The organism is Candidatus Tisiphia endosymbiont of Parasteatoda lunata, from assembly GCF_964030955.1.
GTDB lineage: Bacteria > Pseudomonadota > Alphaproteobacteria > Rickettsiales > Rickettsiaceae > Tisiphia.
Genome location: NZ_OZ035003.1, coordinates 574,910 through 632,580 on the forward strand (window position 1 = coordinate 574,910; position 57,671 = coordinate 632,580).

The 57,671-nt window shown below is 32.6% G+C and carries 62 protein-coding genes, 2 tRNA genes and 2 pseudogenes (2 of these 66 running past the window's edge); 37 read left to right on the plus strand and 29 right to left on the minus strand.

Annotated features, from left to right (window positions below; all coding sequences use genetic code 11):
- On the minus strand, positions 1 to 1,119 hold the 5' portion of the coding sequence (locus AAHN00_RS03500) for an IS5 family transposase (protein ID WP_342271031.1). 204 nt of this gene lie to the left of the window's left edge; only the first 1,119 of its 1,323 coding nucleotides appear in the window; its start codon is at positions 1,117 to 1,119; the stop codon falls past the left edge of the window.
- Positions 1,064 to 1,216 (minus strand): hypothetical protein, encoded by a 153-nt coding sequence (locus tag AAHN00_RS03505; RefSeq protein WP_342272141.1) that lies wholly within the window; start codon positions 1,214 to 1,216, stop codon positions 1,064 to 1,066. The genes AAHN00_RS03500 and AAHN00_RS03505 overlap by 56 nt, the downstream gene beginning before the upstream one ends.
- Positions 1,217 to 1,628: 412 nt before the next feature.
- Between AAHN00_RS03505 and AAHN00_RS03510 the strand changes: the two genes are divergently transcribed.
- From AAHN00_RS03510 to AAHN00_RS03525, 4 genes are read left to right on the plus strand one after another with little or no spacing between them, the layout of a single operon-like run.
- On the plus strand, positions 1,629 to 2,417 hold the full coding sequence (locus AAHN00_RS03510) for an IS982 family transposase (RefSeq protein ID WP_342272142.1): 789 nt from the start codon (positions 1,629 to 1,631) through the stop codon (positions 2,415 to 2,417).
- 30 nt (positions 2,418 to 2,447) lie between these two features.
- Positions 2,448 to 3,662, plus strand: coding sequence for an IS256 family transposase (locus AAHN00_RS03515; RefSeq protein ID WP_342271993.1), 1,215 nt, complete (start codon positions 2,448 to 2,450; stop codon positions 3,660 to 3,662).
- Between the two features lie 42 nt (positions 3,663 to 3,704).
- A complete protein-coding gene (locus tag AAHN00_RS03520; protein ID WP_250310986.1) occupies positions 3,705 to 3,854 on the plus strand; it encodes a hypothetical protein in 150 nt (49 codons plus the stop codon).
- A 6-nt stretch (positions 3,855 to 3,860) separates the two neighbouring features.
- Entirely contained in the window at positions 3,861 to 4,742 is an 882-nt protein-coding gene (locus AAHN00_RS03525) for a glycine--tRNA ligase subunit alpha (RefSeq protein WP_342272143.1), read from the plus strand.
- Positions 4,743 to 4,972: 230 nt separating this feature from the next.
- On the opposite strand, the gene AAHN00_RS03530 is transcribed toward AAHN00_RS03525, so the two are convergent.
- Positions 4,973 to 5,161 (minus strand): hypothetical protein, encoded by a 189-nt coding sequence (locus tag AAHN00_RS03530; protein ID WP_342272144.1) that lies wholly within the window; start codon positions 5,159 to 5,161, stop codon positions 4,973 to 4,975.
- A gap of 99 nt (positions 5,162 to 5,260) precedes the next feature.
- On the opposite strand from AAHN00_RS03530, the gene AAHN00_RS03535 reads away from it, so the two are divergent.
- The 7 genes from AAHN00_RS03535 to AAHN00_RS03565 all read left to right on the plus strand — a co-directional run bounded on the left by AAHN00_RS03535 (position 5,261) and on the right by AAHN00_RS03565 (position 12,922).
- Positions 5,261 to 5,563, plus strand: coding sequence for a transposase (locus tag AAHN00_RS03535; protein WP_342272145.1), 303 nt, complete (start codon positions 5,261 to 5,263; stop codon positions 5,561 to 5,563).
- Positions 5,564 to 5,899: 336 nt separating this feature from the next.
- The gene (locus tag AAHN00_RS03540; protein ID WP_410521427.1) at positions 5,900 to 6,454 is read left to right on the plus strand and encodes an IS982 family transposase; all 555 of its coding nucleotides are present in this window, start codon (positions 5,900 to 5,902) and stop codon (positions 6,452 to 6,454) included.
- A gap of 166 nt (positions 6,455 to 6,620) precedes the next feature.
- Entirely contained in the window at positions 6,621 to 8,660 is a 2,040-nt protein-coding gene (gene glyS, locus AAHN00_RS03545; RefSeq protein WP_342272146.1) for a glycine--tRNA ligase subunit beta, read from the plus strand.
- Entirely contained in the window at positions 8,657 to 9,607 is a 951-nt protein-coding gene (locus tag AAHN00_RS03550; protein WP_342272147.1) for an L-threonylcarbamoyladenylate synthase, read from the plus strand. The genes glyS and AAHN00_RS03550 overlap by 4 nt, the downstream gene beginning before the upstream one ends.
- A complete protein-coding gene (gene ftsY / locus AAHN00_RS03555) occupies positions 9,604 to 10,515 on the plus strand; it encodes a signal recognition particle-docking protein FtsY (RefSeq protein WP_342272148.1) in 912 nt (303 codons plus the stop codon). Before AAHN00_RS03550 ends, ftsY begins: the two co-directional genes overlap by 4 nt.
- A gap of 64 nt (positions 10,516 to 10,579) precedes the next feature.
- Positions 10,580 to 11,566, plus strand: coding sequence for a Fic family protein (locus AAHN00_RS03560; RefSeq protein WP_342272149.1), 987 nt, complete (start codon positions 10,580 to 10,582; stop codon positions 11,564 to 11,566).
- 156 nt (positions 11,567 to 11,722) lie between these two features.
- Positions 11,723 to 12,922 (plus strand): CCA tRNA nucleotidyltransferase, encoded by a 1,200-nt coding sequence (locus AAHN00_RS03565; protein ID WP_342272150.1) that lies wholly within the window; start codon positions 11,723 to 11,725, stop codon positions 12,920 to 12,922.
- A gap of 42 nt (positions 12,923 to 12,964) precedes the next feature.
- Here AAHN00_RS03565 and AAHN00_RS03570 read toward each other — a convergent pair whose 3' ends face one another.
- Positions 12,965 to 13,672, minus strand: coding sequence for an IS6 family transposase (locus AAHN00_RS03570; RefSeq protein WP_342270905.1), 708 nt, complete (start codon positions 13,670 to 13,672; stop codon positions 12,965 to 12,967).
- A gap of 72 nt (positions 13,673 to 13,744) precedes the next feature.
- On the opposite strand from AAHN00_RS03570, the pseudogene AAHN00_RS03575 reads away from it, so the two are divergent.
- A pseudogene (locus AAHN00_RS03575) lies at positions 13,745 to 14,149 on the plus strand (transposase); the annotation flags it as partial.
- 518 nt (positions 14,150 to 14,667) lie between these two features.
- Here the strand turns inward: AAHN00_RS03575 and AAHN00_RS03580 are convergent.
- Positions 14,668 to 15,195 carry a cytochrome c family protein gene (locus tag AAHN00_RS03580; RefSeq protein WP_342272151.1) on the minus strand — a complete coding sequence of 176 codons (528 nt, stop codon included), beginning with the start codon at positions 15,193 to 15,195 and terminating at the stop codon, positions 14,668 to 14,670.
- Between the two features lie 54 nt (positions 15,196 to 15,249).
- Positions 15,250 to 15,324: transfer RNA gene (locus AAHN00_RS03585), tRNA-Gly, on the minus strand.
- Positions 15,325 to 15,571: 247 nt separating this feature from the next.
- Between AAHN00_RS03585 and AAHN00_RS03590 the strand changes: the two genes are divergently transcribed.
- The 11 genes and pseudogenes from AAHN00_RS03590 to AAHN00_RS03640 all read left to right on the plus strand — a co-directional run bounded on the left by AAHN00_RS03590 (position 15,572) and on the right by AAHN00_RS03640 (position 24,916).
- Positions 15,572 to 15,835: a hypothetical protein gene (locus AAHN00_RS03590; protein ID WP_410521387.1), complete on the plus strand. Its 264-nt coding sequence runs from the start codon at positions 15,572 to 15,574 to the stop codon at positions 15,833 to 15,835.
- A gap of 36 nt (positions 15,836 to 15,871) precedes the next feature.
- On the plus strand, positions 15,872 to 16,042 hold the full coding sequence (locus tag AAHN00_RS03595; protein ID WP_342272152.1) for a hypothetical protein: 171 nt from the start codon (positions 15,872 to 15,874) through the stop codon (positions 16,040 to 16,042).
- Positions 16,035 to 16,196 (plus strand): annotated as a pseudogene (locus AAHN00_RS03600) (IS110 family transposase); the annotation flags it as partial. The gene AAHN00_RS03595 and the pseudogene AAHN00_RS03600, both read left to right, overlap by 8 nt.
- Before the next feature lie 279 nt (positions 16,197 to 16,475).
- Positions 16,476 to 17,144 carry an IS110 family transposase gene (locus tag AAHN00_RS03605; protein ID WP_410521410.1) on the plus strand — a complete coding sequence of 223 codons (669 nt, stop codon included), beginning with the start codon at positions 16,476 to 16,478 and terminating at the stop codon, positions 17,142 to 17,144.
- Between the two features lie 359 nt (positions 17,145 to 17,503).
- The gene (locus AAHN00_RS03610) at positions 17,504 to 19,168 is read left to right on the plus strand and encodes a class I SAM-dependent methyltransferase (protein WP_342272153.1); all 1,665 of its coding nucleotides are present in this window, start codon (positions 17,504 to 17,506) and stop codon (positions 19,166 to 19,168) included.
- 223 nt (positions 19,169 to 19,391) lie between these two features.
- Positions 19,392 to 19,931, plus strand: a complete 540-nt coding sequence (gene ppa / locus AAHN00_RS03615; protein ID WP_341748398.1) for an inorganic diphosphatase — start codon at positions 19,392 to 19,394, stop codon at positions 19,929 to 19,931.
- 70 nt (positions 19,932 to 20,001) lie between these two features.
- Positions 20,002 to 21,525, plus strand: coding sequence for a murein biosynthesis integral membrane protein MurJ (murJ, locus tag AAHN00_RS03620; protein WP_342272154.1), 1,524 nt, complete (start codon positions 20,002 to 20,004; stop codon positions 21,523 to 21,525).
- 149 nt (positions 21,526 to 21,674) lie between these two features.
- Positions 21,675 to 22,373 carry a TraX family protein gene (locus AAHN00_RS03625; RefSeq protein WP_342272155.1) on the plus strand — a complete coding sequence of 233 codons (699 nt, stop codon included), beginning with the start codon at positions 21,675 to 21,677 and terminating at the stop codon, positions 22,371 to 22,373.
- Positions 22,374 to 22,498: 125 nt separating this feature from the next.
- Positions 22,499 to 22,693, plus strand: coding sequence for a hypothetical protein (locus AAHN00_RS03630; protein WP_342272156.1), 195 nt, complete (start codon positions 22,499 to 22,501; stop codon positions 22,691 to 22,693).
- 187 nt (positions 22,694 to 22,880) lie between these two features.
- Positions 22,881 to 23,090 (plus strand): cold-shock protein, encoded by a 210-nt coding sequence (locus AAHN00_RS03635; RefSeq protein ID WP_342272157.1) that lies wholly within the window; start codon positions 22,881 to 22,883, stop codon positions 23,088 to 23,090.
- A gap of 611 nt (positions 23,091 to 23,701) precedes the next feature.
- Positions 23,702 to 24,916, plus strand: a complete 1,215-nt coding sequence (locus AAHN00_RS03640) for a DEAD/DEAH box helicase (RefSeq protein ID WP_341747205.1) — start codon at positions 23,702 to 23,704, stop codon at positions 24,914 to 24,916.
- Between the two features lie 79 nt (positions 24,917 to 24,995).
- Here AAHN00_RS03640 and AAHN00_RS03645 read toward each other — a convergent pair whose 3' ends face one another.
- The 4 genes from AAHN00_RS03645 to AAHN00_RS03665 all read right to left on the minus strand — a co-directional run bounded on the left by AAHN00_RS03645 (position 24,996) and on the right by AAHN00_RS03665 (position 28,141).
- Positions 24,996 to 26,180: an IS3 family transposase gene (locus AAHN00_RS03645; protein ID WP_342270888.1), complete on the minus strand. Its 1,185-nt coding sequence runs from the start codon at positions 26,178 to 26,180 to the stop codon at positions 24,996 to 24,998.
- Between the two features lie 34 nt (positions 26,181 to 26,214).
- Positions 26,215 to 26,391 carry a hypothetical protein gene (locus tag AAHN00_RS03650; protein ID WP_342272158.1) on the minus strand — a complete coding sequence of 59 codons (177 nt, stop codon included), beginning with the start codon at positions 26,389 to 26,391 and terminating at the stop codon, positions 26,215 to 26,217.
- Between the two features lie 516 nt (positions 26,392 to 26,907).
- Positions 26,908 to 27,399: a transposase gene (locus tag AAHN00_RS03660; protein ID WP_342272160.1), complete on the minus strand. Its 492-nt coding sequence runs from the start codon at positions 27,397 to 27,399 to the stop codon at positions 26,908 to 26,910.
- Positions 27,400 to 27,751: 352 nt separating this feature from the next.
- Positions 27,752 to 28,141, minus strand: a complete 390-nt coding sequence (locus AAHN00_RS03665; RefSeq protein ID WP_342272161.1) for a hypothetical protein — start codon at positions 28,139 to 28,141, stop codon at positions 27,752 to 27,754.
- Positions 28,142 to 28,334: 193 nt separating this feature from the next.
- Between AAHN00_RS03665 and AAHN00_RS03670 the strand changes: the two genes are divergently transcribed.
- Entirely contained in the window at positions 28,335 to 28,514 is a 180-nt protein-coding gene (locus AAHN00_RS03670) for a hypothetical protein (RefSeq protein WP_342271592.1), read from the plus strand.
- Here the strand turns inward: AAHN00_RS03670 and AAHN00_RS03675 are convergent.
- From AAHN00_RS03675 to AAHN00_RS03715, 9 genes are all read right to left on the minus strand, one after another.
- Entirely contained in the window at positions 28,435 to 28,887 is a 453-nt protein-coding gene (locus tag AAHN00_RS03675) for a transposase (protein WP_342272162.1), read from the minus strand. The genes AAHN00_RS03670 and AAHN00_RS03675 overlap by 80 nt on opposite strands.
- 36 nt (positions 28,888 to 28,923) lie before the next feature.
- Entirely contained in the window at positions 28,924 to 29,103 is a 180-nt protein-coding gene (locus AAHN00_RS03680; RefSeq protein ID WP_342270896.1) for a hypothetical protein, read from the minus strand.
- A gap of 185 nt (positions 29,104 to 29,288) precedes the next feature.
- Positions 29,289 to 29,687, minus strand: coding sequence for a DUF2660 domain-containing protein (locus AAHN00_RS03685; protein WP_341747206.1), 399 nt, complete (start codon positions 29,685 to 29,687; stop codon positions 29,289 to 29,291).
- A gap of 46 nt (positions 29,688 to 29,733) precedes the next feature.
- Entirely contained in the window at positions 29,734 to 31,065 is a 1,332-nt protein-coding gene (tig, locus tag AAHN00_RS03690) for a trigger factor (protein WP_342272163.1), read from the minus strand.
- A gap of 93 nt (positions 31,066 to 31,158) precedes the next feature.
- Positions 31,159 to 31,243, minus strand: a tRNA-Leu gene (locus AAHN00_RS03695).
- A 46-nt stretch (positions 31,244 to 31,289) separates the two neighbouring features.
- A complete protein-coding gene (dapE, locus tag AAHN00_RS03700) occupies positions 31,290 to 32,444 on the minus strand; it encodes a succinyl-diaminopimelate desuccinylase (protein ID WP_342272559.1) in 1,155 nt (384 codons plus the stop codon).
- A gap of 65 nt (positions 32,445 to 32,509) precedes the next feature.
- The gene (locus AAHN00_RS03705) at positions 32,510 to 32,938 is read right to left on the minus strand and encodes a universal stress protein (RefSeq protein ID WP_342272164.1); all 429 of its coding nucleotides are present in this window, start codon (positions 32,936 to 32,938) and stop codon (positions 32,510 to 32,512) included.
- Between the two features lie 30 nt (positions 32,939 to 32,968).
- On the minus strand, positions 32,969 to 33,904 hold the full coding sequence (locus AAHN00_RS03710; protein WP_342272165.1) for a TAXI family TRAP transporter solute-binding subunit: 936 nt from the start codon (positions 33,902 to 33,904) through the stop codon (positions 32,969 to 32,971).
- Between the two features lie 140 nt (positions 33,905 to 34,044).
- Positions 34,045 to 34,680, minus strand: coding sequence for an epoxyqueuosine reductase QueH (locus AAHN00_RS03715; protein WP_342272166.1), 636 nt, complete (start codon positions 34,678 to 34,680; stop codon positions 34,045 to 34,047).
- A 364-nt stretch (positions 34,681 to 35,044) separates the two neighbouring features.
- On the opposite strand from AAHN00_RS03715, the gene AAHN00_RS03720 reads away from it, so the two are divergent.
- The 7 genes from AAHN00_RS03720 (at position 35,045) to AAHN00_RS03755 (ending at position 38,781) form a co-directional block, all read left to right on the plus strand.
- Entirely contained in the window at positions 35,045 to 35,743 is a 699-nt protein-coding gene (locus AAHN00_RS03720) for a M15 family metallopeptidase (protein ID WP_342272167.1), read from the plus strand.
- A gap of 207 nt (positions 35,744 to 35,950) precedes the next feature.
- Positions 35,951 to 36,241, plus strand: a complete 291-nt coding sequence (locus AAHN00_RS03730) for a hypothetical protein (RefSeq protein ID WP_342272168.1) — start codon at positions 35,951 to 35,953, stop codon at positions 36,239 to 36,241.
- A 103-nt stretch (positions 36,242 to 36,344) separates the two neighbouring features.
- Positions 36,345 to 36,566, plus strand: coding sequence for a hypothetical protein (locus AAHN00_RS03735; protein WP_342272169.1), 222 nt, complete (start codon positions 36,345 to 36,347; stop codon positions 36,564 to 36,566).
- The gene (locus AAHN00_RS03740; RefSeq protein ID WP_342272170.1) at positions 36,527 to 36,829 is read left to right on the plus strand and encodes a hypothetical protein; all 303 of its coding nucleotides are present in this window, start codon (positions 36,527 to 36,529) and stop codon (positions 36,827 to 36,829) included. The genes AAHN00_RS03735 and AAHN00_RS03740 overlap by 40 nt, the downstream gene beginning before the upstream one ends.
- 153 nt (positions 36,830 to 36,982) lie before the next feature.
- A complete protein-coding gene (locus AAHN00_RS03745; protein WP_342272171.1) occupies positions 36,983 to 37,207 on the plus strand; it encodes a hypothetical protein in 225 nt (74 codons plus the stop codon).
- Positions 37,198 to 37,758, plus strand: a complete 561-nt coding sequence (locus AAHN00_RS03750; protein WP_342272172.1) for a transposase — start codon at positions 37,198 to 37,200, stop codon at positions 37,756 to 37,758. Before AAHN00_RS03745 ends, AAHN00_RS03750 begins: the two co-directional genes overlap by 10 nt.
- 192 nt (positions 37,759 to 37,950) lie before the next feature.
- The gene (locus AAHN00_RS03755; RefSeq protein ID WP_342272173.1) at positions 37,951 to 38,781 is read left to right on the plus strand and encodes a transposase; all 831 of its coding nucleotides are present in this window, start codon (positions 37,951 to 37,953) and stop codon (positions 38,779 to 38,781) included.
- A 908-nt stretch (positions 38,782 to 39,689) separates the two neighbouring features.
- Here the strand turns inward: AAHN00_RS03755 and AAHN00_RS03760 are convergent.
- Entirely contained in the window at positions 39,690 to 40,691 is a 1,002-nt protein-coding gene (locus AAHN00_RS03760) for a serine/threonine dehydratase (protein ID WP_342272560.1), read from the minus strand.
- Between the two features lie 89 nt (positions 40,692 to 40,780).
- Here AAHN00_RS03760 and lon point away from each other — a divergent pair, with 89 nt between their 5' ends.
- The 4 genes from lon to AAHN00_RS03780 all read left to right on the plus strand — a co-directional run bounded on the left by lon (position 40,781) and on the right by AAHN00_RS03780 (position 45,546).
- Positions 40,781 to 43,120: an endopeptidase La gene (gene lon, locus AAHN00_RS03765; protein WP_342272174.1), complete on the plus strand. Its 2,340-nt coding sequence runs from the start codon at positions 40,781 to 40,783 to the stop codon at positions 43,118 to 43,120.
- A 69-nt stretch (positions 43,121 to 43,189) separates the two neighbouring features.
- The gene (locus AAHN00_RS03770) at positions 43,190 to 43,741 is read left to right on the plus strand and encodes a cytochrome b (protein WP_342272175.1); all 552 of its coding nucleotides are present in this window, start codon (positions 43,190 to 43,192) and stop codon (positions 43,739 to 43,741) included.
- A gap of 356 nt (positions 43,742 to 44,097) precedes the next feature.
- The gene (locus AAHN00_RS03775) at positions 44,098 to 45,066 is read left to right on the plus strand and encodes an LD-carboxypeptidase (protein ID WP_410521428.1); all 969 of its coding nucleotides are present in this window, start codon (positions 44,098 to 44,100) and stop codon (positions 45,064 to 45,066) included.
- Positions 45,067 to 45,366: 300 nt separating this feature from the next.
- Entirely contained in the window at positions 45,367 to 45,546 is a 180-nt protein-coding gene (locus AAHN00_RS03780) for a hypothetical protein (protein WP_342271466.1), read from the plus strand.
- Between the two features lie 128 nt (positions 45,547 to 45,674).
- Here AAHN00_RS03780 and AAHN00_RS03785 read toward each other — a convergent pair whose 3' ends face one another.
- From AAHN00_RS03785 to secA, 5 genes are all read right to left on the minus strand, one after another.
- Positions 45,675 to 46,130, minus strand: coding sequence for a transposase (locus tag AAHN00_RS03785; RefSeq protein WP_342272177.1), 456 nt, complete (start codon positions 46,128 to 46,130; stop codon positions 45,675 to 45,677).
- 8 nt (positions 46,131 to 46,138) lie between these two features.
- Positions 46,139 to 46,327, minus strand: coding sequence for a hypothetical protein (locus AAHN00_RS03790; protein WP_342272178.1), 189 nt, complete (start codon positions 46,325 to 46,327; stop codon positions 46,139 to 46,141).
- A gap of 179 nt (positions 46,328 to 46,506) precedes the next feature.
- On the minus strand, positions 46,507 to 47,421 hold the full coding sequence (gene hemC / locus AAHN00_RS03795) for a hydroxymethylbilane synthase (RefSeq protein ID WP_342272179.1): 915 nt from the start codon (positions 47,419 to 47,421) through the stop codon (positions 46,507 to 46,509).
- Positions 47,422 to 47,620: 199 nt separating this feature from the next.
- Positions 47,621 to 48,496 (minus strand): aminoglycoside phosphotransferase family protein, encoded by an 876-nt coding sequence (locus AAHN00_RS03800; protein WP_342272180.1) that lies wholly within the window; start codon positions 48,494 to 48,496, stop codon positions 47,621 to 47,623.
- 13 nt (positions 48,497 to 48,509) lie between these two features.
- Positions 48,510 to 51,242 (minus strand): preprotein translocase subunit SecA, encoded by a 2,733-nt coding sequence (gene secA, locus AAHN00_RS03805; RefSeq protein ID WP_342272181.1) that lies wholly within the window; start codon positions 51,240 to 51,242, stop codon positions 48,510 to 48,512.
- A 395-nt stretch (positions 51,243 to 51,637) separates the two neighbouring features.
- Here secA and AAHN00_RS03810 point away from each other — a divergent pair, with 395 nt between their 5' ends.
- Positions 51,638 to 52,483 carry a peptidylprolyl isomerase gene (locus AAHN00_RS03810; protein WP_342272182.1) on the plus strand — a complete coding sequence of 282 codons (846 nt, stop codon included), beginning with the start codon at positions 51,638 to 51,640 and terminating at the stop codon, positions 52,481 to 52,483.
- A gap of 269 nt (positions 52,484 to 52,752) precedes the next feature.
- Here AAHN00_RS03810 and AAHN00_RS03815 read toward each other — a convergent pair whose 3' ends face one another.
- From AAHN00_RS03815 to AAHN00_RS03830, 4 genes are all read right to left on the minus strand, one after another.
- The gene (locus AAHN00_RS03815; protein ID WP_342272183.1) at positions 52,753 to 52,941 is read right to left on the minus strand and encodes a hypothetical protein; all 189 of its coding nucleotides are present in this window, start codon (positions 52,939 to 52,941) and stop codon (positions 52,753 to 52,755) included.
- 265 nt (positions 52,942 to 53,206) lie between these two features.
- Positions 53,207 to 53,695, minus strand: coding sequence for a transposase (locus tag AAHN00_RS03820; RefSeq protein ID WP_342272561.1), 489 nt, complete (start codon positions 53,693 to 53,695; stop codon positions 53,207 to 53,209).
- Between the two features lie 486 nt (positions 53,696 to 54,181).
- Positions 54,182 to 54,649: a hypothetical protein gene (locus tag AAHN00_RS03825; protein WP_342272184.1), complete on the minus strand. Its 468-nt coding sequence runs from the start codon at positions 54,647 to 54,649 to the stop codon at positions 54,182 to 54,184.
- A 118-nt stretch (positions 54,650 to 54,767) separates the two neighbouring features.
- On the minus strand, positions 54,768 to 55,346 hold the full coding sequence (locus tag AAHN00_RS03830) for a disulfide bond formation protein B (protein WP_342272185.1): 579 nt from the start codon (positions 55,344 to 55,346) through the stop codon (positions 54,768 to 54,770).
- A 397-nt stretch (positions 55,347 to 55,743) separates the two neighbouring features.
- On the opposite strand from AAHN00_RS03830, the gene AAHN00_RS03835 reads away from it, so the two are divergent.
- Positions 55,744 to 57,671 carry the 5' portion of a Sca4 family protein gene (locus AAHN00_RS03835; RefSeq protein WP_342272186.1) on the plus strand. It continues 223 nt past the right edge of the window, so 1,928 of the gene's 2,151 nt are visible here — the first part of the coding sequence; the start codon lies at positions 55,744 to 55,746; the stop codon falls past the right edge of the window.

Consider the following 57,671-nt stretch of genomic DNA (forward strand, 5'->3'; position numbering starts at 1 on the left):
TTTCCGAGTTTTTGGGGTATATACCTTACTCTTCTCTTTAACATTGCTGCCAGTATAACCAAGATCAACAAACGATTTTTTTATCTTTATTCCAGTTACATTTTCTACCGCTTCAAAACTCTGCTGCAATGTATGACCATCATAAGGATTATTATGAAACGATTTTGCTGACAGTACAAAATTTCTACGACCACTGACTACTACCGCAACTTTATTGCCAAACTCATATGGCTTGTTTCGTTTTCCCTTCCCTATACACTCTACCTCAGGGGCATGAAAACTATACAATATTTTATTCTGTTCTTTGTATTGCTTTTTCTCTTCTCTTTTTAAAACAGATTGGCTATGTATTTGTTTTACTTTTTTCAATACTTCTTGATCTCTGATAGATAAGTTTAATTTCTGATTTTTTATCTCACGCTCACATATTCTAACCAAACGACCAAGTAACGTTTTTAAATGCTTCATTATTTTCCAACGCTTCTTGGCTTTGCTATGCTCTTTATACTTCCAGAGCTTTATTATATCTCGCTTATAGGTTCTAGCGTAGGTTTCGTTTAAACTTATACCCAAACTTTGGCAAAGCTTCACAATACTAAGCCTAGCTTTATCCATTAAATAAACATCATGTGGGTGCTTGATATTCTTAATTTGTACCGTTGTATCAGCAATTATCAATTCCAAATCTTTTTTTTTAATTGTGTTAGTTCTTATTCCAACTCTTATCAACTCTGCTAATATCTCGTTATATCCAGATTCACCTAATAAATTACGAAATCTTCTTATGCTAGTTTCCGACATCGCTATATCTGTTTCTATATATTCCCACCCACAGAAATATTGCCAATACATGTTTTCTTTTAGTTCTTCCTCTGCTAATGAATCTGAAAAATTATACATTGCTTGTAGCATCGTTACACCAAGCATCACTCTATGACATTTTCTATTTCTACCAAATCTCTTAATAGAAACATTTTTTGATAACCATTCTTCTAGACCAGACCAATTTATTAATTCTCTTAATTTATATAGCTTATTATTTGAGTTTAATTCTTCTTTTAATTTATAACCAAAAAGTTTTCCTTGTTTTTGTGATTTGATAATATTTTCTATTGGCATATTGACTGAAATCCATAAGGTTTATTGTCCCACTTTGGGAGAAAAACCCCGCACTTGCAGTGCGTCGTTTCAACATAAATTTTAAATATCTTATCAAGAAAAGATAAGATAAGATAAGATATTTTTTAACAAAATCTTACACTTCACAGATATATTCTTTTTGTGTTGTGACACTTTCTAAATGAGCCATACACAAATAGTTTCTAACTTTTAAGTTAGTACATACATGAGGCATTCATGCCGTAATATTAAGCTCTGCACTTGCAGTGCAGAGTGGTTAACTAGCATATTTTAACATTTTCTTATGGATTTCTTTATTATTTTCTGCCATTAAACCCTATTATCTATAAGACTTATAGAGTTTTGCCGGACAGACTAAAAAATAAACAAATTTATCAATATACGTCAGTTCAGGATAAGATATAGATGAAATAGTAATAGATAAAAGGATTGTCAAAAAGGAGTGCCTGCAGTATTTATATTTTTAAACAAAAAAACAAACTACAGGCATGAGAAAAGATATCACAGAATTATATAGTTTTATAGATGATTTTTGTAAAATTTATTTGGAGTATGAACAGAGAAAGTTATTACCATCAAATAAGCAAAGAAATCGCTGTTGTAGCATGAGTCTAAGTGAAATGTTAACAATAATAATTATGTTTCATACATCCTATGCTAAGAATTTTAAATTTTTCTATAAAAGTTATATAGAGTGCATGCATAAGGATGATTTTCCCAAAGCCTTGAGTTATAATAGATTTGTTGAATTAATGGCACGATTATTCATACCGCTAAATATGTTGATTCATTTGTTGTTTGGTGAGGAAACAGGTATTTATTTTATTGACTCTACAACGATTAAAGCTTGTCACAATAAAAGGCGTTATAGCAATAAAGTTTTTAAAGGATTAGCCAAACATAGTAAATCCTCTATGGGGTATTTTTATGGTTTTAAATTACATGTAATAATCAATAATAAAGGGGAGTTTATGGCATTAAAAGTGACCAAAGGCAATGTAGATGATAGGGTTCCAGTACCGGAGTTAACAAAAAGATTAACTGGAATTATAGCAGCTGATAAAGGTTATATTAAGCAAAATTTGTTCTTAAATTTATATGAAAGAGGCTTAAAAATGATTCATGGAATTAAGAAGAATATGGAAAATAAATTAATGGATTTGAAAGAAAAAATCTTACTTCGAAAGCGTAACTTAATTGAAACAGTTTTTGATTATCTAAAAAATAAAATGAGGCTCTGTACAAATAAGTGTGTAAATTTTTCAAAGGTTATATAAAAATATAATATAACAAAAGGAGAAATTATAATGCACCAAAAACAAAATGAAGCAATGAATCAAGCGATAGATTTATTAATAAATAATGATACAGATATATCAACATTACTTAAAGAGGATGGTTTATTAAAACAATTAACCAAACGGCTTGTAGAGAAGGCATTGCAGTCAGAGATGAATAATCATTTAGGATATGATAAATATTGTCATACTGATAGTGATAATGTTCGTAATGGTAGGAATGTAAAGAATCTAGTAACAAATAATGGAGTTGTAGAGATTGAGGTTCCAAGGGATAGAAGTAGTACATTTGAACCTGCATTAATTCCGAAGCGTCAAAGACGTATTGAAGGATTTGATGATAAAATAATATCATTATACGCTAAAGGAATGAGCTTATCTGATATTAAGATTCAAATGCAAGAATTGTATGGAGCTGACGTTAGCGAAAGTTTGTTAAGTCAAATTACTGATGATGTAATTGAGGATGTCAAGATATGGCAAAGCCGACCATTGGATCGAGTATATGCTATAGTATTTTTTGACTGTTTAGTAGTAAAAGTACGTCAAGATAAACGAATTATCAATAAGTCTGTATATGTAGCATTAGGTATTGATTTATCTGGAAGGAAGGATATTTTAGGATTGTGGATCAGTGAAAATGAAGGAGCGAAATTTTGGCTTAGTAATTTTACTGAGATGAAGAACAGAGGTATGCAAGACATGCTTATTGCTTGCAGTGATAATTTAACCGGTATGTCTGAGGCAATAGAAGCAGTTTTTCCGAAAACCGAACATCAATTATGTATTGTACATCAGATTAGAAATAGTTTAAAATATGTATCATATAAAGACCGAAAAGAATTAGCGGCTGATTTAAAGCCTATATATACTGCTAGCACAGAGGAAGAAGCACATCTTGCTTTAGAATCTTTTGAAGCTAAATGGAGTAAACAGTATCCACAAATTGCTAAATCTTGGTATGTTCATTGGGAAAATTTAATGGTTTTTCTAGGATACCCTGAGGCGATAAGGAAAGTAATATACACAACTAATAGTGTAGAATCTGTCAATAGCCAATTACGTAAGGTTACTAAGAATAAACGGGTTTTTCCAAATGATAATGCCGTTTTTAAGACCTTGTATTTGGCAATTGATTATATGACCAAGAAATGGGTTATGCCGATTCCAAACTGGAACGCAGCTATGGCTCACTTTTTGATAAAATTTGAAGGTAGAATTTAAGCCCTATGAAAAATTTACACACTTAATTAGAAAGGCTCTAAAATGAACCTTGAACATACTAGACATAGATCACCAATAAATGCCTTTGTCCATATATTATCTACTCTTGTTGCTTACTCATTAAAGAAAAATAAACCTTCAACAAAATTTGATTTTAATCTACATGTTCACAATATCCTTATCCCGAATTGACGTAATATGCAAAAATTATCATTTCAACAAATTATTTTGACCTTGCAAAATTACTGGCAAGATTATGGCTGTGCAATTTTGCAGCCATATGACGCTCATGTTGGAGCTGGTACTTTTCACCCTGCTACTGTACTAAGAACTCTTGGTAAGAAACCTTGGTTTGTAGCTTACGTTCAACCTTCTCGGCGTCCTCATGATAGTAGATACGCTTTGCATCCTAATAGAATGCAGCATTATTATCAATTTCAGGTTATACTAAAACCCTCTCCTGATGATATACAAGAGCTATATTTAAAGAGTCTTGAATGTCTTGGTATAGATTTGCAAAAACATGATATTAGGTTTGTTAAAGATGATTGGGAGTCTCCTAGTCTCGGTGCTACTGGGCTTGGTTGGGAAATATGGTGTAACGGTATGGAAGTATCACAATTTACTTATATGCAACAAATAGGTGGTATTGATTGTCGTCCAGTGGCTGGTGAGATTACCTATGGTTTAGAACGTCTGGCACTTTATATACAAGGAATCAATGAGGTAAGAAATCTTGATTGGAATGGTCAAGTTGGAGAAAAGGCTTTAACCTATGGTGAAGTAGATTTTGCCGCTGAAAAACAATTTTCGAAATTTAATTTAGAATTAGCTGACATAGCCATATTATCTCAGTATTTTATTGATAGTGAGAAACAATGTAATGAATTAATCGCTGCAGATTTACCGTTGCCAGCTTATGATTATTGTATTCAAGCTAGCCATCTTTTTAATCTGTTAAATGCCCGGGGGGTAATTAGTGTAACAGAGAGAGCATCTTACATACTCAGGATACGTAATTTGGCAAAAATGTGCTGTAATAAATGGTTAGAATTAACCTCAATTCGGGATAAGAATTAGTTAATTCTTATCCCGAATTGGCTTTAATATAAGGAAAAATGCATTCTTAAAGCGGTTTTGCGAATGCATTTTAAACCTTTCTAAAGCTAAAAACATGATTTTACGTCAGTTCGGGATAAGATATAGATGAAATAGTAATAGATAAAAGGATTGTCAAAAAGGAGTGCCTGCAGTATTTATATTTTTAAACAAAAAAACAAACTACAGGCATGAAAAAAGATATCACAGAATTATATAGTTTTATAGATGATTTTTGTAAAATTTATTGTCCCACTTTGGGAGAAAAACCCCGCACTTGCAGTGCGTCGTTTCAACATAAATTTTAAATATCTTATCAAGAAAAGATAAGAATGAATCATACAGATATTTTTTAACAAAATCTTACACTTCACAGATATATTCTTTTTGTGTTGTGACACTTTCTAAATGAGCCATATACAAATAGTTTCTAACTTTTAAGTTAGTACATACATTAGGCATTCATGCCGTAATATTAAGCTCTGCACTTGCAGTGCAGAGTGGTTAACTTGGAGTATGAACAGAGAAAGTTATTACCATCAAATAAGCAAAGAAATCGCTGTTGTAGCATGAGTCTAAGTGAAATGTTAACAATAATAATTATGTTTCATACATCCTATGCTAAGAATTTTAAATTTTTCTATAAAAGTTATATAGAGTGCATGCATAAGGATGATTTTCCCAAAGCCTTGAGTTATAATAGATTTGTTGAATTAATGGCACGATTATTCATACCGCTAAATATGTTGATTCATTTGTTGTTTGATGAGGAAACAGGTATTTATAGTCACCTTTTTGGTTAAAACCCCCAGCTTCAGCTGGGAAAGACTTCAGTCCTTGTTCTAATATTTCAATTCACTATAACTTGAATATATGATATTTTAATATACATAAGAGCAAGCTCTTCATGTATATTAAAATATCATATATGACAGATTATAACAAGACTAGCCACACTGTATTTTACCATCGCTTTCATGTTGTTTGGATCACTAAATATCGCTACAAAGTATTGCAGGGTAACTTATAAGAATTAGGATCAGAGAGATAGCACAGGCATTAGTAATATCTCTTTAGAGTAATAGCGACTTCCAGTCTAGATATCAACCCACCAGCTTCAGCTGGTTGTTATTGAGTTTATTGACTCTACAACGATTAAAGCTTGTCACAATAAAAGGCGTTATAGCAATAAAGTTTTTAAAGGATTAGCCAAACATAGTAAATCCTCTATGGGGTATTTTTATGGTTTTAAATTACATGTAATAATCAATAATAAAGGGGAGTTTATGGCATTAAAAGTGACCAAAGGCAATGTAGATGATAGGGTTCCAGTACCGGAGTTAACAAAAAGATTAACTGGAATTATAGCAGCTGATAAAGGTTATATTAAGCAAAATTTGTTCTTAAATTTATATGAAAGAGGCTTAAAAATGATTCATGGAATTAAGAAGAATATGGAAAATAAATTAATGGATTTGAAAGAAAAAATCTTACTTCGAAAGCGTAACTTAATTGAAACAGTTTTTGATTATCTAAAAAATAAAATGAACCTTGAACATACTAGACATAGATCACCAATAAATGCCTTTGTCCATATATTATCTACTCTTGTTGCTTACTCATTAAAGAAAAATAAACCTTCAACAAAATTTGATTTTAATCTACATGTTCACAATATCCTTATCCCAAATTGACGTATTTTAATTTTTTAAAATCATGTTTTTAGCAAAATATTAATTTAACAATCAGATGCAGAGCCGTCTCAAATCTAATTGTTTCGATAATTTTACCGAATTTGGGATGAGAATTGACAAATTCTTATCCCAAATTCGTGTAACTAGAAGATAAAGAAGAGTTAATATGAGAGAGTTATTATTAGAACTTTTTAGCGAAGAGATACCGGCTTTGATGCAGAAAAATGCAGCGGAAAGCTATAAAGCCATATTTACGACAATCTTGCAGGAAAGCGAGCTAGTTGCTGATGTTCAGCTATATGTTGGATCTAGGAGAATTGCTGTACATATTACAAATTTACCAAAATCTATACCGCCAAAAGAAATTACCATAAGAGGACCGAAAGTTTCGGCAATGCAGCAGGCTGTAGAAGGGTTTTGTCGATCAAATAATATTGAGCAAAATAAATTATCTACGCTATTAGTGCAAGGGCAATTATATTATATAATAGTAAAAAATACTAAAGAAACCGATATACGAGTGCTATTGGAAGATATGATTCCTAAAGCAATTAGTAAGTATATTTGGTCAAAATCTATGTATTGGGGGAATTATGATATAAGTTGGATTAGACCGCTTAGGAATATTTTATGTATATTTGATGGAGAAATACTAGCCATTAAATATGGACATTTGGCGGCAAATAATATTACTTTTGGGCACAGATTTCTTAGTCCTGAACCGATTACTATAGACAGTTTTTCTCAATACCAGAATAAGCTGCGGGAGAGTAATGTCATTATTGACCAAGCAGAACGTAAGGAGATAATAAAAAGTCAGCTATCAAAAATAGCCAATTCACTTAACCTAGTTATCAAAGATGATGAGAAATTATTAGAAGAAGTAACAGGACTAGTAGAGTTGCCAGTTGTTATGGCGGGTAAAATACCTGAGATATTTTTGCAGTTACCTAGTGAAGTACTAGTTAGCTCAATGCGTAGCCACCAGAAGTATTTTAGTACTTTTGACCAAGCTGGTAATTTTGCCCCTTATTTTCTCTTTGTTAGTAATATGCGACATGATCAAAATGTTATAATAAGTGGTAACGAAAAAGTACTAGCTGCTAGACTCTCTGATGCGTTATATTTTTATCAGCAGGATTTATCTAATAGTTTAGAATCAAAGTTGCCAAAGCTTGAGCAGATAACTTTCCATGCAAAGCTTGGCAGTATCAAACAAAAAACAGAGAGAATTGATGATATTTGTAATTATCTAATGCCAGGAAATCAGGATTTGCAAGTAGCAGCTAAACTTTGTAAAAGTGACCTAACAACTGAAATGGTGGGAGAATTCCCTGAACTGCAAGGTATTATGGGATATTATTACGCCAAAGCCGAAGGGTTAAATGATCAGATTGCCTTGGCAATAAGAGATCATTATAAACCACAAGGACCATCAGATAATTTGCCAATGGGAAATAGTGCAATATTGGCGATTGCTGATAAACTGGATAGTTTAGTAGGTTTGATATTAATAGGAGAAGAACCAAATGGTTCAAGAGACCCTTACTCACTCAGACGGCAAGCATTAGGTATTATTAGGATAATTTTAGCTAATAAATTAAATATTGATATTAAGGAATTAGTTGCGTATGTAGTTCACTTATATCAAACTATGTTTGAAGACGTAAAGGGAGGAGGGGATGATAGTGGGCTAAATAAAACTAGTCAGATAATTCTAGAGTTCTTAGAAGAACGAGCCAAATATTATTTTAAAAATCACTATGACATATCGTTAATTAATGCGGTGCTTGATTTTGATATTGAAAGAGATTTAGTGATTAGTGAAATAAAGCTCGGTGCTTTACAAAAGTTTCTTGCTGGAGTGGATGGTAAAAATTTATTAACTATTTACAAAAGAGCAAATAATATACTAGAAGGTAGTAATATAGAAGGAGAAGTTGATCAAAAGGCTTTTATTTCACAATATGAGCAACAATTATTTTTATCATTAGAAAACGTTTCTAAACAAATAGATCACTATATTGTAGAAAAAGATTTTACTAAAACTCTTAGCCTGTTACTAGAAATATTAAAACCTGTCAATGAGTTTTTTGATAATGTCATGGTCAAAGATCAAGATCGTAACATTGCCAATAATCGTTTATTGTTGCTCAGAATGGTTACCCAATTATTTGATAAATTAGCAAAATTTAGTGCTTTATGACTGATACATTAAAGCAGGCTGCCAAATTTATAAAATCTGGCAATGTAGTAGCATTCCCCACAGAAACAGTATATGGGCTTGGGGCAGATGCTAGTAATGAGCAAGCTTGTCAGAAGATTTTTAAGATAAAAAAGCGTCCAAGCATAAATCCTCTAATTGTTCATGTGGCAACCATGAGCCAAGCTAAAACTATCGGAGAATTTAATGCAGATGCCATTAAGTTAAGTGAGGTGTTTTGGCCAGGACCTTTATCGATTGTTGTACCATTAAAAAGTGGGGCAAATATAGCGGAATCAGTATTATCTGGACTGACAACGGTTGCCCTTCGTATACCGTCACATAATATTGCTTTGGAGCTAATAAGAAAGTCAGCTACTCCGATAGCAGCCCCTAGTGCTAACCCATCAGGTTATATTAGTAGCACGACTTTACAGCATGTACAGGAACATTTTGCAAATGACAAAGATATTTTTATTTTAGAGGATAATTTAAATGATTGTAAGTGTCAATATGGTATAGAATCAACCATAGTAGATAGTACTACTAATAACTTAACTATTTTGCGAGATGGTTTTATTACGCTGGAAGCGTTAGAGAAGGTAATTGGTAAGAAACTAGATAAAACATCCAGCTTGATGCAAATTAAAGCTCCGGGGATGATGAATAAACATTACTCGCCAAGAGTTAAAGTAAGATTGAATGCAGAGAGTTTAGAAGCTAATGAGGTAGGGCTTAATTTTGCCGATAGTAAGCTAGAGGGTAATTTTTCGCTTAATTTAAGTTTAACTGGTGATTTAATTGAAACAGCTAGCAACTTATTTGCCAGTCTTAGAATATTGGATAATTATGCAGAATTAAATGGATTAGCAATTGCCGTTGCCTCTATCCCAGAGGTTGGTATTGGCGTTGCAATCAATGATCGACTTAAAAGAGCGGCGGTAAAATGACATCTATATTTACTAAATTAAAGCAGGTATTAGTTAATAGTTCAAATAAAATATCTTCGGGCATTGACCAGATATTTTATAAAAAAAAACTAGATGAGCAAACTTTAAATGAATTAGAGGAGTTGTTAATATCTGCAGATATCACAGCCTCTGTGGCAATAGAGCTGGTTGATAAACTAAGAGCTATCAAATTTGATAAAGAAGTAAGTGGTTTGGTAATCAAAGAACAGCTAGCTGACATTATCGGGCAATTATTGGTAAAAACTAGCAAGCCTTTTGAATTGTATGATCAAAAGCTTAATGTTATCCTAGTTTGCGGTGTTAATGGTGCAGGAAAAACTACGACAATAGGCAAGCTATCCAGCATTTATCGTAGACAGGGGAAAAAAGTAGCAATTGCTGCTTGTGATACATTTAGGGCTGCTGCTGTTAGTCAATTATCTAGTTGGGCTGATAAAAGTGGTTCAATGTTTATTACTGGTGAAGAATCAGCTGAGCCTGCTAGTGTTGCTTATCTTGCTATGCAGTCTTCAATAAAAAATGATGTTGATGTATTATTTATTGATACAGCTGGAAGGTTGCATAACAAGAAGAATTTAATGGAAGAACTTGCCAAAATTGTTAGGGTTATTAAGAAGATTGATGATACAGCTCCTCACCATAGTATATTAGTAATTGATGCGACCACTGGACAGAATGTATATAACCAAGTTGAACAATTTGCCGCTATTGCTAACATAACAAGTCTGATAGTCACTAAATTAGACGGTACGGCAAAAGCTGGTGTAGTGGTAGGAGTCGTACAAAAATTCGCCTTACCAGTATGTTTTTTAGGGGTAGGGGAGAAGGTAGACGATCTAAAACCGTTTGATCCGGCTGCATTTGCTAATAGTTTAGTACGGAATTAATTATTAAATATAGATAATAAAATAATTGTTGAAAAGCATTAAGTGATACTTTATATTTTACTATATGAAATATGACCTACTAGACAACAAAAAAAAGCAACTGGATAGAATCAGACCATTAACTCCAAAGTTGGTTAGAAACTTAGAGCAGTGGTTTAAGGTAGAGTTGACTTATACCAGTAATGCTATTGAGGGTAATACTCTCTCGCGTTTGGAAACTGCTGTGGTAATTGAAAAAGGCTTAACAGTTGGTGGAAAATCGTTAGTAGAACATCTTGAGGCAAAAAATCATGCACAAGCTTTGGACTTAATCCATGAAATACAGCAAAAGAAAATTTGTGAAATTACTGAGAACGATATTTTATCAATTCATGCTCTCATCCTAAAGGGTATCGATGATCATAATGCTGGATATTATAGGCAAGTAGCAGTACGTATTTCAGGTTCAAGGGTAATAATGCCAAATCCAGTAAAAGTACCAAACTTGATGGCAGATTTCATTGTATGGCTAAACTCATCTAAAGATATGCATCTTGCAGGAGAAGCACATTATCGACTAATAACTATCCATCCTTTCTCAGACGGGAATGATCGAACTGCACGATTATTGATGAATTTAATTCTAATAATGGCAGGCTATCCACCGGCTATTATTAGACTACAAGAGAGGTTACCTTATGTAACATCTCTAGAAACTGCACAACTTGGTGGTTCAAAAGAAGCCTATGAAAAGATTATATTTAATGCAGTCAATCGTTCTCTTGATATTTATCTTAAAGCAGCAAACTCTGTAAACTCTTCAGATGTAGTATTATCAGAGAAATTATTAAGAATTGGTAAGCTTGCAAAAGCTGTCAGTGAAACTGTGTCAACAATTCGTTTTTGGACTAGGGAAGGCTTGCTTGAAATTGCCGATGTTACTAAATCACGCTATCAGCTTTACTCATCTGAAATGATTGAACAATGTATAGAAATTCAACGATTAAAGAAACAAAAGCTAACACTGAATGAAATCAAGAATATACTTGTAAATAATAGACTTACTGCATAAGTCAATCTAGTTGGTGATTTTGTCGTCGAAACTCGCCTCCGCTCCTCACGTACGTCTGTGTACGCGAAGGTAGCCGGCTTCGTTTCTCCTAAAAATCCCTCAACTATCTTTGATTTATGCAGCAAGTCTAATGACATAAAATAAGGTGTTTTTATAATGTACATTGTAAAAAAAGAATTATCTATCCAATCACGCTATTACAAAGAAATTTTGTCAATAATTAAATTAGGTGGCGGAGTAGCAAGGATTGTCGGCGGAGCTGTTCGGGATGCTATTCTTGGTGTTGTTAACTACGACATTGATATAGCAACCAATTTATTACCAGAGCAAGTAACAGATATTTTATCAACAGCCAATATTAATGTTATCCCAACTGGTATAAAATATGGCACAGTTACGGCTTTATTAAATAATGAGAAATTTGAGATTACTACACTTAGAAAAGATATAAAATGTGATGGTCGGCACACAGAAGTTATTTTTACTGATGATTTTATGGAGGATGCTACTAGAAGAGATTTTACTATTAATGCACTAAGCTATTGTCCATTTGAGCATAAAATTTATGATTATTTTGGTGGAATAGATGATTTACGAGAATCTAAGGTAATATTTATCGGACAGCCATTTGAACGAATTGAAGAAGATTTTTTACGTATTTTACGATTCTTCCGTTTTTCCTGTTATTATGCAAGACAGTTAGATCGTAATGGGCTAGATGCCTGTATTAAATTGCGAGAAAATCTTAAATTATTATCAAAAGAACGGATAAAATGGGAGATGGACAAGTTGATTATCTCAGATAATAGTCCTAATATTTTGCAGCAAATGTTTGATAATGGCATATTGCAAATAATATTACCAGTTAGTAAATTTGATAAAAAATCTTTGATGGAAGCAATTAATTTCGGTTCTTTAGAGCCTTACACTAGGTATTCACTTTTATTTTACCACATAAAGAACTTACCACTAAGTGATTTATTAAATTTAAAATTTTCTCGGCACATCGCCCTCAAAATCATTACTATACTTAGATTTGTTAATAAAGAAATCAACGAATTTACATTACGAGAAATTTGGTGGGAAACGGCTAATTATCCTGATGATTATCTGCAATATATCATTACTCTAGTATCATTAGGTAAATTAAATAGAGATATAGCAAATAAATTTCTAGATGCATACCAATCTAAACCCCGACCAATATTTCCAATAAATGGGCATGACTTACAGAAAATAAATATTCATGGTAAAGCTATTGGCACAGTGATAGATAAATTAAAGAAATCTTGGATTGCCAGTGATTTTACACTTAATAAACATCAATTACTTGAATTGGTTTTGTCGCATCTATAAATCATACTACATCAAGATTGTTAAAATCTAAGGTTTTGGACATTATGATGCCATTAACATAGCAAAATTCTCAAAAGTAGAAAGATTATCATTAGCTCCAATTATTTGTCTTTTTTGCATCATACGAATATTTTCTATACCGGTAATAGTCATTTCTGCAGAATGAAAACTCTTAAAACCAAGCATTGGCTTTGTACGTTTTTTGATAAACCTATGATCTTGTTCTACAAGATTATTCAGGTATTTGGTCTGAATAACCTTAATTTTATAATCTTTAGGAACTTCTGTATTCAAATCATTAAGAGCAGCCGTATTACTACCGCTTTTATCAATTACTACTTTCTCAGGAAAATTATTCTCTCTAAAGGCTTTACGAAAAAATGCAAGTGCTGCAGGCTTGTCTCTATGCTTACGTAGCAGAAAGTCTACAGTATTACCAAGACTATCTAGTGCTCTATATAAATAAACCCATTTACCGTTTAATTTAATATAAGTCTCATCCATTCTCCAACTACTACCAACTGGCTTCTTTCTTTTTCTAACCACCTGATCTATCAATGGTACAAATTTTATAACCCATCTTTGTAATGTAGAGTGATCAATTTTTGCTCCCCTTATACTCATCATTTCTTCCAAATCTCGATAACTTAAAGAAAATCGGCATTTCATATAGACAAATAACATTATTATTTCTGGTGAAGAACAAAATCCTTTGAAATATGATAATAATCTTGCAGTAATACGAAACATCTTAACATCTTTTTTAGATCATTATATCAATCTTTTTTCTATTGTCCAACATATGCGACAGAACCGTTTATGGCATTAAAAGTGACCAAAGGCAATGTAGATGATAGGGTTCCAGTACCGGAGTTAACAAAAAGATTAACTGGAATTATAGCAGCTGATAAAGGTTATATTAAGCAAAATTTGTTCTTAAATTTATATGAAAGAGGCTTAAAAATGATTCATGGAATTAAGAAGAATATGGAAAATAAATTAATGGATTTGAAAGAAAAAATCTTACTTCGAAAACGTAACTTAATTGAAACAGTTTTTGATTATCTAAAAAATAAAATGAACCTTGAACATACTAGACATAGATCACCAATAAATGCCTTTGTCCATATATTATCTACTCTTGTTGCTTACTCATTAAAGAAAAATAAACCTTCAACAAAATTTGATTTTAATCTACATGTTCACAATATCCTTATCCCGAATTGACGTATACTGGTATTTTAAAAGACCCGGGTAATTGTTTAATATTATTGCAGTAGATACTCCACCTAGACCCAAAAATAAAAAACCAACATTTGGAATGTTAGCAAATTCTATAATTATACAAATAACGCCAGCGATCAGCCACCATTCTACTATTGAAATTTCAGATAGGATCATAGGATACCTTCTATAGATAAATGATTTCACCGAATTTGGGATAAGAATTGACAAATTCTTATCTCGAATTCGCGTACATCAAACCTCAATTTTGGATTAAAATTTTTAATTTTAATCCAAAACTGGCTATAATATCAGAAAAATACATTCTTGAAGCACTTCTACGAATGCATTTTAATCTATTATCGCTAATAATCTTATTTTTATTGGTATAAAAATAAGATTATTAGCAAATGAAATATTTAACAATCAGGCGTCAAACCGCTTTAAGCCTGATTGTTTACATTCTCATTCCAATTTCGGATTAATGAAATTAATCCGAAATTGAGGTATCAAGGGAGAATTTAGTCATGAACAAATGTCTTTAAAAACATTATAACATTAGCTATATCTTGAGGTTTATTTAAACCAGCAAAAGTCATCTTTGTACCAGGTATATATTGACTAGGTTTATGCAAAAAATGGAATAAACTTTCTTCATCCCAAATTCCCCCTTTGCTGGATAAAGCACTTGAATATTTATAATTCTCTGCTTTAGCTTTTTCTGCCCCAACAATATTCCATAGATGTGGTCCAACCTTATTAGCTTTATTCTTATCAAGAGAATGGCACATTAGGCATTTTTTTGCTATCTCCCTTCCTGCTTCAGCATTAGCAGTTTTCATCAATTCTTCTATATTCACTGGTGTTTCTACAGTAGCTTTAGAGTCAAGGTTACTATGAGAATCTTCTGTTACTTCTACACTATAACCTCGAGATTCAGGATGTAAAACAGGCTTATACAAAATATTTGTTATAAACCCTACCATCATTGCAATTAAACTGGCTAACAAAATAGAAGCGGCAATTTTATTTAACTCTATTCCAGACATATTTAGGTCGTCTCCGTAGAGAGAATATGTATTATCTTAGAACCATTTTTATATTGGAGCGGGTGAAGGGATTCGAACCCTCGACTTCGACCTTGGCAAGGTAGCGCTCTACCCCTGAGCTACACCCGCTTTTAAAAGGCTCACTTATATAAAAACAACTCATGAATATAAGGAAATACTGTAAAAAGATCAAGAAGAAATAACATCAAAAGAAATTTAATTTTAATCGTAGATACTTTTAATTAGGTATCCTATAGAAATGTAGAAAATCCTTGCTTAAAATAATGGTATGGACCTACCCTATATACAGAATGAGAAGCGTATGCTAATCTTCTAGGATAGGAAATGAATCCTAAACAACAATAAGGAGGTCCATATGGAAGTTACCACAATTGGTATAGATATTGCAAAAAGAATTTTTCAAATTCACGGTGTAGATAAAAATGGCAAGACAATATTAAAGAAGAAATTAATGAGAGAACAGGTTTTAACTTTTATGGCTAACGTACCAAAATGTCTAGTAGGCATGGAAGCTTGCGGTGGAGCTAGCTATTGGGCAAGAGAATTAGTTAACCACTCTGCACTGCAAGTGCAGAGCTTAATATTACGGCATGAATGCCTAATGTATGTACTAACTTAAAAGTTAGAAACTATTTGTGTATGGCTCATTTAGAAAGTGTCACAACACAAAAAGAATATATCTGTGAAGTGTAAGATTTTGTTAAAAAAATATCTGTATGATTCATTCTTATCTTTTCTTGATAAGATATTTAAAATTTATGTTGAAACGACGCACTGCAAGTGCGGGGTTTTTCTCCCAAAGTGGGACAATAAAATTAGGTCATAATGTAAAACTAATGGCACCACAGTTTGTTAAGCCTTATGTCAAAACCAATAAAAATGATCAAGCTGATGCAGAAGGAATATGTGAGGCAGTAGCAAGACCTAGTATGAGGTTTGTACCCATTAAAACTATAGAGCAACAAGATATTTTATTTATTGTCCCACTTTGGGAGAAAAACCCCGCACTTGCAGTGCGTCGTTTCAACATAAATTTTAAATATCTTATCAAGAAAAGATAAGAATGAATCATACAGATATTTTTTAACAAAATCTTACACTTCACAGATATATTCTTTTTGTGTTGTGACACTTTCTAAATGAGCCATATACAAATAGTTTCTAACTTTTAAGTTAGTACATACATTAGGCATTCATGCCGTAATATTAAGCTCTGCACTTGCAGTGCAGAGTGGTTAACTCATAGGGTAAGACAGAGATTGGTAAAAAATCGTACTGCACTTGCTAATGAGATTAGAGGGCTATTATATGAATTTGGTTTTACTATTCCGCAAGGAATCAATAAGATTATAACAAAATTAACTGAGATTTTAGACGAAGGCGATTTAAGTCAGCTAAGCTACCAAACATTTAGTGAGTTAAAAGAAGAATTTGTAGAAAATGATAAAAAAATAAAAGAGCTAGAACAACGATTAAAAATCATAGCTAGCCAGTATAGTAATCACCAACAACTAATGATGATACCAGGTATAGGTTTAATAACTGCCACAGCCTTAATAGCCTCAATAGGTAATGCTAGTTGTTTTGAAAATGGTAGGCAATTATCAGCATGGCTGGGATTAGTGCCAAGGCAACACTCTAGTGGTGGCAAAAATAAGTTGCTTGGTATTAGTAAAAGAGGTGATATCTATTTACGTACTTTGTTAATTCAAGGGGCAAGATCCATTCTGAATAGCAAGATAAGATTTACCACGGAAGAACAAAAATCTAAAAAAGATTATAGCAAGTTTACTGAGTGGATGTTTAATTTATCTGAGAGAAACGGTCATAATAAAACAGTTGTCGCGGTAGCTAATAAGCTAGCAAGGGTGGTATTTGCATTACTTAGTTCAGGTGATGATTATACCGAGAGTAAAGTTTGTAGTTAAAAAACTACTCCAAATAATTGATGAAATGACATTATAGGTAATAGAAGTTTAACAAATTCCAATCCGGAATATGCGAAGAATGATAATATTGATGGTAAATAAGACGAACCTTAGCTTACAAAAAAACTGATTTAGCTAAGGGCTATTTATAAGTCGATAAAATAATAAGTATAAGTTTGTAAGCCAGCGAATTCCATCAGGGCTATAGGATAAATTGCTTGATTTATTGTCTATAAGCCGGATACATGACTGCATTCGATTTTTTTGCTGTTATATATTATTTTTTTCTTGCATTGTTGGGTAGGTTCATACATAACTAAATCCACTAGTAATTATTACTTTTATCATGGAGCAAATATATGGGGCAAAAAAATAATCCTAATAACACTTTACTAGAAAAGCAAATAAATAATATTAATTATGATGATTTCCCTTATGAAAGTTTTCCTTTTATTTATACAAGACCGGAACATTTAAGAACTATTGGCCTATTATTTAACATGAAACCTCCTGCTATAGATACTGCTAGGATATTTGATATTGGTTGTGCTGAAGGTGGCAATATGATTGATTTTGCTGAAAGTTACCCAAAATCTTATTCTTTAGGAATTGATTTGTCAAAGGTCCAAATTGTTAATGGCATGGAAACAATTAAGAGTTTAGGTCTTAAAAATATTGAACTAAAACACTTATCTATACTAAATCTTGATGAGTCAGTTGGTAAGTTTGATTATATAATTTGCCATGGAGTAATCTCGTGGGTGTCTACTATAGTTAAGGACAAGATTTTTGAAATTTGCAATAAATTATTAAACCCTAACGGTATTGTCTTTATTAGTTATAATACTCTACCAGGCTGGAATATGCAAAAAACTATCAGAGATATGATGATGTTTCACAGTAGAACCTTTACTGACAACCATAGTAAAATACAACAAGCTAAATTATTATTAGATTTTGTTACTGATTCTTTAGAAGGTTCAGATAATTCTTATTCTAAATTCTTACAACACGAAACTAAACTTCTTAAAACTACAAATGATTCATATTTACTACATGAATATCTTGGAGAAGAAAATACAGCTTTTTATTTCAATGAATTTATAAGTACAGCTAGAAAACATAATTTAAATTACCTTGGGGATTCTACACTCTCTGCGATGTTTGTCGGTAATTTACCTGCCAAGGCTGCAGAGCAATTACAAGCGATAAATGATATTGTTAGAACCGAACAATATATGGATTTTATCACTAATCGTAAATTTAGGACTACTTTATTATGCCACAATAATGTCACTATAAATAGGACAATTGAACCAAGTAAGTTAAGTGATTTTTATACTACTTTTAATATTATACCAGTCATGTCTGAAAACGAAGTGGATATGAATAATACAGTAGAAAGTTTGGGATTTCATTATAATAATTCAGAATCCCCTAATATTTCGACGTCCTCTCCTATAATAAAGGCAGTTTTCTATGTTTATGCTGATAATATTGGTAATCCTTTGACTTTGGATCAAATTTGTAAATTAGCTATGAAAAAATTAGAAAAATTACAGCTTAAAGATATTAGAGAAGAATTAGATTCTGTAATTATAAAACTGGTGTTACAAGGGTACGTACAAATATTTGCAACAAGACCTCAATCAATATATGAAATCTCGTCCAAACCAAAAGTAAGCGATTTAGCAAGATACCAAGCCCAAAAATTAGACTCAACTAATTTGTTTGTGACAAATCGAGTTAATGCTGTTGTTCCATTGCAATTACATGAAAAACATATTATTGAACTATTAGATGGACACAACTCTATACAACAGATTGAAGAAAAAATATTTGAAAAATTTGCTGCTGGAGTATTAGTGGCATCTAATGAAAATGGTAAGATAAGCGATGAAAACCTTTTAAAGCCATTGATTAGTCACTATGTAGATATTTGCTTGCAAAAATGCAAAATGAATTATTTATTGTCCCACTTTGGGAGAAAAACCCCGCACTTGCAGTGCGTCGTTTCAACATAAATTTTAAATATCTTATCAAGAAAAGATAAGAATGAATCATACAGATATTTTTTAACAAAATCTTACACTTCACAGATATATTCTTTTTGTGTTGTGACACTTTCTAAATGAGCCATACACAAATAGTTTCTAACTTTTAAGTTAGTACATACATGAGGCATTCATGCCGTAATATTAAGCTCTGCACTTGCAGTGCAGAGTGGTTAACTAATTGGGTAAAGTGATGTTAGTTGAAAAAATTAAGACCAAAGTTGGTCATGAAGAGATAAATGTGATTATCGAGATTCCAATGCAAGATAGTCCTATAAAATATGAGATGGATAAGGAATCAGGAGCAATATTTGTTGATAGGTTTATGCAAACCGCTATGTTTTACCCATGTAATTATGGGTTTATTCCGCACACCTTATCAGAGGATGGAGACCCGGTAGATGTATTGGTTGTATCACATTATCCTGTCATACCTAGCTCTGTGATTAGGTCACGCCCTATTGGTGTTTTAATGATGGAAGATGAATCTGGATTGGATGAAAAAATTATCGCTGTACCTAGCTCTAAGCTAGATATTACTTTTGATTCAATAAAAGATTTAGATGATCTTTGTCCGATGTTGAAACAACGTATAGTACATTTTTTTGAACATTATAAAAATCTAGAGAAAGGTAAGTGGGTGAAGGTAACTGGCTGGGAAAATGCTCAAAAAGCTAAGGAGTTGATTAATGAAGGTATATTAAGGGTATCTACTAAGATAGAAAATCAATAATTGGCATTTGCTTTATGACCGAAAACGATAAGGTGAAGAACAGTGCTTACATGATATCGAGGCGACTTAAATGAAAGACAAAGGATATACATTATTTCGTTCTGGAATTATAGTAGCTGTCTTTACTTTAATCTCCCGTATATTTGGTTTGGCTCGCGAATTATTCATTGCTTCATTATTTGGTGCTGGTAATATTGCTGATAGTGTTAATGTTGCTTTTAAATTACCCAACCTATTTAGGCGTATTTTTGGGGAAGGGGCGCTTTCAGTCGTTTTTGTACCTATTTTTAATACAAAACTCATAGAATCTCGAGAAGCAGCACGCCATTTCACTGGAATTATCTTTACTATTTTACTTATTACTTTAGTAAGTGTAGTAGTGTTAATGCAGGTTTTCATGCCATCATTAATGTTCATCATTGCTCCTGGTTTTCATGAAGATATAGACAAGTTTAATTTGACAGTTATTTTGTGTCGCATTACCATGCCATATTTAATTTTTATCTCGGTAAGTGCTTTACTAGGGGGAATTTTAAATTCAGTAAAAAGATTTGCAGCTTTTGCTTTTTCTCCGATCATTTTAAGTATTACTGTTATAATTACAACAGTAATATTACAAGAACATATATCTACTCCTATATCGATTAGTTTATCTTTGTTGATTGCTGGGTTATTACAAATTATCTTTATGTTTTTTTGTGTAATTAGGGTTGGTTTATCATTCCCACTAGTTTTTGACCCATGTAATAAAGATGTAAAAAAGTTTTTGTTTGGTATGGGTCCAGCGACTATTAGCTCTGGGTTTCAGCAACTTAACTTATTTATCTCGCAATCAATAGCTAGCTTCATCGAAGGGACAATTTCAATATTATCCTATGCAGATAGAATATACCAATTTCCTTTATCTATAATAGGGGTAACTTTTGGTACGATATTATTACCAGAATTATCAAAAACATACCAAATGAATGATTTAGAAAAAGCGGCAAGGATTCAAAATAATGCTATTAAAGTTGGATTTTTATTATCTTTGCCAGCTGCGTTCGGTATTATCGCTTTATCAGAATCAATCATTCATGTAATATATGAGCGTGGAGCTTTTACTTATGCTGATACAATTAAAACTGCTGAAGCTATTTCCGGTTTTGCCCTTGGTTTACCAGCTTTTATACTTGCCAAAATTTTGATGCCTATATTTTATGCTAATAGTGATACGAAAACTCCTTTAAAAATAATATTATATTCTCTTACTGTGAATACTATATTAAATATCGTTCTGATGAAACCATTTGGTCATCTTGGTATCGCTCTTGGCTGCTCTATTACCGCTTGGTATAATGTTTGGTTGTTATATATATATACAAAGAAATATGGTCATTCTTTCATTGATTCAAAATTATACTCTTTTTGTGGCAAGATTTTATTTAGCTGCGTAATAATGGTACTAGTAATTTGGGTGATTAAGCACTATTGTTCTGAATATTATTATTCCGAATTATTATTAGTAAAAACTTTTATGCTTGCAGCCACAATTTTAGCTGGAGCAATGACGTTTTTTCTAATGGTTTATTATTTTAAACTTTATCCAAAATAATTTAACCTTAGTTTTATGTAAGACATAGGTTAAATCGCTTCGGTGTCATTCCTACGAAAGCGGGGGGGGCTTTGCAAACGTGGATAACTATACAAGAATTATGCTCAATCTACTAACTCGTTATATCGATATTTGAGGTTAATTTATTAATGATGAAAACTGAATCTAATTATCAAGATTTTTTGAAAACTATAGCCATAATAACCATGGTGATAGATCATTTAGGGTTATACTTTTTCCCTGAATATGAAATAATGCGGGTTATCGGTCGTATTAGTATGCCGATTTTCTGCTTTTTTGTTGGCTATAATTTTCATAAAAAACCAAAAATTAAAATCCTTGTAGTCGGGGTTCTACTACATATTTTTACTACCATATTATTTAAGCAGTTCACCACAACTAACATACTTATTACTATTTTTCTAGGTCAATGCTATCTTTATTGTTTTCAAAATAGCCTAAATAATTTTTTCTATAAGGGTTATTGTCACGTTGTCTTCCTTGGGGCTCTTTGGTTCTGCACTTGGTTTTTGGTTGATTATGGTACCATAGGTTTAGCTATCATGTTACTTGGCTATATAGCTAAACATGATCTAGGTAATCTTAGGCTTGCCCTTGCAATATCTATGATTTTGACTGTACTGCATACCATTGCTGTTTTTCCCTTGTCGTATATCTATGTACTTATAGTAGTTATATTTGGAGTTTTGCAATATATATTTATGGTTGCAAGAAATTTTGAGCAAAAAATTACTATAAATTTACGGATTATAAGCCATAATGCTTTATATATCTATGCTATACATCTAGCAATTTTACAATTTTTATTTTTCAAATTCTACTTATAGAATTGATAAATCAGTGAGTTAACCACTCTGCACTGCAAGTGCAGAGCTTAATATTACGGCATGAATGCCTCATGTATGTACTAACTTAAAAGTTAGAAACTATTTGTGTATGGCTCATTTAGAAAGTGTCACAACACAAAAAGAATATATCTGTGAAGTGTAAGATTTTGTTAAAAAATATCTGTATGATTCATTCTTATCTTTTCTTGATAAGATATTTAAAATTTATGTTGAAACGACGCACTGCAAGTGCGGGGTTTTTCTCCCAAAGTGGGACAATAAATTGTGCTAAAATATCTATGTTTCAAAGAAAAATATAGAATCTACACATAATTGTCTTATCCCTTGTTGACAATTATTAAGAAAAAGAGTAACATGCTTGCTTGAGTTTAATAATTAACTCTTTAATAGCATGAAAACCTTGTATCTGTCAATTTATTTGGTTTAATTTCTACGGAAGAGTTGTGAATTAAGTTCAAATAAGTAACTCTATACTAAAAGGTTTTTATGGCTACTAAAGTAGGTAAGGTTAAATGGTTTAATACAACCAAAGGTTTCGGTTTCATCCAGCTAGACGATGGGGGGAGTGACGTTTTTGTTCACATCTCGGCTGTAGAGCGTGCCGGTATCCGTAATCTTAATGAAGGTCAAAGTGTTGGCTTTGATCTAGAAGATAATAAGGGGAAAATTTCTGCTGTTAATCTACAAATAAAATAATATTTATTTAAAACTACAAGCAACTACTCAAAATTTATGAGTGGTTATTAAACTAGTGAATTTTGGGTAGTATCATCTTTTTATACACTTCATGGATTATTTTTTGTAATTCAGTGTTTCACTGTAAGTTAAAGTTATAATTTTGTTGGGTCATGTGACTGTATTTTGTTACATCGTAATATAATAGTTTTTTACTACACAATTAATTGACAACTCACATTATAACGTAAGAACTTAATCATACACTTATTCTTTTAAAGTATAGAATATATGTTTACTCAAATGCTTTGACTAACCTGAATTCGATGTAAGACATTGGTTTAATAGCCTAGGGTGTCTCAATTTTGGATAAGAATTAACTAATTCTTATTAAAAAATCGTCTATTAGCGAAGTGCCGTTAGGCACTGTGGCAATCTTCATAAAGTATAAGGTCTCCTTCACAAGATTGCCACATCGCACCCCAATTTGGGATAAGAATTTGTCAATTCTTATCCCGAATTTGCGTGTCGCTGCTTGCAGCGGTTTCTTGCTAATAGACCGTTAAAATCCCGAATTGGGGTAAAGCATTTGAGCATTTTTAATTTAAGATAAATAATATTGGACTTATATAATGAAAAGTTTTAATTTACCAAATGAAGTGATTATATCACTTGAACGCATGAACATAACCTCTCCAACGGAAATTCAAAGAAAGGCCATACCGGTTGCTATGCAAGGTAATGATGTTCTAGCTTCTAGTCAAACTGGTTCGGGTAAGACCCTTGCCTATTTGCTACCAATAATCAATTCTTTTATACAGACTAAATCAATGTCTTTGGTACTTGTTCCAACTCGGGAATTAGCTACTCAAGTGCGTGATACTTTAACTAAGGTAACTACTCAAATAAAACTTCCTAGTGCGGTTTTGATAGGCGGTGAACCAATGCATAAACAATTTACACAACTAAAAGTAAATCCTAAAGTTATAATTGGCACACCAGGTCGTATCATAGATCATTTACTTCGTGGTACTTTAAAATTAAATACTATCCAACTGGTAGTACTTGATGAAATGGACAGAATGCTTGATATGGGTATGAAAGAACAATTAGAAGAGATAAATAAATATATACCTGCAAAACGCCAGGTTTTAATGTTTTCAGCTACTATGCCAAAACATATTATTGCATTATCGCAAAAATACGTGGTTAATCCTCATCGTATTACTGTTGGATCAACTACTAAGGCTGCATCTCAAATAAAACAAGAAACTTTGCGTGTTTCTGATAAAGAGAAATTTCCTGAGCTTATAAAGCAATTAAATGAACGTGATGGTTCTATAATTATTTTTGTAAAAACTAAGCGTGGTGCTGATCAGCTTGCAAAAATGTTGAAATTTGAAGATCACAAAGCTGAAGCTATACATGGTGATTTAACACAAGGTAGACGTGATCGTGTAATTTCATCATTTCGCTCTTCTCGTCATAGGATCATGGTGGCAACAGATGTTGCAGCTCGTGGCTTAGATATACCTCATACACAGCATGTTATCAATTATGACTTACCAATGGCTCCTGAAGATTATTTGCATAGAATAGGTAGAACTGGTAGAGCTGGTCTCTCAGGTTGTGCATTATCATTCATTTCGCCAGAAGATAATATCAGATGGAAAGCTATTGACCGCCTAATAAATCAAGGTGAAACTACTTCAAGAGCAGATATGAGGGAAAGTAAGAATCGCAGGAAACCATTTAATGGTCATAATGGCAAAAAAAGTTATTTTCCTCGTAATAATAATGATAGGAAACCTTATGCTGGTCCTGCTAGAAATAATAAAGCATTCTAATATACTCAGGTAGAACGAAACTGGACTGATTTTTCAAGACAAATTTTTCACTAATTTTGTTTCCCATTTTACATAATTTTTAAGCTGCATTTTGTAAGTAATCAAGATACACGTTCATCGGTTTTTTATAACCAATACTTGAATGGAATCTTTGATTGTTATATTTATCCATGTATTTATCAATACCATCTTTAAGTTCTGCGATATTTTTAAAATCATTTATAAATATACAATTATATTTTAAAGTTCTAAAAAATCTTTCAATCACAATATTATCAATGCTTCTACCCTTACCGTTCATTGAGATTTGTATATTATTCTCTTTTAGAATTCCCGTATGCTCATGTCCAGTATATTGACTACCCTGATCACTATTGAATATTTGTGGTGCAGGGTATTTATTCAGTGCATCTTTTAATACATCGGTTACAAGTGATGCATCCATAGAATTAGATACTTTATAACTTAGTATTGCCTTACTATGCCAATCTATAATCGCCACAAGATACATAAATCCTCCGTTAGTTCTAATATAAGTAATGTCACCACTCCACACTTGATTAACATAAGGTACATGAATAGTTCTATTCGTTCCTGATTTGTGCCAGTACGGCTCAAGCAAATAGCTATAAATTTTATGTTGACCATCCTTCACAAAAGTAGATTGCTTTTTATGAGGATGAATAGCTTCTATACCCATTATTCCCATATATTTAAGCACCCTATCTCTGCCCACATTAAAGCCGTCTTCCAATAATTGTTTGTATATATAACGATAACCATACTCAGGGTTATCCGTATATATTTCATCTATTCTATTTAAAATATCAAGATTATATAAGCTCATTACTTTAGCTTTATAATATACTCCAGATCTGCTTATCTTTAATAGTTCACATTGCCTTGTCTTTGCTAACGTACTCAGCTTGGGGTCGACAAGACTTTTCTTATTTGATAAGTCCAAGCTGTTTAGCTTTCCCACCGCCCAGTCCCTCTCGACTGTAGCCTTACCTAATGCTTTTGCAAGTTCATCGTTTTGATTCTTAAGTTCACTAATCTGCCCTTTGTACTCACTAACAGCTTTTGCTGGCTCAAATGCCAATGACGCATTATCTAAAAATTGTCGTTTCCAGTTTTGCATAGTTTTAGCCGTTACTTCATATTTGACCGATAACTGACCTATTGTTGATTCTTCTTTTAACATCTCTAATACTATTTTAGTTTTTGCTTCTGCACTAAAATTTTTAATTTGTTTTTTACCCATTTGTTTCTCTTTAATTTTATTTATTATTCTATACTTATTGAGAAACAAAAATACCTGCTTCTTTGTCTAATTTTTTCAGTCCATTATAAACTTCAAGAATTAAGGTCGTCGTGTCTAAAGCACAACTATTGAAAGTTAAAAAACCGTCTATTAGCGAAGTGCTGTTGTAAGGCTTAAACAATAGTACCCTACATTTTTCTATAATCGTCATAGCAAGGCTCTTTAGATGTCGTGGCGATCTAGGTAAACAGCGAAGCTGTTTTTTTAGAGTAACGCTTCGCGTATCCTGGATTGCCGTGTCGCCGCTTCCAGCGACTCCTCACTAATAGACGATCTTTAATAGTAGACCTCTTTCGAAACTCTACTTCTGCTGGTGATTTGGACAATGATGCGGTACTGGAATCCGTAACGGAATTAGAGTACGCTGCGGTTCGAGGTGAAGCGTCTCCTTCAAATCCCTCAGCATAAGCGAGTTTCGAAGGAGGTCTAGTGGTTATATAAAAAATGTAGGGTACTATGGTTAATAGTCCGTCCGCCAAAAATATTTAAAGCCCCCCATAATCTATGATTGAATAAAATTTTTACAAAAAAAATTCTAATATTTGCACTAAAATTAAAAATTGTTTTCAATTTTATTGAAAAATTTCTGTTTTAGTAAAATTTTTACATGAGCTTATTGTTAACGATTTTTTTTAATCGTTTAGCAAGTTTTTTAATGATAATTTTTTTATGTAGAGTTAGGCATGATGTGTAAATGATTGGCAATACATCGTAAATTCAAACCTATAGCAGAGATTATTGGATTGATCACATCTCCTATCACACCCTTCAAGAAGTTTCTGCCCATCCTGCCATATTGTTTCAAATGCCCTATTATTGGTTCTATAGCACTGCGTCTCCTGATCATACACTTGTCTTCTTTCAATAACTTTTTCCGAGTTTTTGGGGTATATACCTTACTCTTCTCTTTAACATTGCTGCCAGTATAACCAAGATCAACAAACGATTTTTTTATCTTTATTCCAGTTACATTTTCTACCGCTTCAAAACTCTGCTGCAATGTATGACCATCATAAGGATTATTATGAAACGATTTTGCTGACAGTACAAAATTTCTACGACCACTGACTACTACCGCAACTTTATTGCCAAACTCATATGGCTTGTTTCGTTTTCCCTTCCCTATACACTTTACCTCAGGGGCATGAAAACTATACAATATTTTATAGTCACCTTTTTGGTTAAAACCCCCAGCTTCAGCTGGGAAAGACTTCAGTCCTTGTTCTAATATTTCAATTCACTATAACTTGAATATATGATATTTTAATATACATAAGAGCAAGCTCTTCATGTATATTAAAATATCATATATGACAGATTATAACAAGACTAGCCACACTGTATTTTACCATCGCTTTCATGTTGTTTGGATCACTAAATATCGCTACAAAAGTATTGCAGGGTAACTTATAAGAATTAGGATCAGAGAGATAGCACAGGCATTAGTAATATCTCTTTAGAGTAATAGCGACTTCCAGTCTAGATATCAACCCACCAGCTGCAGCTGGTTGTTATTGAGTCTGTTCTTTGTATTGCTTTTTCTCTTCTCTTTTTAAAACAGATTGGCTATGTATTTGTTTTACTTTTTTCAATACTTCTTGATCTCTGATAGATAAGTTTAATTTCTGATTTTTTATCTCACGCTCACATATTCTAACCAAACGACCAAGTAACGTTTTTAAATGCTTCATTATTTTCCAACGCTTCTTGGCTTTGCTATGCTCTTTATACTTCCAGAGCTTTATTATATCTCGCTTATAGGTTCTAGCGTAGGTTTCGTTTAAACTTATACCCAAACTTTGGCAAAGCTTCACAATACTAAGCCTAGCTTTATCCATTAAATAAACATCATGTGGGTGCTTGATATTCTTAATTTGTACCGTTGTATCAGCAATTATCAATTCCAAATCTTTTTTTTAATTGTGTTAGTTCTTATTCCAACTCTTATCAACTCTGCTAATATCTCGTTATATCCAGATTCACCTAGTTAACCACTCTGCACTGCAAGTGCAGAGCTTAATATTACGGCATGAATGCCTCATGTATGTACTAACTTAAAAGTTAGAAACTATTTGTGTATGGCTCATTTAGAAAGTGTCACAACACAAAAAGAATATATCTGTGAAGTGTAAGATTTTGTTAAAAAATATCTGTATGATTCATTCTTATCTTTTCTTGATAAGATATTTAAAATTTATGTTGAAACGACGCACTGCAAGTGCGGGGTTTTTCTCCCAAAGTGGGACAATAAATTACGAAATCTTCTTATGCTAGTTTCCGACATCGCTATATCTGTTTCTATATATTCCCACCCACAGAAATATTGCCAATACATGTTTTCTTTTAGTTCTTCCTCTGCTAATGAATCTGAAAAATTATACATTGCTTGTAGCATCGTTACACCAAGCATCACTCTATGACATTTTCTATTTCTACCAAATCTCTTAATAGAAACATTTTTTGATAACCATTCTTCTAGACCAGACCAATTTATTGTCCCACTTTGGGAGAAAAACCCCGCACTTGCAGTGCGTCGTTTCAACATAAATTTTAAATATCTTATCAAGAAAAGATAAGAATGAATCATACAGATATTTTTTAACAAAATCTTACACTTCACAGATATATTCTTTTTGTGTTGTGACACTTTCTAAATGAGCCATACACAAATAGTTTCTAACTTTTAAGTTAGTACATACATGAGGCATTCATGCCGTAATATTAAGCTCTGCACTTGCAGTGCAGAGTGGTTAACTAATTCTCTTAATTTATATAGCTTATTATTTGAGTTTAATTCTTCTTTTAATTTATAACCAAAAAGTTTTCCTTGTTTTTGTGATTTGATAATATTTTCTATTGGCATATTGACTGAAATCCATAAGGTTTATTAGCATATTTTAACATTTTCTTATGGATTTCTTTATTATTTTCTGCCATTAAACCCTATTATCTATAAGACTTATAGAGTTTTGCCGGACAGACTTAATAGCTCTCAACTATCGAAACCAATTTTTTAAATCATTTGAGTATATGAAGATTTGAGTATACTTATTTACCCAAAGTTTTCTGAGATTGGGAATATGCTTGTTGTTCAATGCTTGCAACCCTTGATATAGCCTGTTGTTTGATACCAAGATCTACTACATGCTCATATCTCATTCCATTATCTAGCAGGATATGACCAAGTTTATTTACTAACTCTACATCCTTTTTAGAGAATTTACTAATAATTAATTCTGTAATTTCATATAAAAACTTCCAAGATAGCTCGACTCTATCATTGAGTGAGAGGTTCTTTTTATTATTTTCTTTATTAAATGGTTCTGCATTATTAGGATCATCAACAAGCGTTCTAACCGATGTTTTCTTGCTCTTTTTATAAATAAAGAATGTGACAAACACTAGAAATAAACCTACTACAGCGATTATCAAATTAGTATTTTGCATAAAACCCTCCAAATATATCTTACTGATAATGCCCTGCTACTTGACTCTATACCACACGATCTTCTTCTTGTACTAAAAATTCTTCAAGCTTTTCTTTCGTATAATTTTTTTCCTCTAAGATCACTTCATTGTCAAAAATATGTTGTACTGTTTTTTCTTCTAATAACGGACCTTTTAAGCGTTCAAGAGCATTAGGATTTTTTTTATAAAAATCAAATATTGCTGTTTCTTGACCTGGAAACTTCTTTGCTTGAGCCATAATAGCACTTATAAGATCTTTCTGCTCGATATGTAAATTCTTAATTTTCATATATTCGGATAACATTAAACCTATTCTAACACGACGTAAGACTATCTTATTATAATACTCACTAATTTCTGCTTCTGATTTATCCTTAAATATCGAATTTGAGTCACTATTGCCCTCCATTTGAGATTTCAGAATACTTAGCTCTTGGTCTATTAAAGATTTAGGAACATTAAACATTAATAGCTTTTCTAATTGATCAAATAAGCTCATTTTCATTAAAGTGCGTATAGGCTCACTATATTCATTTTCTATGCTTTTAGAAATATTATCACGTAACTCTTCTAGTGTTTCACAATTAAATTTCTTAGCAAACTCATCATCAATAACTACCTCATCAGCAGAATGTACTGTCTTTACTTGTACAATAAACTTAGCCGGTTGACCTGCGACTTGCTCCATATGGTAATCTTCAGGAAATTTAACGTTGACTTCTACCTCATCTCCAGTCTTAGTTCCAATAAGCTGATCTTCAAACCCCTCAATAAAAGCTCCACTACCAATTACTAGCTTATAATCTGTAACCTTACCACCTTCAAAAGCCTCATTATTGACATAACCAATCGCATCAATAGTAATTTCCTGCCCTTTTTTTACTTTCCCTTTACTTTCTTTATTATAAATTTTTGATATAGATGCAAGCTTATCTATTTGCTTATTAACATCATCTTCTTTAATTACTAACTTTGGATGAGTAATTTTCATTTTTTTAAAATCTGGCAATTCAATATCAGGTAATAATTCAAATTTTAGAGTAAATTCTATATCCTCATTCTCTTCATTACGTAAATTTTCTAACTGCGGATCACCTACTGTTTTTAGTTTATGATCTTTAATAACATGCTGTACTGCATGATTAATTTCATGGTTTACCACATCAGACCTAACAGATTGCTTATATTTTTTATTAACAATGCTGATTGGCACTTTACCAACACGAAATCCATCAAGCTTAACTTTTTTTGCTAAACTAGCTAATTCTTTTTGTACTTCATTGGTAATTTTAGAAGAAGGAAGGACTACTTTAACTTCAAAATCTAGACCTTCATTTTTAAGTTCTGTGACTTGCATACTAAAAAACTCATTAGCAATATTAAAACCTTACGAAAACTTGAAGAGCTACTAAATTAAATCAAGCTCTTCAGTTTTTGTATTATTATTTTGTGGTGCGGATGGAGGGACTTGAACCCCCAAGCCTTGCGGCGCTAGAACCTAAATCTAGTACGTCTCCCAATTTCGTCACACCCGCATAGCTGTATCCCTAACCTTAACATAGATTGTTTTAACAACTTGAATTAAATAGGTTCAGTTAGGAATTTTATCAGAGAATTATAATACACATGATACAGACTTTGTAAATCGTTAATTTCTGTGTATTCATTAATTTTATGAGCTGTATTAGATTGTAAACCAAATTCCACAACAGGACAATAATTTTGGATAAACCTCGCATCAGAAGTACCACCACTAGTAGATAATTTTGTATATACTCCTGTTGTATTAGATACTACCCGAACAAAATCGGCAATTAACCCTACTGGTTCTTGGATAAAACAATTAGCTGAAGTTACACTACTTAATTCATATTTAAAGTTATATTTCGCACAATATTTATTAATTATCTGATCTATCAAATCTGTTATGCTCGATGATGAATGAAGATCATTAAAACGAATATTAAACTTTGTTATAATTTTTGAAGGAATTACATTAGTAACATCATTACCTACATCAATAGACGTAACTTCTAGATTCGACTGTTGAAAAAATTCACTTCCTTCATCCAGTCGATAATTAACCAACTCATTGAGTATCTGAACTAAAGGAGTAATCGGATTACTGGCTTGTAATGGATATGCCACATGCCCCATTGTACCATATAGAACTAAGTTAAAGTTAATACTTCCTCGCCGACCAATTTTTATGGTATCGCCTATTTGATGCTCATTTGTTGGTTCACCTACAATAGCAAGATCGATCAAATTATTACCACCCTTATGCAAATATTTTAACATTTCCACAGTGCCATATTTGGCGTTTCCTTCCTCATCGCTAGTAATTAGAAAACTAATTGAACCATGCGGAGTTGGATTTAACTTAATAAAATCTAAGCTAGCAGCTAGGAAACATGCTATCGATCCCTTCATGTCAACAACTCCCCTACCATAAATTTTATCACCTACGGTAGTTGCTATAAAAGGGTCGTTAAGCCATAATGCCTTATCACCTGTTGGCACGACATCAACATGTCCAGCAAAACAAATATTAGGTCTTGCATTACCATAAACAGCATAAAGATTGGTTACTTTATAATTATCCTCTCCAAATATTTTGATTTCAGTCTTAAAACCATTTTTTTCTAATAAATCATTAATATATTCAATACAACCGCTACTCTCAGGAGTTACTGATTGAAAACTAATTAAGTCTTCAAGAAATTTTATCAAGATAACCTCCAGTAGTCATCAATTTATAGTTTTTCCTAAAAATTCTTCTTTCATATCTAGCCAATGTTTTATTCTCTGACAACCAAAACAGACACACCCGAGTACCGCACAATCTTGGAAGCATTAGGACCTAACATATAATCTCTGAGTTGTGGCCTTACTGCTGAAATAATGATTAAGTCAGCTTTCACTTCATTGGCATATTGTATTATTTCATCATATACTGCCCCTCGACCAATATGCAATTCAACTTCGATCTCCTCCGGCACATATTGTCTAATTAATTCTGTTACTTGTACCCGATATTTTTCTTTTTGATCTTTTGCCCAACTTTTAGGCAAATAATCCTCAACCATTTTCATACCGAAATCTGAAATGATATAAAGAAAATGTAATTTGGCACTAAAGATAGTAGCAAAACTTAAAGCCTTTGGTAATATCACCTTAACTGATTGTTTATCCGACAAATCTATCGGTATTATTATATTTTTAAACACAATTAACACTACTCCGGTGCATTTATATTATTATCTATTTCTTACTACTGAATGTTTTGGCAAAACAAAATTATTAGTATCAGCAAAATGCTCAATATCTATATTATATAACATATAATTAGAATGTTTAAAATGTTTTACGTTTTTGTGAAACATTCCGATAAATTTATCCAATAGTTTAGAATCCATATTACTATTAGTAACTAAAATTGCTGTTACTGCTACTGTATTCTGATCGAGAGTGATCCCAGGATATAATCTTTTATCCAGTAATGCCTTATGAAAAGCTTTATTAGTGGCGATTAATTGTGCAATTTTATTATCTTTAATAGGCACAAAATCAACTTTACAGCTATTAGCAGTAAATCCCATCAAGGCATTAGGATGACCTACCGTCATCATTATCACATCAATTTTACCACTGCAAAATTCTTTTATTGACTCTTCATAATTAATTTCATCACCATCTATTGGTTCTTTAGTAAAATTATATAACTTCCTTATAGCATTATAGGTAATAGTATTACTAGAGAATGGCAAGCCATTTGATATTCTCTTACCCTCAATATCTGAAAAAGTCTTTATCTCATGCTGATTTTTTACAACAACAGTAAAAAACTCATCATATAGATTAAGTACCTGACGCATTTCTTGCATTTTTTCTGTATTAGAGTAATATCCAGTACCTTCAAAAGCCTCAAGTGCTACATTAGATTGCACTAAAGCTAAATCTATCTTACCTTCTTTTAACAAAGCTAAATTTTCAATCCCTCCACTGGTAGGTACTACTTCACAATTCACACTTTTATCAGCTAAAGTAAAGGTTTTACACAAATCCAATCCGATAGAGTAATAACCCTTCAAAATAGAACCAGACCCAATTTTCACGGTTCTTTGCGAAGCAAAAACACAATTACTAGTAAAAAACAGGCAAAAAACTACCAATATAACTCTGAAATTACTCATAAATAACACTATACACTAAAAATAATTGACCACTAATACTTAAAGACTTAAAATTTAATAAATCATTTTCCCTATCCAAAGTACCTTTACTATTATTGATAATCAAGATAATTATTACAATTCATGTGTAAAAAAAATCCTTATCCCTTATAATATTCTTCTCCAATTTCAATTTCACTGCGGTTATTTAACTTACGCCAATTATTGGTATCCCTAAGTGAGTAGATACAGCCACAATATTCTTGCTTATAAAAATTCTCACGTTTAGCTATTTCGTACATTCTACTGCTACCTCCATTTTTACGCCAATTATAAGTCCAGTAAGTTATTCCATCGTAATTAGAAGCAGCCTTGATCCCTGATTCATTAATTTGATTCATATCTTTCCATCGGGAAATACCAAGAGAACTGGTGATAACTTTAAAAGCATTCTCATAGGCATAAAGTGCTGTACGTTCAAAACGCATATCAAAGCACATAGAGCAACGTTTACCTCTTTCTGGCTCACATTCCATACCTTTGCTTCTTGCAAACCAATTTTGTACGTCATAATCTGCGTCAATAAAATTAATACCCATTTTTTCAGCAAAACGAATATTTTCATTTTTACGAATTTCATACTCTTTTTTAGGATGAATATTAGGGTTATAGAAAAAAATAGTTAAGTCAATGCCAGACATTAACATTTTTTCCATAAGTTCTCCTGAACATGGAGCACAGCAAGAGTGCAGTAGGACTTTACTTTCACCATTTGGTACTTCTAGAATTTCATTCATAATTATCTGCTAAATTTTTTCTGTAAGTTTCTTTATAAAATCTTAAAATAACATACAATATAGCTAACTCGATTAGTATTTATCCACAGTTGATCTAGGGCAATGTTGTCATCCCCGCGTAGGCGGTGATCTAAAATAGTGTTCAAAAAACCCTGAAATATTATAGATTCCCGCCTTCATGGGAATGACATCCTTTTCGTTGAAACAAATGGATAAATGTTAGTCGGGTTAGCTATATTATCACAAGGACAATTCAAGAAATTAAGATATTGTATTGTAGAAAAAAGTATAATAAATTATTATTTTTTATTAACAATAATTTTGTTACTAAATATTGAATATTAGTTTAATTGAGAGATATATTATGTTGAATGAAACAGTCAATTTACCGGAAGGTTTTGTGTATTTGGATCAAATAGATCCTACTATAATTCAACAGATGATGTATTATGATACTAGAAATTTTGTAGGAAAGCAGATCGATGGCTATAAAGCTAATAGAGCTATACTAACTAAAGAAGCGGCTACTGCCTTAAAAAATCTTCAGCAAGATATAAAAAATGATAACTACTCTTTGGTAATTTATGATGCTTATAGACCTAATAAAGCTGTACAACATTTCGTTAGATGGGGAGAAGATGTTGCTGATCAAAAAATGAAAGACTCTTATTATCCATACATTAATAAGGCTGAAATTTTTCAATTAGGTTATGTTGCTAAACGATCACCTCATAGTCGTGGAAGTACTGTAGATTTAACTATTATCGAACTTGGAAAACAATTAAATCCAAACCCTAAAATGATAAAAAGACCTCTAAAAGATGGTCGTCTAATTCCTTATTTTGATGATAATACGGTTGACATGTATAGCTCTGTAGATATTATGGATATAGTATCCTCCCATGATAGTAAACTAATTGATGAACTTTACTTACAAAATCGTAATTATCTACGTAAGAAAATGAGAAAACATAATTTTAAGGAATATTCGGTTGAGTGGTGGCATTATACCTTGCAAGACGAACCTTATAAAGATAAATATTTTGACTTTGATGTTAAATAGACTTTTTGCATTAAGTATAATAACTTAAAAAAAGTAATAATTATTTAAGGAGAAATTAAAATAGACCTCTTTCGAAACTCGCTTATGCTGAGGGATTTGAAGGAGACGCGGAACGCAGAACCGCAGCGTACTCGAATGTACGTGAGGATTCGAGTACCGCATCGACGTACAAATCATCAGCAGAAGTAGAGTTTCAAAAGAGGTCTAATGAGTAAAGATAGAATTACGGGACGTAATAAAGAACTCTTACAAGATGCAGCTCAGAGATTAGGGATTTTTGAAGATGAAGTTCTCAGTAAAGTTCCAAACGGAATATTATTAATGGCTACATTCAACGACAAAGCTCTTGGAGGTTTTCTAAAGAGAATGCAACTAGATATGTCTCAAGCAGCAGTATTAGAGAAGCAAATAGCCGACGATAAAGTTGGTGGTGGAGTCCTAAAAGTTGGGGCTGGAGTCCTAAAAGTTGGGGCTGGAGTCCTAGATTTTCTTAGTTAACCACTCTGCACTGCAAGTGCAGAGCTTAATATTACGGCATGAATGCCTCATGTATGTACTAACTTAAAAGTTAGAAACTATTTGTGTATGGCTCATTTAGAAAGTGTCACAACACAAAAAGAATATATCTGTGAAGTGTAAGATTTTGTTAAAAAATATCTTATCTTATCTTTTCTTGATAAGATATTTAAAATTTATGTTGAAACGACGCACTGCAAGTGCGGGGTTTTTCTCCCAAAGTGGGACAATAAAACACAAGAAAACTCTTCTCAACAACAGGAGGAAATGTCTAGTGCTGTTAGCTATCAGAATTGGGATAAAATGAATCAAATGCACTTAAAACACGTAGCTACACTATCAGAAAAGTCTGAAAATGAAGTTTTAAAGGAAATTTCACGAGACCTAGGGGAAGCTTTATCTAACCCTGAAGAGCTTGAAAACTATCTAACAGCAGTGCTAGATAGCCACCTAACAATTAATGATTCTCGCACAAACGACAATCCCCCTATTGATGTAGCAGCTCGCTATAATGCCTCTAGCTGTGCTTTAACGGGTGAAAATCCAACCATTAACGAGGACTGCAATTAAGTAGTCTGTCCGGCAAAACTCTATAAGTCTTATAGATAATAGGGTTTAATGGCAGAAAATAGTTAACCACTCTGCACTGCAAGTGCAGAGCTTAATATTACGGCATGAATGCCTCATGTATGTACTAACTTAAAAGTTAGAAACTATTTGTGTATGGCTCATTTAGAAAGTGTCACAACACAAAAAAATATATCTGTGAAGTGTAAGATTTTGTTAAAAAATATCCTATCTTTTCTTGATAAGATATTTAAAATTTATGTTGAAACGACGCACTGCAAGTGCGGGGTTTTTCTCCCAAAGTGGGACAATAAAGAAATCCATAAGAAAATGTTAAAATATGCTAATAAACCTTATGGATTTCAGTCAATATGCCAATAGAAAATATTATCAAATCACAAAAACAAGGAAAACTTTTTGGTTATAAATTAAAAGAAGAATTAAACTCAAATAATAAGCTATATAAATTAAGAGAATTAATAAATTGGTCTGGTCTAGAAGAATGGTTATCAAAAAATGTTTCTATTAAGAGATTTGGTAGAAATAGAAAATGTCATAGAGTGATGCTTGGTGTAACGATGCTACAAGCAATGTATAATTTTTCAGATTCATTAGCAGAGGAAGAACTAAAAGAAAACATGTATTGGCAATATTTCTGTGGGTGGGAATATATAGAAACAGATATAGCGATGTCGGAAACTAGCATAAGAAGATTTCGTAATTTATTAGGTGAATCTGGATATAACGAGATATTAGCAGAGTTGATAAGAGTTGGAATAAGAACTAACACAATTAAAAAAAAAGATTTGGAATTGATAATTGCTGATACAACGGTACAAATTAAGAATATCAAGCACCCACATGATGTTTATTGTCCCACTTTGGGAGAAAAACCCCGCACTTGCAGTGCGTCGTTTCAACATAAATTTTAAATATCTTATCAAGAAAAGATAAGAATGAATCATACAGATATTTTTTAACAAAATCTTACACTTCACAGATATATTCTTTTTGTGTTGTGACACTTTCTAAATGAGCCATACACAAATAGTTTCTAACTTTTAAGTTAGTACATACATGAGGCATTCATGCCGTAATATTAAGCTCTGCACTTGCAGTGCAGAGTGGTTAACTTAATGGATAAAGCTAGGCTTAGTATTGTGAAGCTTTGCCAAAGTTTGGGTATAAGTTTAAACGAAACCTACGCTAGAACCTATAAGCGAGATATAATAAAGCTCTGGAAGTATAAAGAGCATAGCAAAGCCAAGAAGCGTTGGAAAATAATGAAGCATTTAAAAACGTTACTTGGTCGTTTGGTTAGAATATGTGAGCGTGAGATAAAAAATCAGAAATTAAACTTATCTATCAGAGATCAAGAAGTATTGAAAAAAGTAAAACAAATACATAGCCAATCTGTTTTAAAAAGAGAAGAGAAAAAGCAATACAAAGAACAGAATAAAATATTGTATAGTTTTCATGCCCCTGAGGTAGAGTGTATAGGGAAGGGAAAACGAAACAAGCCATATGAGTTTGGCAATAAAGTTGCGGTAGTAGTCAGTGGTCGTAGAAATTTTGTACTGTCAGCAAAATCGTTTCATAATAATCCTTATGATGGTCATACATTGCAGCAGAGTTTTGAAGCGGTAGAAAATGTAACTGGAATAAAGATAAAAAAATCGTTTGTTGATCTTGGTTATACTGGCAGCAATGTTAAAGAGAAGAGTAAGGTATATACCCCAAAAACTCGGAAAAAGTTATTGAAAGAAGACAAGTGTATGATCAGGAGACGCAGTGCTATAGAACCAATAATAGGGCATTTGAAACAATATGGCAGGATGGGCAGAAACTTCTTGAAGGGTGTGATAGGAGATGTGATCAATCCAATAATCTCTGCTATAGGTTTGAATTTACGATGTATTGCCAATCATTTACACATCATGCCTAACTCTACATAAAAAAATTATCATTAAAAAACTTGCTAAACGATTAAAAAAAATCGTTAACAATAAGCTCATGTAAAAATTTTACTAAAACAGAAATTTTTCAATAAAATTGAAAACAATTTTTAATTTTAGTGCAAATATTAGAATTTTTTTTGTAAAAATTTTATAGTCACCTTTTTGGTTAAAACCCCCAGCTTCAGCTGGGAAAGACTTCAGTCCTTGTTCTAATATTTCAATTCACTATAACTTGAATATATGATATTTTAATATACATAAGAGCAAGCTCTTCATGTATATTAAAATATCATATATGACAGATTATAACAAGACTAGCCACACTGTATTTTACCATCGCTTTCATGTTGTTTGGATCACTAAATATCGCTACAAAGTATTGCAGGGTAACTTATAAGAATTAGGATCAGAGAGATAGCACAGGCATTAGTAATATCTCTTTAGAGTAATAGCGACTTCCAGTCTAGATATCAACCCACCAGCTTCAGCTGGTTGTTATTGAGTCAATCATAGATTATGGGGGGCTTTAAATATTTTTGGCGGACGGACTAAGTAAAAATGTCCTAAATTTCACCGAATTCAGGATAGGAATTAGTTAGTCCGTCCGCCAAAACTCAAAAAAATACTACTTGTGGCACTAATTTCCAAAAATTGTATGATTTTAGACTAAATTATTATGATTTCGAGAGCTAATTTCAAGTTTTTGTATCAAAAACACCCTATTTCCCAAAACATACTCAATTTGCTCGTTACCATTTTTTTGTATTTCCATAAGCTTTTGATATAAAACCCTTCATTTTCTTATGGATTTTACTATTACTTTTTGCCTTAAAACCCCTTTGTCTATAAGGCTTGTAGAGTTTTGGCGGAGCGACTAGTTAATTCTTATCCCGAATAGAGGTAGGTTACATTAATGGGCTTGGTAAATTAGATAGATAATTCCCCTTCCAAAGCTCCTGATAAAGAGCAGGATCAATGTTTCCACCCGATATAAGTACTAAAACTCTCTTAGGTTTTGATTGTCTCTTTAACCAATCAACTACTCCAACCATATTTAAAGCACATGATGGCTCACAAGCAATTTTTAGTAAATGCGTTAACCAAGCGGTCCAGTAATATATAGAATATTCATCAGCAAGAAAGAAATCATCAAGTTTATTTAGATAATTAAATGTACGTGGTGAAACTGCTAAAGTACGTAAACCATCGGCTACAGTATTTGGTGAATCAGTAAATCTATATATTGAACCTTGTTTAATAGATAAAAAAGCATCATTCGCATTAACCGGCTCTGAACCTATAAGCAAGCTGGATGGAGACAGTAATTTTTTTGCTAAATATGATCCAGAAAGTAATCCACCTCCTCCACAAGAAGCAAAAATAGCATCTGGGCTAAACCCTAGCTGTTGCAAGGCTTCATAACACATAGTACCAGCCCCAGCTATACTCGAATCGCTATCAGAAGGATGCAAATAGTAGAAACCATTTTCTATATCACCTTTTGCCCTATCTTCTGCCACTTGCCTAGTATCGGTCAGTATAACCTCTGCTCCGTAATATCTTGCTGCTTGTTGCTTAATTGGAGAAGTATCTTTGGGCAAATAAATTCTTGCATTTAGATTAAGAATTTTTGCTACCCAAGCAAGACCAATTCCATGATTACCTGTACTATATGCAACAATTTTATCTAGTAAACGATTTCGTTCTTGTAACTCTAATAAATGGTTTAATACCCCTCTAACCTTGAATGCTCCAGTTTTTTGCAACGATTCTATTTTAAAGAAAATTTTATGCCCCAGCATTTCATTTAAAGTTTCAGACTGGACTATTGGAGTCAAATGAAGATATTGTTTTACCCTATTACTTGCTATTGATATTATATTTGGAGATTGAGGTGATAAATGCATATACAAAATAAATGTAGCTTGAAATCCCAGCACGGCAACATTATATAGTTAACAATCCCTTTAGTATATAAATTTTTCAAGCTTTTAGTATGACAAATAAAGAAAAATTACCCCTACTCGCATTAAAAGACATGGTGATATTTCCCGGCATGGTTGCTCCCATATTTGTCGGTAGGACAAAATCTCTAAAAGCCTTACTGAATACTAAATCTACAGATACTAATAGATATATATTATTGGTGTTACAAAAACAACAAGATCAAGACACTCTAGATATTCAAGATCTTCATTCTACAGGAGTAATTGCTAAAATTATACAAACAGTAAGATTACAAAATAATGCAAAAATTCTTGTTGAAGCAATGCAGAAGGTTAAACTTCATAACATAACTAATAAAGAAATGTTTGAAGCTGAATATAGCATACTACAAGATGAAGAGGTAATTGATGTGGAAGATTTAAAAGTTTCTACGTCAATTGTCATTGAGTTATTTATGAAATATACCAAGAATCATAAAAAAATTAATCCAGAAATAATAGAGACAATAGCTGATGAAATAACCAAAGATCCGACAAATTTTAGTTATATTACTAATGTGCTAGCCTCTTATCTGACTGCACCATTACTAATAAAACAAACCTTATTAGAAGAAACAAAACCTCAAACACGAATTAAAACTATAATAGATACATTGACATCTAGTATGGCTCAAATGGAAGCAGAACAAGCTTTACAACTACGAGTAAAAAAACAAATTGAAAAAACTCAGCGTGATTATTACTTGCACGAACAAATGAAAGCTATACAAAAAGAACTCGAGCAGGATAAATCTGACTTTTCTGATATAGAAAAAAAGATTAAGACCTTAAAACTTTCAAAAGAAGCAAAAGAAAAAGCCGAATCAGAACTGAAAAAGCTAAAGCTTATGAATCAAATGTCAGGTGAATCCTCAGTTGTTCGTAACTATCTTGATACAATATTAGCTATGCCATGGGGAAAATTTGATAATAGTAAAACTGATATAAATAAAACTAGAGAAATTTTGGATCGGGATCATTTTGGTCTTGAGAAAGTCAAGGATCGCATCATTGAATATTTAGCAGTATTACAACGCTCTAAAAAAATTAAAGGACCTATACTATGCTTAATTGGTCCTCCAGGAGTGGGGAAAACATCACTGGTCAAGTCAATTGCTGAAGCAATGGGTAGGAAATATACTAAATTTGCTCTTGGCGGCATTAGAGATGAATCGGAAATTAGAGGTCATAGAAAAACATATCTTGGTTCTATGCCAGGAAAAATCATAAACTTAATTAAAAAAGTTAAAACTAATAACCCTGTTATGTTATTAGATGAAATTGATAAAATGGGTTCTGATTTCCGAGGCGATCCAGCATCTGCTTTACTTGAAGTTTTGGATCCTGAACAAAACAGCCATTTCGTTGATCATTATTTAGAAGTAGAATATGATTTATCAGAAGTAATGTTTATTGCAACAGCCAATTCTTATAATTTGCCAAGAGCTTTACTAGATCGTATGGAGATCATTAATGTTTCTGGTTATGTTGAAGAAGAAAAATCACAAATTGCTAAAAACTATTTAATACCAAAGCAATTGAAACTACATCAAATGAAGAAAAATGAGCTAATTATTGATGATGGAGCAATCTTAGAGTTAATCAGATATTATACCAAAGAATCAGGGGTAAGATCGCTTGAAAGAGAAATTAGCTCTGTTACAAGAAAAGTATTGCAAAGGATTCTGAGTAACAAAGAAGTAAAAAGCATATCAATATCATCTGAAAATCTTGAAGAATATTTAGGTGCTAGAAAACATAATTTTGGTTTAGCTGAGAAAGAAGACCAAATAGGCAGTACCACAGGGCTTGCTTATACAGAAGTTGGCGGAGAACTATTAACCATTGAAGCATTGTCATTCCCTGGAAAGGGAGATATTAAAACTACAGGCAAGCTTGGGGATGTAATGAAAGAATCCGCTCAAGCAGCTTATAGTTGTTTCCGCTCTAGAGCTAATAATTTTGGACTGAAGTACGAAGATTACAAAGACCTTGATATCCATTTGCATGTACCGGCTGGTGCAATTCCAAAAGATGGACCATCTGCTGGATGTGCAATATTTACCACTATTGTTTCACTTATGACCAAAATACCAGTCAAAAGAACTGTGGCAATGACTGGAGAAATTACCCTAAGGGGTACAGTGTTACCAATTGGAGGACTAAAAGAAAAATTATTGGCTGCTAGCCGAGGTGGTATACAAACAGTATTAATACCTGAAGAGAATATCAAGGACTTAAAAGATATTCCACCGAATATAAAGAATAGCTTGGAAATTTTATCAGTGTCAAATATAGATCAAGTACTAAAATTAGCTTTAGTGAATAATAATTTTACAGTTGCTAACTAAAAAAATATTAACATTAAGATAGAAACTTGAATATACTTAAAATTATTTAGCTATGTTGTAGGTTTGAATATGACTATTAAAAACACTGAAAATTCCTATGGTTTAGTTACAAAACTTCTACATTGGATAGTTGGAGTTATGATAGTGTCAATGATTATAGTTGGTTTTTCTATGCAAAACATAGAATATCCTGTTATAAAACAGCAAATTTACGCCTATCACAAGGCTACAGGCGTGATGGTATTATTACTAGTATCCATAAGATTGCTATGGCGTTTAATTAATATCAGAGTAATCTTACCAAGTGATTTACCAAGATGGCAAAAAAATGTTGCTACCTTAAATATCAATATACTCTATCTTTTAATGTTTATAATGCCAATCAGTGGTGTATTAATGACCATTCTATCAGGTCGTAACATTGACATATATGGACTGTTTACTATCACTTCATTCATTCAGAATGCATCATTTGCCAAAATATTTTACAAAATGCATGAATTTTCAGCATTTATTCTCTGTATTTTAATTGCTCTGCATACTTTAGCTGCCTTTTATCACCATTTTGTAAGAAAAGATGATATATTGAAGAGAATGTGGTTCAATAACAGATATAATTGAAAATGTGAGGAATTAGGCAACTTTTGGAATTGCTGCATATAACTATGTAATATAAAAGCATTGTGGATAAGTTTGTGAATAAAAAATGAATGATCATTTTGTAAAATCCATGTTCAACTTAATTTTACATCTTATTAACAAGCAAATATATTGCTTAATTGCTTAAAGTATAGATTAAATCTTATTAATATCTTAATTGTAAATAGAAAAAATATTAATGCCATTGACTAATTTTTACTTAGTGCATAACTTTTATCGTGTATAATCAAATTAATTAATCAATGATAAAATTCAGACTATAATAGAAAACCATCCATATCATAAATAGGCTATGCTCGATGAGAAGTAATATTTGTATAATCCTCCTACCAGTTGTTTTTATGTTATTATCAGCATTTTCGAATCTAGACTTTAACAAAAATAATAAGGAATTTATTAGCTTATTGAAAGATACAAAAATTACTGTTGTTGCTCCTGCCTCAGGGGTAAGCAGTGAATTATTATCTAATTTAAAAAATATTACTTCATTGAAACTAGATATTCCAAATAGTTGCTTTGGAGGAAAAAGCTTATTCCATTCTACCGACGATAAAACAAGGTTATCGTGTTTAGAAAACGCGTTACTGGATCAATCAAATGACGTAATATGGACACTTCGCGGGGGATATGGTTCAGCAAAATTGATTCCTGACTTACAACGCATGAAAAAACCTATAAAGGAAAAGTTTTTTATAGGGTTTAGTGATATGACTGCTTTACATATTTTCTTTTCTCAAGAATGGGGATGGAAGACAATTCATGGTAACGGAATCATTGAAATATTTAATCCAACAAGAGATCATCAGAATTTTATAAAAATAGCAAAAATAATTTCTGGTAAAGAAACTCTAGCTAAAATTAAAGGGTTATCAGCAATCAACCATGCTGCAAAATCTAGCAAAATTGTTACAGGTAATCTTACTGGCGGTAATCTAACCATTGTACAAACATCTATAGGTGCATCATGGCAAATAAAAACAGCAGATAAGATTCTTTTTTTGGAAGATGTTGACATAAAACCATATCAGCTAGATCGCATTTTATATCATTTAAAACAAGCAAGGCTGCTAGATCATGTAAATGCTATAATATTTGGGACTTGTGGAGGTGATGGTAAGAGTATCATTACTGTTCTTACTGATTTTGCAGCAACCTTAAAAATTCCAGTATTTAAGACTAATAGGTTTGGTCACGAGGAAATTAATGATCCAATTATTTACAATACTAGTACAAAAATTATTCCTTCTAATGATAACCAGTTCGAATTAATAATGAAATGCTATTAAGAATAATTCTAAGTGAACCCAAGAAGGTTTTGCCTATAGTGAATTGAAGAGAATTGAGTAGCAGGAGCGATGGAGCGACACTATAATGTTAATAGGCGAAGGATCGAAGACGACGTTACCAAATTTTCCTCAATTCACTATAGCTAGTCCGTCCGCCAAAAATATTTAAAGCCCCCCATAATCTATGATTGAGTTAACCACTCTGCACTGCAAGTGCAGAGCTTAATATTACGGCATGAATGCCTCATGTATGTACTAACTTAAAAGTTAGAAACTATTTGTGTATGGCTCATTTAGAAAGTGTCACAACACAAAAAGAATATATCTGTGAAGTGTAAGATTTTGTTAAAAAATATCTGTATGATTCATTCTTATCTTTTCTTGATAAGATATTTAAAATTTATGTTGAAACGACGCACTGCAAGTGCGGGGTTTTTCTCCCAAAGTGGGACAATAAAATTTTTACAAAAAAAATTCTAATATTTGCACTAAAATTAAAAATTGTTTTCAATTTTATTGAAAAATTTCTGTTTTAGTAAAATTTTTACATGAGCTTATTGTTAACGATTTTTTTTAATCGTTTAGTAAGTTTTTTAATGATAATTTTTTTATGTAGAGTTAGGCATGATGTGTAAATGATTGGCAATACATCGTAAATTCAAACCTATAGCAGAGATTATTGGATTGATCACATCTCCTATCACACCCTTCAAGAAGTTTCTGCCCATCCTGCCATATTGTTTCAAATGCCCTATTATTGGTTCTATAGCACTGCGTCTCCTGATCATACACTTGTCTTCTTTCAATAACTTTTTCCGAGTTTTTGGGGTATATACCTTACTCTTCTCTTTAACATTGCTGCCAGTATAACCAAGATCAACAAACGATTTTTTTATCTTTATTCCAGTTACATTTTCTACCGCTTCAAAACTCTGCTGCAATGTATGACCATCATAAGGATTATTATGAAACGATTTTGCTGACAGTACAAAATTTCTACGACCACTGACTACTACCGCAACTTTATTGCCAAACTCATATGGCTTGTTTCGTTTTCCCTTCACTATACACTCTACCTCAGGGGCATGAAAACTATACAATATTTTATTGTCCCACTTTGGGAGAAAAACCCCGCACTTGCAGTGCGTCGTTTCAACATAAATTTTAAATATCTTATCAAGAAAAGATAAGAATGAATCATACAGATATTTTTTAACAAAATCTTACACTTCACAGATATATTCTTTTTGTGTTGTGACACTTTCTAAATGAGCCATACACAAATAGTTTCTAACTTTTAAGTTAGTACATACATGAGGCATTCATGCCGTAATATTAAGCTCTGCACTTGCAGTGCAGAGTGGTTAACTAGCATATTTTAACATTTTCTTATGGATTTCTTTATTATTTTCTGCCATTAAACCCTATTATCTATAAGACTTATAGAGTTTTGCCGGACAGACTAGCTAACATCAAAGTTTTTGCAGCCTGTATGCCAAAATTTTTACAATCTTTTGGTTTAGAAATGTCGCTATGAAAAACTATTTTACTCCCGTCAAAATCAGAAAGCATAAACTCTGTATGAATATCATTACCTATATACGTTGAATAAGCAGCTATAGGAATTTTACAATCTGCATCTAAATATTCCAAAAATGCCCTTCCAGCTTGCATTAGCTCCCATGTTTCAAGATGGTTAATTTTATTACATATTTCCTGCATTTTATTATCATTTTTTCTTATCTCTATCGCTATAACTCCCTGACCTACAGATGGTAACATCTCTTTTGTCTCTATTAAGTGGCAATATTGTGTATTAAATAGTCCTAATCTTTTTAAACCACTATAAGCTAAAATGGTTGCATCAACATCACCTTGCATTAATTTTTTTATTCTTGAATCAACATTTCCTCTAAAAGTAACAATTTTTAAATCAGGTCTTTTTCTTTGTATTAGGATTTTTCTACGAACTGAAGATGTACCTACCTTACTAGCAAAAGGCAGTTCTTCTATTGATTTATAATCTAAGCAGACAAATACATCTCGTGCATCTTCTCTCTCAAGTACAGCACATATCATCAATTCTGACGGTAGTTTGCAAGGTACGTCTTTTAAGGAATGTACAGCTAAGTCAATTTCGCCATTTATAAGAGCATTTTCTATTTCTTTTAAAAATAAAGCTTTGCCACCTATATCATACAGATTTTTATCCTTAATCAAATCACCAGAGGTAATTATTGGAACTATTTCATAAATTATGTTTGGATAATGAATTTTAATTTGGTCTACTACTAAATTTGTCTGTATTAAAGCCAAAGGACTTCTTCTAGTACCTATTTTTATTACTTTCTTCATAGAACCCAGCTATTTTCTCAAATGCATATCTTTTTATTACTGTTAATCTACAAAACTCATTATCTCCAAAATCTTGTAATTACATATATTCTATTGATAAAGGTTATTTTTATCATCATGATCATTTATTTTAGGTTACATAAGAGGACTAATATAGAAATTACTTCTATGTCCTAATTTTTGCTATTCATAACATTGTTTAGTTATACCTGTAATCTGTAAGTACTTCATCAATAACACGCCATGATTGTGTGACTTCTGCAGTATTTGTACCCGGGAGGTCTGCTGCGATAATTAAGGCCTTCCATAATGTCCATGCACGACCGCGAGTCCAAGTGCCGGCGTCTAATGGAAGCATTGTCCGAAAGATTTCCCGACTTCTTCCTTGAAATAACGTCCAAGTAATCGCCAAATCACAGGCTGGGTCGCCGATCCCTAGCCCTCCAAAATCAATGACAGCACTCAACTTTCCTTCTTGTACTAGCAGGTTGCCGGTGCTGATGTCACCATGAATCCATATTGGCGAAGCTTGCCAAGTACTAGTCAGAGCTTCTTCCCAAATTTTAGTAGCAGTGCTGATATCGATCTTGTTACTTAATGCAGAGATTGCTTGTCGTGTCTCAGTGTCGTAGATCGTTAGAGGTCCACCACGATAGAAGTTATGTAAGCCTGGTAGAGGTCCGTCCGTGGGATCAATGCTTTGCAGAGCGATAAGAAATTGTGCGAGATTGGTTGCGAAGTCACCTAGGTCGGCTATGTGTGCAGATGTAGCAGTTTCGCCCTCAATCCAGCGGTAAATGGACCATCGCCATGGATAGCCCTCACCAGCTTCTCCCATTGCTACAGGCAGTGGAATTGGAAGTGGCAGCAAAGATGCCAATCTAGGCAACCACTTTTGCTCTTTTTCTACCTGTATTGCATACCTCTCGCTACTAGGCATGCGTACAAGCATGTGCTTACCCAAGCGAAATGTTCTGTTGTCCCAACCACTGAGTTCGACGGGCTGAACAGGCAAATCTCTAAATTGTGGAAACTGGGTGGCTACTAAGCAACTCACAAGTTGACTGTCTATCATTAAATTGCACTGCTTATTCATTACTTCCGTGACAATATTTATATTTCTTGCTAGAACCACAGGGACATAACTCATTTCTAGCCACTTTTCCCCAACTTGATGGGTCTGATTGTACTCTATCCTGTGGATTGACTTGAGTTTTGATGGTTTTAAGTTGAGTTTCAATACTAACACCAGCATTATATTTATTAAAAGCTGGGTCCTCCCTAGTTTCTCGCATTGTCTTTTGAAGTTTTTTATTTTCTAAAGACATTGACTCTTTTTTAATATGGCTAGTATCCATATGGAGATGACAAACTCTTTGGATAAATAATTCCTTCAAATTATCGAGCATTTGTTCAAATAAATTGAAAGCTTCTCTTTTATACTCGTTAAGAGGATCTTTTTGGGCATAAGCCCTTAGTGATATACCTTGTCGTAAATGATCTAAATTATGTAGGTGATCTTTCCATACTTGATCTAAAGTTGTTAGTAAAATATACTTAATTGCGTCATTCATCAAGTTAACGCTATATGCTTCCTCTTTTGCTTGGTACAAATCATTTACCATTTGTACCACGTTAGATACCACCTGTACTTCGGTAACATCAGCTTTTGTTATAGATTCATGCTGTAGTTTTATAGCAAAAATACGCTGCAACTCTCCTGTTAGAGCATTTATATCCCAGTCTTCTCTATAAGAACTAGGTGGAATAAAAGTTAATACTACTTTTTCTACTAGTTCTTTTGTCATGTTAGTTAAAAAATCATGGGCATCTTTTGACTTAATGATGTCACTGCGCTGTTCATAAACTATCTTACGTTGATCATTCATAACATCATCAAAACGTAATAAATTTTTACGTATTTCGTAATTATGTCCTTCAACTTTCTGTTGAGCTTTTTCAAGTGAACGACTAATCATAGGGTGATGGATTGCTTCACCATCTTTTAAACCTAACGTTCTTAAAACTCCGGAGATACGGTCTGAGGCAAAAATACGCATCAGATCATCTTCTAAAGACAAGAAAAATTTTGTATTGCCTGGATCACCTTGTCTACCAGCTCTTCCTCGTAACTGGTTATCTATCCTACGACTCTCATGCCTTTCAGTACCTATAACAAATAATCCTCCAGCCTCTATTACACGCTGCTTCTCTTCAGCTATCTGCTCTTTTATTTTTACTATTTCTAATTCATATTGCTCTTTTGCTAGGTTCTTTAGAGATAGTTGTTCTATTAGCATTTCCGGGTTACCGCCAAGCATAATATCTGTACCACGACCTGCCATATTTGTGGCAATAGTCACAGCCTTAAATCGTCCAGCTTGAGCTATAATAAATGCTTCCTGCTGATGAAATTTTGCATTTAAAACATTATGAGTTATTTTATTTTTGGTAAGTAAGTTAGAAATTTCTTCAGACTTCTCTATACTAACCGTTCCAACCAAAACAGGTTGACCACGATCATGACATTCTTTTATTAATTTTAGGATAGCTTCATATTTATCTTGTTTATTGCCATAAATCTCGTCATCATAATCAACTCTAGTAATTGGATTATGGGTAGGAACAGCAAGAACATCAAGATTGTATATGTCTTTTAGCTCTGCAGCTTCGGTCATTGCTGTACCAGTCATACCTGATAATTTGGGATAATTCCTAAAATAGTTTTGGAAAGTAATAGAAGCTAAGGTTTGATTCTCATTTTGAATTTGTACATGTTCTTTTGCCTCTAGTGACTGGTGTAACCCTTCAGAATACCGTCTACCTTCCATAACGCGTCCAGTAAATTCATCAATAATCATAACTTTTCCATCGCGTACTAAATAATCAACATCACGATTGAAGAGGATATGAGCCCTTAATGATTGATTGATATAATGAACTAAAGTTAAATTCTCAAAATCGTAAAGGCTTGAATCTTTTTCAATAAGACTATTAGCTACAAGCATTGATTCTACATGAGTTATACCATTCTCAGTAAGATTAACTGTCCGTAATTTCTCATCTTTTTCGTAATCTTCATCTTTAAACTGACGAACTAATTTATCAATTGTGCTGTATAAATCCGAGCGATCGTCTACTGGACCTGATATAATTAGCGGAGTTCTTGCTTCATCAATTAAAATTGAGTCAACTTCATCAATAATAGCGAATTTAAAAGGGCGAAGTACCTTAGAATCTTCACTATATTTCATGTTATCTCTGAGGAAATCAAATCCAAGCTCGTTATTAGTTGCATAAGTAATATCTGCTCTATAAGCGTTACGTCTATCATCATCACTGATATTAGCAACTATACAACCAACAGATAACCCTAGGAAATTATGAATTCTTCCCATCCACTCAGAATCACGTTTTACTAAATAATCATTTACCGTAACAACATGTACCCCTTCACCAGTAAGAGCATTCAAATATGCAGGTAATGTGGCAACTAAAGTTTTTCCTTCTCCTGTACGCATTTCAGTAATCATACCACGGTGCAATATCAATCCACCAATTAGCTGAACATCAAAATGCCTCATCCCATAGACTCTTTTTGAAGCTTCCCGTACAACAGCAAAAGCTTCATAAGTTAAGTCATCTAATGACTCACCATCTTTTAATCTTTGCCTAAATTGCTCTGTTTTATTTCTTAAATCATCATCAGAAAGTTTTTGTATTGAAGGCTCGAGCAAATTAATTTTTTCAATTTCTAAAGATAGTTTTTTTATACTTCTATCATTTGCTGTGCCGAATAATTTTTTAAGTAAAGAAAGCATTTATATCCTAGATTTAAATAACGCGAATTTGGGATAAGAATTTGTCAATTCTTATCCCAAATTCGGTGAAATTATCGAAACAATCAGATTTGAGACGGCTCTGCATCTGATTGTTAAATTAATATTTTGCTAAAAACATGATTTTAAAAGATTAAAATCATGTTTTTAGCTTTAGAAAGGTTTAAAATGCATTCGTAGAATCGCTTCAAGAATGCATTTTTCCTTATAACAAGCCAATTCGATATAAGAATTAACAATTCTTATATCGAATTGAGGTTAGTAAATATCCTGTAAAATATGATATTTATCAAACAAATTGTAAATAGCTGTTGACGTAGAAGGGTTATCCTTATAAAATCCAGCTGTCATAAACAATATATAATAATGGATAACAAATGAAAAGAACAACTATAATTTTTTTAGCTGCTAGTTTACTTGCGAGTAGTGCTTTTGCTGATGAAGATAAAATTGTTGCTACTTATAAAGGTGGTGAAGTAAAAGAATCGCAGGTTATGCAACAATTCCAGTCTTCTTTAGATACCCAACCAAGTGCTAAAGGAAAAAAGTTTACTGATTTTGACGTGAATATACAGGAAATGTTAGTAAAGGGCTATATCGATGCAAAATTGCTTGAGCAAGAAGCCAAGAATTCTAATATTGAATCTTCAAAAGAATTCCAATCTAAGTTGAATATAGTAAAAAACCAATTGGTTCAGCAAGAATTGATGGAGCGTTATGTAAAATCTCATGTTGATGAGAAAATGATTAATGCTGAATATGATAAATTAGTTGCTAGCCTAAAAGGAAAAGAGGAAGTAAAAGTAAGTCATATTTTGGTTGCAACTGAAAAAGAAGCAATAAATGTACAAAATAGACTTAGTAAAGGAGAAAAATTTGCTAAGCTTGCTAAGGATTTCTCAAAAGATGAAGGGTCTAGAGCAAATGGTGGAGCAATAGGCTATATTACTTCTGGACAGCTAGTGCCTGAATTTGAAGATAAAGCATTATCAATGAAAGTAAATGAAATCTCTTCTCCAGTTAAAACCCAATTTGGTTGGCATATAATTACTGTACTTGATAAAAGACCTGCACAAATACCTTCTAAGGAAGAAGCTACTCCTAGTATAACCAATCAACTTAGTAGAGATGCTATATTAAAGTATGTTGCTGATCTTGAAAGTAAAGCTGATATCAAAATAATGTTACCGAAGTCACAAATAACAAATGAGACTAAAAACTAATCTAGTATGACCTAATAACCTGAATTTGATGTAACTTGTTACGTTGAATTCAGGCTACTACAGTTGTTAGTTACTATTTAGACCCCGCACTGAAGCAGGGGTGACAGCCCTTCTCTTATTATAGCAAAAATCTTCTTTGGTTATAGTCAATTCAGGAGGATTTGGTGCTAGGAGCGATGGAGCGACGCCTATTGTAATAGGCGAGCGATGAGTGACGACGTCACCAACTTCTCATCAATTGACTATAACTATAAAGATAGTTCCGGACACTAATGAGTCCGTCCGCCAAAAATATTTAAAGCCCCCCATAATCTATGATTGAATAAAATTTTTACAAAAAAAATTCTAATATTTGCACTAAAATTAAAAATTGTTTTCAATTTTATTGTCCCACTTTGGGAGAAAAACCCCGCACTTGCAGTGCGTCGTTTCAACATAAATTTTAAATATCTTATCAAGAAAAGATAGGATATTTTTTAACAAAATCTTACACTTCACAGATATATTTTTTTGTGTTGTGACACTTTCTAAATGAGCCATACACAAATAGTTTCTAACTTTTAAGTTAGTACATACATGAGGCATTCATGCCGTAATATTAAGCTCTGCACTTGCAGTGCAGAGTGGTTAACTGAAAAATTTCTGTTTTAGTAAAATTTTTACATGAGCTTATTGTTAACGATTTTTTTTAATCGTTTAGCAAGTTTTTTAATGATAATTTTTTTATGTAGAGTTAGGCATGATGTGTAAATGATTGGCAATACATCGTAAATTCAAACCTATAGCAGAGATTATTGGATTGATCACATCTCCTATCACACCCTTCAAGAAGTTTCTGCCCATCCTGCCATATTGTTTCAAATGCCCTATTATTGGTTCTATAGCACTGCGTCTCCTGATCATACACTTGTCTTCTTTCAATAACTTTTTCCGAGTTTTTGGGGTATATACCTTACTCTTCTCTTTAACATTGCTGCCAGTATAACCAAGATCAACAAACGATTTTTTTATCTTTATTCCAGTTACATTTTCTACCGCTTCAAAACTCTGCTGCAATGTATGACCATCATAAGGATTATTATGAAACGATTTTGCTGACAGTACAAAATTTCTACGACCACTGACTACTACCGCAACTTTATAGTCACCTTTTTGGTTAAAACCCCCAGCTTCAGCTGGGAAAGACTTTAGTCCTTGTTCTAATATTTCAATTCACTATAACTTGAACATATGATATTTTAACAAGACTAGCCACACTGTATTTTACCATCGCTTTAATGTTGTTTGAATCACTAAATATCGCTATAAAATACTGCAGGGTAACCTAAGAGTTAGGATCAGAGAGATAATGCACAGGCGTTAGTAATATCTCTTTAGAGTAATAGCGACTTCCAGTCTAGATATCAACCCACCAGCTTCAGCTGGTTGTTATTGAGATAGCTTATTATTTGAGTTTAATTCTTCTTTTAATTTATAACCAAAAAGTTTTCCTTGTTTTTGTGATTTGATAATATTTTCTATTGGCATATTGACTGAAATCCATAAGGTTTATTAGCATATTTTAACATTTTCTTATGGATTTCTTTATTATTTTCTGCCATTAAACCCTATTATCTATAAGACTTATAGAGTTTTGCCGGACAGACTAATGAACCCACGCAGGGAATCAATATCTGCCTTGGTAATATTATTTTATCCTCAACGTGTTCTTGACCCCTCGAATGTTTTGCTAATCGCTTTACCTAGAGCTTCTGCTGATTTTGTAAAGTTATCATATGCTTTTCCACGTTCTGTTGCAGATTTACCAATAGATCCTATTAAAGCAATAGTAGATTTTAAAAAATCACCGAATTGAGTGATAACTTTTGGGGTTTTCATATCTTTCATAAAATTATCTTTGATATTATTTAAGTCATCAACTATTTCAGCAAGATTTTGTGGATTTGGCTTAACCCCTATTTTTCCTTCTATCTTCCGCAAGATTTTTGCACTTTCTGGGCTTACTTGAGCAACTTTAGAGTTAACTTTTTTTAATCCATCTCGGAGTTTTCCTATTATCTCATCATCATTTGGTACAGCATCAACAAATTGCTCCACTTTTTTCTCTGCCTTATCTGCTAATTTTGCTGCCCCTTTTTTTAATTGTTCTACAAAACTTTTTGGCATTTTATCCTCCATTTATTGGTTATTATTAAAAATTTTCATGATGTTCTGTTATAATAATATAATTAAACTGCTTGAATAGTTATCTTTTTTAAACGTATATCTAATAAATTAAAATTACTTAACTACTACCAAATAATTGCTGTAAATTTTTCCATTCTAAGTAAGTTGTAGGATCGCTAGGACACATGTCAAACCCACATTCAAAATAAGTTGCAAACACATTAACAAGAGTGATAATTATCAAACTAATCTCAATTAATGTAGGTACAAAACTAGGATAAAATTGTAGTATACTAAATTTACTTAGAATAAGGCTAATTATAGGAATTATAGACATTAATAGGATTAAAGAAAAAGAAATTATTGCTGACCATGTATAAAAATGTAACCCAAGGAAAGTATTATCATATCCTAAATCATGGGGTAAAATATGCAGCAAAACCTGCCTAAGCCCTACCATCAACGTATAAACACTAGAGATGAATATAATCATATCATATTTCCAAGAAGGATTATATATTATGCTAAGTAGTGCTCCAAGTCCGATAGCAATAAAACCGAATCTTTGTAATAAACATAAAGGGCAGGGTAGTTCATAATAAAAAAATTGGAAAATAAAGGCTACGACATTTATTACTATACATAAAATAGCAATAGCAATATATATAATTGTAGGTTGGCTTGAAACTGGGTTCATAACAGATTAAAAAGAGATATTTAAGTGGTCAGTAGCATGTAAGTAAAAATAGATACTAGCTATTAAAAAATTAATATAAAATAATGGTATGATGAAATTATAGCTCTTTTGGCTATCTCTGTACCTATTAATTGTAAAAACATAAAACATTAAAATAAATATCAAGATCATAATTACCATTACTGTTGCCTGTTAAAGCTTAGTTTGCCTCTAGGCAAAGAAAATGTCAAGATATAATTGCGTATATGCTTAGTGCTAATATTATTTATGATATAATTAAAATGATGGACTCTACTTTTTAAGTAAGTTGCCTTAAAAATAAAACAAATTAGTTGCTTTAAAGAAGAATATTATCTAGCATTAATATAATTAGAATTTAAGATATAGGGTGGTAAAAATGAGTGACGGAGAAAATCCTAGAGAATCTTTTGATTATTATACAGACTTGATGATTGAAATAGATGAAGCTGGAAAGAAAGTAGCCAGTGATGGAGAAGATAGTCCAGTTGGAAATCAGGTCATTAATTCTCTATTTGACTATCTACTTGAATTTCCAAATGGAGTTTTGCGAGTTCATTCGATTTCACAAGAAAGCAAGGTTGCTGTAATAAATGATGTATTAGACGGCTTGGCTGCAACAATCAAGACTAATGCTGATGAATGTGAAAAAATAGGGGAAAATACTGAACAAGATGAGTTAACATTGAAGAAAGCTATAGTGTTTGAGAAACTAGCTGACAAATTGGCACAATCCATACAGAACCGGGAAATGCCTGATAGTTGGCAAGGATATGAAGATAAGTTGCAGACAATCATTGCTTTTGCTAAAGGAGAACAACCTGCTCAAGAAGAACTTGCTCAGGACGTCTTTGTGTTACAAGATTCCGCTAAGGAAAATCTTAGAGAATTAGCAGACTATTCTTTTGACACTATCCGTACCTCTTCTTTTTCTGCTGCTGATCGAGATGTTGACCCTATAACCAAAGCAATTAGAGAGCAAATCTTAAACAAGCAGATGAAGCTAATAGTTGCAGCTCTAGTAAATAATAATATAGCGAAACTGGAAGAAATTGAAGATATAACTAAATTTCGTGTGTACTGTGAAAATGAAGAAAACAAAGAGAAAATCAGTGAAGTTCTTAAAGGATCTGAGTTAAAAAGAGCTTTAGAACAAGTAGAAATTACCGGTTACAAAAAGGTTCATATCCAGTTTGCAGATAGATTTAGTCCCATGGAATGGAAGGATGGAGTTGGAGAAAGTGGCAATGGTATTACTACTAAAACGCAGATAGTACGAGATGCAAGTGGTAACGAGATTGCTACATTAACAGAAGCAACACATCAAATAAATCCTCCTCAAACAGTGCAAAAAAGTGATGGTACTACAGTAGAAATTAAAAGTTATAGGACGATAGATTTTCCGATAGAACTCCAGGATGGCGGTCCAATGCATTTATCGCTAGCGGTAAAGGATCAGCATGGCAGGAATATTGCTGCAAGTAAGGCTGTATATTTTACTGCTCACTATGATGATGATGGTAAGCTAATCGAGGTCAGCTCACCAAGTCCAGTTGAGTTTAATGGAACTGACCCTGATGCAGTTGGGTATATAAAACATAAAGGACAGTTCTATACCTTGCCAGTAACACAAAAAAAATATAAAGCAATGATGCAAGCAGTAGCCAAAAACAAGGGACATGGCGTGGATATTTCACAATCTATCGATACACCATCTGTGGATCGTATTATGACTTCTCATCAGAAGACTGAAGAGTTGGGTAGAACAAAAGAAGCTGTGGTTTCTCTTACTGACACAACCCAAGAGGAGAGAGTAAATGTAAGGGTTAATATTCTAGATAAGCCTCTTGATGCCCTAGATACCACACCTATTCTAACACCAGAAAAAACAAATGTGAAAGTAAATCCAAGGGGCAATATTCTAGATGAACCTAACCCCACTCTTAAAAACGCCCCCGTTCTAACACCAAAAGTAGTTGATAATGTTTGTACAGCTAGCAAATTAGTTGAGTCAAAGCCTGTTGAGGAAAGTGCAAAAGAGCTAGCACAATCCCTTAGGAAGAACTTTACAACACAGGTAATTCCATCTCGAAAAACCAATGTTAAGATCATTGCACAAGCAGAAGAGATATATAAAAATTTGCAAAAAAGTGAACTTGAAAAGCAGAAACAATATATCAATAAAGAATTAAAAAAATTATCAACTCCTCAAGAAAAGATAGAACTATTACAGGAATTAGCAAAGGTTGAAGCGGACGGAAGGGGAGAAAGAGTTAAAGAAATTGGTTTTGGAGGAGGAGAGAGAGA

Coding starts and splice junctions, on each gene's coding strand:
- AAHN00_RS03715 (WP_342272166.1), bottom strand. CDS start 34,680: ATGAATGAAATTCTAGAAGTACCAAATGGTGAAAGTAAAGTCCTACTG.
- ftsY (WP_342272148.1), top strand. CDS start 9,604: ATGACATCTATATTTACTAAATTAAAGCAGGTATTAGTTAATAGTTCA.
- AAHN00_RS03640 (WP_341747205.1), top strand. CDS start 23,702: ATGAAAAGTTTTAATTTACCAAATGAAGTGATTATATCACTTGAACGC.
- AAHN00_RS03520 (WP_250310986.1), top strand. CDS start 3,705: ATGAACCTTGAACATACTAGACATAGATCACCAATAAATGCCTTTGTC.
- AAHN00_RS03625 (WP_342272155.1), top strand. CDS start 21,675: ATGATGAAAACTGAATCTAATTATCAAGATTTTTTGAAAACTATAGCC.
- AAHN00_RS03720 (WP_342272167.1), top strand. CDS start 35,045: ATGTTGAATGAAACAGTCAATTTACCGGAAGGTTTTGTGTATTTGGAT.
- AAHN00_RS03685 (WP_341747206.1), bottom strand. CDS start 29,687: ATGCAAAATACTAATTTGATAATCGCTGTAGTAGGTTTATTTCTAGTG.
- AAHN00_RS03760 (WP_342272560.1), bottom strand. CDS start 40,691: ATGCATTTATCACCTCAATCTCCAAATATAATATCAATAGCAAGTAAT.
- AAHN00_RS03730 (WP_342272168.1), top strand. CDS start 35,951: ATGAGTAAAGATAGAATTACGGGACGTAATAAAGAACTCTTACAAGAT.
- AAHN00_RS03830 (WP_342272185.1), bottom strand. CDS start 55,346: ATGAACCCAGTTTCAAGCCAACCTACAATTATATATATTGCTATTGCT.
- AAHN00_RS03610 (WP_342272153.1), top strand. CDS start 17,504: ATGGGGCAAAAAAATAATCCTAATAACACTTTACTAGAAAAGCAAATA.
- AAHN00_RS03810 (WP_342272182.1), top strand. CDS start 51,638: ATGAAAAGAACAACTATAATTTTTTTAGCTGCTAGTTTACTTGCGAGT.
- murJ (WP_342272154.1), top strand. CDS start 20,002: ATGAAAGACAAAGGATATACATTATTTCGTTCTGGAATTATAGTAGCT.
- AAHN00_RS03525 (WP_342272143.1), top strand. CDS start 3,861: ATGCAAAAATTATCATTTCAACAAATTATTTTGACCTTGCAAAATTAC.
- AAHN00_RS03560 (WP_342272149.1), top strand. CDS start 10,580: ATGAAATATGACCTACTAGACAACAAAAAAAAGCAACTGGATAGAATC.
- AAHN00_RS03570 (WP_342270905.1), bottom strand. CDS start 13,672: ATGTTTCGTATTACTGCAAGATTATTATCATATTTCAAAGGATTTTGT.
- AAHN00_RS03565 (WP_342272150.1), top strand. CDS start 11,723: ATGTACATTGTAAAAAAAGAATTATCTATCCAATCACGCTATTACAAA.
- AAHN00_RS03710 (WP_342272165.1), bottom strand. CDS start 33,904: ATGAGTAATTTCAGAGTTATATTGGTAGTTTTTTGCCTGTTTTTTACT.
- hemC (WP_342272179.1), bottom strand. CDS start 47,421: ATGAAGAAAGTAATAAAAATAGGTACTAGAAGAAGTCCTTTGGCTTTA.
- AAHN00_RS03515 (WP_342271993.1), top strand. CDS start 2,448: ATGCACCAAAAACAAAATGAAGCAATGAATCAAGCGATAGATTTATTA.
- AAHN00_RS03745 (WP_342272171.1), top strand. CDS start 36,983: ATGGCTCATTTAGAAAGTGTCACAACACAAAAAAATATATCTGTGAAG.
- AAHN00_RS03800 (WP_342272180.1), bottom strand. CDS start 48,496: ATGATAGACAGTCAACTTGTGAGTTGCTTAGTAGCCACCCAGTTTCCA.
- secA (WP_342272181.1), bottom strand. CDS start 51,242: ATGCTTTCTTTACTTAAAAAATTATTCGGCACAGCAAATGATAGAAGT.
- AAHN00_RS03650 (WP_342272158.1), bottom strand. CDS start 26,391: ATGACGATTATAGAAAAATGTAGGGTACTATTGTTTAAGCCTTACAAC.
- AAHN00_RS03825 (WP_342272184.1), bottom strand. CDS start 54,649: ATGCCAAAAAGTTTTGTAGAACAATTAAAAAAAGGGGCAGCAAAATTA.
- AAHN00_RS03550 (WP_342272147.1), top strand. CDS start 8,657: ATGACTGATACATTAAAGCAGGCTGCCAAATTTATAAAATCTGGCAAT.
- AAHN00_RS03510 (WP_342272142.1), top strand. CDS start 1,629: ATGAGAAAAGATATCACAGAATTATATAGTTTTATAGATGATTTTTGT.
- AAHN00_RS03740 (WP_342272170.1), top strand. CDS start 36,527: ATGTCTAGTGCTGTTAGCTATCAGAATTGGGATAAAATGAATCAAATG.
- AAHN00_RS03580 (WP_342272151.1), bottom strand. CDS start 15,195: ATGTCTGGAATAGAGTTAAATAAAATTGCCGCTTCTATTTTGTTAGCC.
- AAHN00_RS03680 (WP_342270896.1), bottom strand. CDS start 29,103: ATGCCAATAGAAAATATTATCAAATCACAAAAACAAGGAAAACTTTTT.
- AAHN00_RS03635 (WP_342272157.1), top strand. CDS start 22,881: ATGGCTACTAAAGTAGGTAAGGTTAAATGGTTTAATACAACCAAAGGT.
- glyS (WP_342272146.1), top strand. CDS start 6,621: ATGAGAGAGTTATTATTAGAACTTTTTAGCGAAGAGATACCGGCTTTG.
- tig (WP_342272163.1), bottom strand. CDS start 31,065: ATGCAAGTCACAGAACTTAAAAATGAAGGTCTAGATTTTGAAGTTAAA.
- AAHN00_RS03770 (WP_342272175.1), top strand. CDS start 43,190: ATGACTATTAAAAACACTGAAAATTCCTATGGTTTAGTTACAAAACTT.
- AAHN00_RS03750 (WP_342272172.1), top strand. CDS start 37,198: ATGCCAATAGAAAATATTATCAAATCACAAAAACAAGGAAAACTTTTT.
- AAHN00_RS03645 (WP_342270888.1), bottom strand. CDS start 26,180: ATGGGTAAAAAACAAATTAAAAATTTTAGTGCAGAAGCAAAAACTAAA.
- AAHN00_RS03590 (WP_410521387.1), top strand. CDS start 15,572: ATGGAAGTTACCACAATTGGTATAGATATTGCAAAAAGAATTTTTCAA.
- lon (WP_342272174.1), top strand. CDS start 40,781: ATGACAAATAAAGAAAAATTACCCCTACTCGCATTAAAAGACATGGTG.
- ppa (WP_341748398.1), top strand. CDS start 19,392: ATGTTAGTTGAAAAAATTAAGACCAAAGTTGGTCATGAAGAGATAAAT.